Genomic DNA, 56,274 nt, shown 5'->3' with positions numbered 1-56,274 from the left:
GTTCATCGACAGCTTTATCCATCGACTCACGAAATAACTGGATAGGCCCTAAGGAAAGTTCTGTTAAGAATCCGGAAAAAGCGCCTTCGCTGATTTGTATGTAGTCCTGAGTCCAGGAGGATAGGGCGCCAGCCTGCTGAAACACATCATGAGTTTGGGTATGCCTGTACGAGGGCGTGAGCTTGGAAGGTACAGGTGGAACGGCTAAGGGCCAATACATGAGGTCACCTCATCGCCGCTGTCACTAAGGCGGCTTATTTCTTATTTTGTTCCGCCAAAGGCGAGGGCGTCTTTCGCCTGATTGTTTTGCATACACCTGGCATCCGCAAGACCTATATGTCGCAGCGGGTCTGCTATTGCCGATTTTTGATAGTGCTCGCTAGTCGTTGCCGATTACTGATAGTCGATCGCGCGAGGTTGCCGAAAGCCGATACCGTCTGTGTGCTTCCCTTTCTTACTGTTCTTCGTGTGTTGATTCCGTGAGCACCATCGAGCCACATGCGCCTGCATGCCCAGGCCGATGATACTAACAAGAACAGGGAGCCCCCCAAATGCGCGCTCGACGTGTACTTGCCATACCCTTGTATCCCTTGGCCTTTGCCTCAATCGTGGTTGCCACGACGCTATCGCCCAGAGTTCAAGCGGACACCGATCCGAAAGCCTTACTTAGCAGTAAATGCATGGCCTGCCATTTGCCCAATGGTGAGGGAAAACTCAACCGTATAGATCAGTCGCGTAGAACGCCGGAAGGTTGGGATATGACTATTGGGCGCATGATCGCGGCCCACGGTGTAAGTCTGACCGGCGATGAGCGGCAGATACTCGTCAAATACCTTGCCGACACTCATGGACTAGCTCCAGATGAAACGGCGGGCCGCCGTTACATATTGGAGCGAGAGTTCACGCAGGTGGAGACACCTGATGATAAGCGCGTCGCAGAAACGTGCGCGCGTTGCCATTCTTACGCCCGTATTGCCCTCCAGCGCCGAACGCCCGAGGACTGGCGCAAGCTGGCCAACTTTCATGTCGGCCAATACCCCACTATCGAGATCCAGCAAGCAGGGCGCGACCGCGACTGGTGGAAGATTGCCTCAGAAGAAATGCCCAAGCGCCTGGGCAAACTTTACGCTTTCAATGCTCCCGTTTGGGATCGTTGGCTGGCGACCCAGAAGTCTTCTGCGCAGGGGAGTTGGCGCGTAGTTGGCCATCGTCCGGGGTGGGGCGCATATGAAGGTGCTGCAACGATCAGCGCTGATGGAGCCGATAAGTACAGCGTGAAAATGGACGTCCGTTACGCCAATGGTAAGTCGGAGCATGGCGAAGGCAAAGGGGTGGTTTACACCGGCTTTGAGTGGCGTGCAGCCATGAAATTGGGGGATCTGGATACACGCCAAGTATTCGAGCTGTCGCCTGATGGTAAAAATCTGAAAGGGCGTTGGCACGTCGATAACGTCGACTCCATTGGCGGAGAGTTCGAAGCTGTCCGGGTGGGCAATGACTCTCCGGCCCAGATCCTCTTGGTAGAGCCTAGGGCAATCAAGGTCGCGAGTACCGCGCGTATAAACATCTACGGAAGTCACCTGACGGGAGACATCAAACTGGGCGATGGTCTGCGGCTGATTAAGGTGATTGAACAGAACGCGGACAAGGTAGTCCTTGAGGTCGAAGCAAAACCTGGCAGCAAAAATGGAGTTCGCTCAGTCGTCGTCGGATCAGCGCAGGTGACCGATGCGCTGGCGATATACGACAAGATCGATCATTTGAGCATCGAGCCTGATACCGCTATGGCGCGTGTGGGGGGCAATGGAGGAGCTCGACCGAAAGTGCCTGTGCAATTCGAGGCAATTGCTTACGCCAAGGGGGCTGGTGAACAAGGTGAAGCGGTACGCCTTGGCTACTTCAATGCGACCTGGTCAGTAAAAAACCTTAACGCTAATGCCGATGCGATGGAGGACGCCAAATTTGCCGGGGCAATGCAAAGCGATGGCTTGTTCGTGCCTGGTGAAGCGGGCCCTAATCCTGCTCGCAAATACCATACGAACAATGCAGGCGAGTTGAATGTGATTGCGGTGGTCGACGACGGTGGTCACGAGGTTAAAGCCAGTAAACCGCTGATAGTGACCGTTCAACGTTGGAATGACCCACCCATTCGCTAATTGTCGGAGGAGCAAAAGCATGTCCGATACACAAGCTCTCTACGTGAACAATTACAGCTTTCATGACGTGGCCTTGAATGGGAAACGAGTGCTGTTTCACATTCCGTCCAGCGGATTGTTTGAGCTGGACGAGGTGGGCGCAGCGCTCATCGACTTTATAAAGCATGAGCAGCAATTTACTTTTCAGCGTCTGAGGGATCGGTTTGCCGGAGAAATGTCACCCCAGGCTATGGCCGAGACACTGGGTAGTTTTCGGGAACTATCGATCCTGGGGGACGCGCCTGGAGTACCTGATAAAGGAGCCAAAATTGAGATCAAAGAGTTTCCGATCAGTACCATCGTGCTCAACGTAAACACCGGCTGCAATCTCAGTTGTACCTACTGCTACAAAGAGGATCTCGCAGTTCCTTCGAAGGGACTCAAGATGAACTTCGAAACAGCGCGAAAAAGCATCGAGTTGCTCATTGCCCAAGGGCAAGTTCGTGACAATCTCAATGTGATCTTTTTCGGTGGTGAGCCTCTGACGAACTTGTCACTTATCAAGCAAGTTGTCGACTACGCGGAGGCTCGTTGCAAGGAGGTTGGAAAACAAGTCGATTTCTCAATGACTACCAATGCCACCATGCTTACAGAAGAAATTGTCGATTACCTGGATCTGCATCGTTTCGGGGTTTCGATCAGCATGGATGGGCCGCAAGCTGTGCATGATCGTCGACGTATAACCGTGGGCGGCCAAGGCACATACGAAGTGGTAGCCAATAAAGCCCGGATGCTCTTGAAACGTTATCGCTCCAAGCCTGTGGGTGTGCGGGTAACGCTGACGGCGGGTTTTACCGATGTGGTGGCTATCCACGAACACCTGAAAAATGACCTTGGATTTGCCGAAGTAGGTGTAGCGCCGGCTACGTCTGGGCCGGTTACGGTGTTTAACCTCAGTAGTGCTGAGTTACGACAGGTGTTCGACAGCATGATGACGTTGGGGCGTGCCTATCGCGACGATGCGTTGCACGGCCGGAACAACGGTTTTTCCAACATGCATCAACTAATGAGCGACCTGTACGAGGGCCGAAAGAAAGCGCTTCCCTGTGGCGCAGGCGTTGGTCTGCTATCAGTGGACAACAAGGGCGACTTGAACCTTTGTCATCGATTTACGGGTTCAGATATGCCCACATTTGGCAACGTCGACGAGGGTATCGCCAAGGATCGACTAGGCAGTTTCCTGGAGGCTGCGACCGATCGTTCGAACAAAGGTTGCTCGACGTGCCGGATTCGCAATTTGTGTGCGGGGGGATGCTACCACGAGTCCTATGCCCACTTCGGTGACCCATTGTCCCCGACCTATCACTACTGCGATTTGATGCGCGAGTGGGTGGATTTCGGTATCGAAATCTACATGGAAATTCTCGAGAAAAATCCCAGCTTTTTCCAACGCCACCTCAGCACCCGGAGTGTCGAGCTATGAACCATTTGAAACCTAAGAATCGTAAGGCTCATGAGGTTGAAGTAGCCGTCGCACAAGGGAAAACCGAAGAGGTCATGGCCATGGCTGCGGTTGCAGGTTGTGCCACCACCTTCGACCCCGGTTGGGAGCTCGATCCGTTTTTGGGTGTGGCGGGATTGTGTCAACCAATGGAGGCCGACCTGTACGGCTGTTCAGATCCATGTTGGTGGCCAGCCCAAGTACCCGACAGCCTGAATACCTACACAGAGTGGAGCACCGGAAACGATTCGGCGCCTCAGGATTGGACTCAGCTACAAGCGGTGTTCCCGAAATAGCCATCCCCACACAATATGCGTCCAGCCAACTGGCTTGGCTGGACGCGAAGGAAGCCATATGAATAAGAGCAAACCACTTCCCGTTCTATCCGCCTGTATTGGCTCTGTGCTTGCAGTTGGCATTGGTCTGTCCAGCCATGACGCTTTAGCGAAAGACTACCTCGTGACCGCAGCGCGTCCGAATTTGATTCTGGTAGCCGATGCGCAGGAGCGCAAAGTCATCCATAGCTACAAAATTCCGAATACGTCCATGGGCAACAGCCCAGGTGCGTTAGTGGTCTCGAAGGATGGCAGTACCGTTTATGTGATTCACAATCGCTGGGAGAGTATTTCAGGCATCAATTTGGAAACCGGGCAGGAAGTTTTTCGCGCAGAGCTATCTGGAGCCGGTGTACGGCGAAAAGCGCCCTATGCCATTGATGTTAGTCCGGACGGTAAGGAGTTGGCGGTTTACGTAACTCAAACGGAGATGCTTCCTGGCGAGTACAAGGTAGACGACCCCTACATTGCCATTTTCGATACCCACAGCGGCCTAAAGGCTGAGCCTGTGCGGAAGTTAGCTTCGCCCCGTCGAGTCACTACCCTGGCCTACTCACCTGACTACAAACGTCTCTATGCGTTCAGTTGGAACATGCTGGTACTTGATCCTAAAACGGGTCAACAGATTGGAGAGCATCCTTGGCGTCAATGGCATAGAACCGGATTCGGTGAGCCGGATACGTTGGCAATTTGGCCGCAGTTCGAGCAGGCGCAAGAGTTCGCAACGCCTTACTACATCAACGAGGAAGTAAAAAAAGGTCAACCTCCGATAAGTCGGGCGGGAATATGGACGCTGGATCTTGTTAAGGACAAGGTGCGCTTTTCCGAGTTTGAAGATGCTTCGGTAGTGTTGTTCTCAACCGTCATCAACCCAGTACGGCGCAATGAGGCCTACACCGTCTATACCCAACTGACCAAGACTGACGTCGACACTGGCAAGCTACTTAAACGGATCGACCTCGATCACACCTATTACAACGTCAACGTATCCACCGACGGTAAGGAGCTGTACGTGGGCGGGACGGTCGATGACATTGCTGTCTTCGATTCCGACACGCTTGCATTCAAAGGTAAGATAAAGGTGCCGGGCGGTGGTGACCAGGTACTCACATCTCTACGTGTCGTGCAGCGCTGAGGTGTGGGATGAACAGATCCGTTCCACACAACCCTGCGTTTGAGCGAGCGCGAGAACGGTCTATGTGGCGCTGGTTGCTGACATTCGTCAGCCCCCAGCGTTACCCCTTGTTAATGGTTCTAACCCTTTCGCTATTTGCCGCTGTCGCTGGCCTCGGGCAACCCTATCTGACCAAGCGGTTGATTGATGACGGCCTGTTGAAGGGGCAATACCCAGTCGTGGTGCAGACGGTGGCAATGGTAATTTGCCTCGCGCTCGGTACTGCGGCTCTGGGAGGGGTAACGCGTACTCTTTATGTAAAAACGTCTGCCTGCGTGCTACATGCATTGCGCGAGGATTTGTTCGGCCATTTGCTAACCCTATCTCCCGACTTTTACGCTCGAACGCGCCAGGGAGATATTCATCAGCGGTTGGACGCTGACATGGCGGAGGTTCAACGTTTTATCGTCGACTCTTTACTCTCTGCACTCAACAACACTGTCATCCTAGTTGGGTCAGTGATCATGCTGGGGCTGATGAGCTTACCGCTGACGGCGCTCCTCGTGGCGGTATTAATCGTGAACGCCGTTTTCCTGAAGATCATCCGCCCTATGCTGGAAAACCTCACCCGGAAATGCCGGGAACGAGGTTCAGATATAGCCTCTTTTTTTGTCGAGACCTTAGCCAGTACCCGCTGTATCCAGACATTCAATGCTGCTGACAGAGAGTGTCATCGTCTCAGTGGTCTGCATTGGCAGCAGCGTAAGGACATGCTGGCGATGCAGTGGGCGAGCTATGCGGCGAGTAGTGTGCCTGGATTGATTTTGTCATTGGCAACTGCCGCCGTGCTTTTGCTGGGGAGTCAACAGGTGCTTGAACACCGTGGAATGACTTTGGGTGTGTTAATCGCCTTCATCACCTACATGACTAAGGCGTGCGGCCCAGCCCAAAGTTTGTTGAGCCTTTACGTAAGCTTTCAACGCGCCAAGGTAAGTCTCATGCGCATCAGTGAGTTGGCTTGGGAGATTCCTGTAGTTCAACAATTGCCAGTGGTACGACAGGTGAGCGCGCAGGGGCCGGGACACCTCGAAATCAAGGGAATAACATTCAAATATCGTTCAGCACAAGCGCCGGTACTTTCCTCATTTTCCCTTAGCGTACCCCCCGGCAGTCGTGTAGCTCTTCGGGGAGCATCAGGTGCTGGGAAAAGCACTTTAGCGGATTTGCTTCAACGTCATTTCGATCCTAGTCAAGGCACTATTGAACTCGACGGTGTCGATCTGCGACACCTCAATCTTGCCTGTATCCGAAAACGCATCGCCGTGGTTTCCCAGGACACTCAGCTGTTCAGTTGCAGTGTGCTGGACAACATCCGCTACGCCCGACCGATGGCCGAGGATGCCGAGGTAAAGGCAGCCGCGAAGATGGCTGGGGTGGATGAGTTCGTAGAGCGCTTGTCGGATGGTTGGAACACAGCTGTAGGCCAGCGTGGTCACGCTCTCTCCGGGGGGCAGCGGCAACGCATCGCAATTGCACGTGCGCTATTGCTGCACCCACAAGTGTTGATCCTGGACGAGAGCACCTGCTCCGTGGAGGTTGATCAGGAGCGGCGAATTCACGAGTGTATCGACCAGTTGTTTGCCAACAGCACAAGGATATTTATCAGCCATCGTCCTCGCGATGACGCGCCGTTTGATCTAGTGGTTGACCTTGATCGGCCATCAGTATTGCGGGTGGCCTCGTGACAATCCGCATCGGCATTTTGGATAGCGGTATGAGCGGCCTCTCTATTGGCAAGGTTGCAGGTGCTCGATGTTTTTTATCGAGTCGGCCCACCGACGATTGGCCAAGCGACGCGCTTGGGCATGGCGACCATATTGCGACGCTAGTCACCGAGGCGAATCCATTAAGCCAGCTTCTCATCGCACGAATTTTTGATGGGCAACGCAATGCACCGGTTGAACGTGTTGTGGCGGGCCTTGATTGGTTAGTGGTTTCTGGTGCTCAGGTAATCAATATGAGTTTTGGGATGCGCACGCCGTCTTTGCAATTGATTGAGGCCTGTGAGCGGGCAAGCGCCGCTGGTGTGATTTTGGTGGCTTCAGCTCCAGCGAGGGGATCACCGGTTTTTCCGGCCCAATTGAGTTGCTGTCTGTCGGTCTCGGGGGATGCACGTTGCACCGAGAGCCAATGGTCTTGGTTGGGATTGCTACGGGCTGATTTTGGGGCAAACCCTCTGCTTAGTAACTCGCTGGGTGCGCCGCTTGGTGGGTCGAGTTTTGCCTGTGCACGTCTTTCAGGAATAGTCGCGCGCATCATGGCGCAAGGGCAGATTGAAGTGCGTGAGGTAGTGAATGAGTTGCGCACTGCGGCTAATTACATCGGCCCGGAGCAGCGCGCATGAGTACGATAATCATACTGGGTGCAGGCCCCTCCGCCATAGTGTGTGCACTGATCCTTATGCGCCAAGGGCACCAGGTGCTTTTAATCGGTCAATACCGTCGCCAGTTTTTGCTGGAGGGGGCTTCGTCACGTGCCTATGAAGCCCTACGTCGTATGGGATGCATTGGTGCTCTGAATATGTTCCCTGAGCGCTGGGTGAGATGTTCAACGTGGGGAGGCAAGACCTCGCAGGTCAATGGTGAGTACGTAGTTGAGAGGGGATTGCTGGATAGATTACTGATTGATGATTTCGTAAAAAATGGAGGTCGTTTTATTGAAGGGATGGTACTCAACACGTCCTATCAGAAAAGGGGGTGGCTAGTTACGTATGGCGATAGCTATCAACAAGCCCAGCGAGTTGAAGGAGATTTCCTCGTCGAAGCGAGGGGGCGAAGTGCACCTAAAACCGCACCTAACCAGATTGCTGGCCCTATAGGAGTAGCACTTTCGCGCCGCTTTCTATCTTTGAAACGAGGCGTTCGACGGACGCTTACCGAATCCTTTCCTGAGGGCTGGGCATGGGTAACACAGGATCTGGACGGAAAAGTCAGCATTCAATTGATTGTCGACAGTGAGACGTTGAGAGAAGAACAACACTGTGGGCTGGCTGCTATTCATGCCCGATTGTTATCACGACATTCTTATGTCTCACAAGAGTTAGGAGTGCTCAAACCTCTCGGCGAGGTGAGCGTACGGGGCGTGCAGCCGTTGCTCAGGGGAGACTTGATTAGTGCCTGCCATCTGCGCCTTGGAGATGCTGCCTATTGTGTTGATCCGCTTTCGGGGCACGGCATGTATGAAGCGATGGCAGGTGCCTTTGCGGCTGCACCGGCAATCAATACCATAATCACGAGACCAGATCTTATTGATTTGGCATGCCGATTTTACGAGCAGCGCGCACGTCACACTTTCTATCTTCGCTGCAAGGCAGGGGTGGAACTCTATACAAATGAAAGACGTTGGAGTGATGAACATTTTTGGGCCGTTCGCCAGAATTGGAATGCTGGGTACTTCCCGGAGCACAATCAAAATGGCAGGTCGGTATTGGTCAAGCCAGTCGTTGAGCAGGATTTGATCGTCGAGCGGCAGGTGATAGTCACAAATGAATATCCTCAAGGTATTCGATTTCTCGCGGGCGTGGAGTTGCCGGCATTGCAAGATCGACTAGCAAATCGACAGGGGCGCCTAGACAAAGCCCTGCTGGCCAGGGAGCTGGGTGTGAGTCTGATTCAGCTTGATTCAGCATTAAGTTGGATGGGTGAGGGGCTTTAGATTGATGCCTTTTGTAATTTCATAAAGCGCATGGTTATTTGTGAGGTGATTGAGTTGTTGGCCGGCAGCCATCTAAAACTGACTGACTCTGTTAGTGGTTGCGGCCTTACTCGGTGCCCAATTTTAAATACGGACTGCGGTGCACCATTACGTGCTCATTTATTAATGATATTCATCTTGTGTTGATGCTGTTTATAGTAATAGTGTAACCCAGGTAAAAGTGCCTTCTGCATGGTTCAGCATGGCCTCTCTAGCGGCGTTCCCATCACCCTGAGCTATGGCCGTGATTATTGGGTCGTGGCTGAAACTGGTTAGGTGTTTACTTCCTCTGGGTTTCTCGATGGCAAGAATCACTTCGGTCAGTATTCGCTGAATCTCAATTTCACCGCGCAGTAGATTCTCTGACTTTGAAATTTCAGCTATCAGGCTATGGAACCTTGCATCGGCAAAGCGCACATCGGGAAATTTTGGCAGCAGTTGGTCAAAATGATCGCCTGCAGTCTGTATAGCCACGAGCTCTTCGGCCGATGCCCGACTCGCGGCTAGAAAGCATGCCTCTCCTGAAATGGCTCGTCGCCAATCTGTTAGGTCTCGTAGCTCTGATTTAGTGAGAGGCGACTGGCGAGCTGCTTCGGCGATGCGCTCTCCTACGTCATTGGTAACGAATGTGCCGCCATTGCGTCCTCTAACCGTCGCGAGCAGCCCCATATCTTTAAGCGCATTGAGAGCCACACGTACCGTCATTAGAGCGATGCCAAATCCTCGCGCTAGGTCGGTCTCAGGGGGGAGTTGATCCCCAGGGCGAAGCTCACCCGTGAAAATTGCTTCCCGTAAGCGCAGCGCCACGAGGTCTGGAGCAGATCGAACTGACCCGGGAAGAGGGGATAGAAATTTCATTTGACCTCTAGAGTATAGATGTTAATCTCGTGGTGTTTTCGCGGCCTGGTGCGGCCGTATTTTCAGCTAGATGATGAGGAAATCATGCCTGAAATGGCCAGTTCGACCAATAAGAACCTCTCAGTAGCCTCGACAAAAATTCTTGTCGTTGGATCTTTAACCCCACCCGATGCAGGCGATTGGCTAAAAAAAACGCTAAGCGAACTGGCGGATGGCGTCTTCTCCTCAATCCATCGAGGTGGAGCTGAGTATATTTTTGTGGATGCTTCTGCAGCGAATTCGTCACCAGAAGAGCTGCTCCGTCAAGCAGGCGGGCTCTTGGTTCTTGGAGGCGGGGATGCAGATCCAGCCTGCTACGGCCAAGTCCCTATCGTCGAAACAATGTATGCGATTAATCCCAAAGCAGACCAATTTGAGCTCGACCTAATTCGACAAGGAAGTACTAACAATCTACCAATCCTTGGGATCTGCAGAGGCATGCAGCTGATCAATATCGCGTTTGGTGGAGAGCTTATTCAAGATATTGGCTCGGGGTTACATAGCGGTACGGTTGATAACTCGGTCATGGTTTCTCATCCAGTTACGCTTACGGTAGGTTCGCGCCTGCAGTCAATATACTTGAATTGTGAGGTTATGATCCGATCAGGCCACCACCAGGCCATTTCGCGGGTAGGTGAAGGTCTAACCGTTACCGCCCGAGCGGCCGATGGTGTCGTAGAGGCTATCGAAGCAAATGAAAAAAACTGGATTGTTGGAGTGCAATGGCACCCCGAAGATCCAATGGCATCTCAAGATGACCTCGATTTACTGATGGGGGCGTTTTTGAATGCTGCTCGTCAGAACGATAGACTTCAACTTAAGACAGCCAAAAGTAAATCGTGCATAGCTTGAGAATTGGCAAGGACGGGCGCCACTAGGTTCAATTATTTATTCATCGTTGGATAGATGGTAGCTCTTGGTTGTAAGTAAGTATGTTATGGTTTTGTTGTTGTTTTTCGATAGTTATCCAAGGAGCTTGACTTGTACTGGGAGAGACTTGGCTAATGGTTACTGAGGTTTTGGTGCTAAAGCCTCGCTCTCTGCAGCTGGCACTATGGCTGAGTATTGAGCTCAGGAAGGCGCTCTCAGTTTTTCACGCATAAGGCGACTGTAGGTATCAAGCCCTATATCCCTTTTGATAATTGAATGCCAGTGGTTATGCAGTTTTAGAAAGCGGCGCATATGGGATTTCCAGTTTTTGGTTTCGCATTTGTGTCTACGGCATTTTACTGTCTGGAAAAAAATAATAAGAGGTTGTTATGGCTTATGTTCATGATGAATCAACGCAAGAGCCTGGTGTTGGTAACGAGTTAAAGCGTCGGCTTGAAAGTCGCCATGTTCAACTAATATCTATTAGCGGAGCTATCGGTACCGGGTTGTTCATGGGGGCAGGGAAAGTTATCGCACTTTCTGGGACTTCAATCATTCTTGTTTATGCGATCATTGGTTTTTTTGTTTTCTGTGTCATGCGAGCAATGGGCGAGATGTTGCTATCAGATCTCCGCTTTAAATCATTCGCAGATATTGTTGCAACGTACCTGGGAGCTGAAGTCGGTTTCGTGCTTGGCTGGTCTTATTGGCTAAGTTGGTGCGTGGCAGCGATTGCAGACATGGTCATGGTTGCAGGGTTCTTTCAATATTGGTATCCAGATGCGCCTACTTGGGCACCAGCAATTTTGACGCTGTTCACGCTCGTCGGTTTGAATATGCTTGCAGTTAAAGTGTTCGGCGAGGTTGAGTTCTGGTTTGGGTTGATAAAAGTTGTTGCGATAGTGCTGTTGATTGTCACCGGGTTTGTACTGATTTCGATTTCATATACTTCACCCAATGGTATCACCGCTTCAATGTCTCACTTGGTCGAACGAGGGAGCATGCTTCCTCACGGTATCAGCGGGTTCTTCGCTGGTTTTCAAATCGCCATATTCTCTTTCGCCGGAACGGAATTGATCGGGACAACTGCTGCGGAGGCCAAAAATCCAGAACGCACATTGAAAAAAGCAATAAATACAATTCCCGTGCGGATTGTTCTGTTTTATGTGCTTTCCCTGGCCTGTATCATCAGCGTGGTCTCATGGGGGCTAATACCGGCGAATAAAAGTCCTTTCGTTGAGCTGTTTCTGCTCGCCGGGTTTCCCGCTGCTGCTGGGATGATTAATTTCGTTGTCATCACTTCAGCTGCTTCGTCAGCAAATAGTGGTATCTATTCCGGGGCGCGGATGCTGTTCGGGTTGTCCAAGAAAATGAATGCTCCTGTTTCATTTGGGTACGCATCAAAGCAAGGGACACCTGCCAACGCTATCATGTTTACCGGTGTCACTATTCTTGGTGGGCTGGCACTTCTTTTTGTCATTCCAGAAGTAATGACAATTTTTACGCTGGTTTCAACTGTGTCCGCAATCATCGTTCTATTCACTTGGTCAATGATTACGATTTCCTACGTGGTCTATAGGAAGCGAAATCCTGAGTTGCACAAAAAATCTGAGTTTAAGTTTCGATGGGGGATTCCTCTGGCGATCATCACTCAAGTGTTTCTCGTATTTGTACTAGGGTTGCTTGCGCTGGAAGCGGACACTAGAGCAGCTTTATATGCGATGCCATTTTGGTTTGTGTTTTTAGTTGTTGCATATCGTTGGAAACTGAAAACAAAGTTGCATAAAGCAGTACCGACTTCCTGTGCCTGAAAAATGTAAGGCCAGTAAAGGAAGCATCCTGGCTCGCGATCAGATCCGGTTCAGATCTGGCTAGATCTCCTGTATGGGGGCGGTTTAGGTCTTTTTAACTTTTGATCAGCGCAACATGTCTAAGAATTCTTCTCGAATCCGAGAAGGTTATAAACGTTGATGCCGCGTCGGCTTATAGCGACTAGCCAACTTATCTTGGCGTTGTGAATGTCAAAAGGCCGGCGCCTCCAATCAGCAATTGTACAAATGCGCTTAAGCGCTTACGGAAACTGAGTTGGATGTCCTCGTATCGCATAGATTTATTGATTCGCTAGGAGCTTTGCCGAAGCGTTGCAGTCAAGCGGAAAGCTCCTAGAGTTTATTCTGATGCATCCCTCGCAGACAGATGTCAACGTTCCCTAAAATAAGAGAGTCAGCTCATGAGATTCGAACCCTTTTCCAGATCGCTGGTTGCTGCAGCCCTAGTTACTGCCCTTTCCACTGCACACGCCGCTTCCCAAGCCCCTGTTGGGGGGGAGAATGGCATGGTGGTCACGGCGCAACATTTGGCCACCCATGTCGGTGTCGACGTGCTCAAGTCCGGCGGCAACGCTGTCGATGCGGCGGTTGCTGTCGGTTATGCGTTGGCAGTGGTTTATCCCGCTGCGGGCAATCTCGGCGGCGGCGGTTTCATGACCGTGCAGTTGGCCGACGGTCGCAAGACCTTCCTCGATTTCCGCGAAAAAGCCCCTCTGGCCGCCACGGCCAACATGTACCTGGACAAGGCCGGCAATGTCGTTCCTGACCTGAGTTCGAAAGGGCATCTGGCGGTCGGCGTGCCGGGGACAGTCTCGGGTATGGAGCTTGCACTGGAAAAATACGGCACGAAAAAGCGTGCCGACGTCATTGCCCCCGCCATCAAGCTGGCCGACGAAGGCTTTGTGCTGGAGCAGGGCGATATCGACCTGCTGCACACCGCCACCGACGAGTTCAAGAAGGACATTCACGACTCGGGCTCGATTTTCCTGAACAAAGGCGAGCCGATGCAGGTCGGCGAGAAGCTGGTGCAGAAAGACCTGGCCAAAACCCTCAAGGAGATCTCCGCCAAGGGCACCGATGGCTTCTACAAGGGCTGGGTCGGCAAGGCCATCGTCGATTCGAGCAAGGCCGGCAAGGGCATCATCACCCAGGCCGACCTCGACAAATACAAGACCCGGGAATTGGCGCCCGTCGAGTGCGATTACCGTGGCTACCACGTGGTTTCGGCACCGCCACCGAGTTCGGGTGGCGTAGTGATCTGCGAGATCATGAACATCCTCGAAGGCTATCCGATGGCGGATCTGGGCTACCACTCGGCCCAGGGCCTGCATTATCAGATCGAGGCCATGCGTCACGCCTACGTCGACCGCAACAGCTACCTGGGTGATCCCGATTTTGTGAAAAACCCGGTGGCTCATCTGCTGGACAAGGCGTACGCCGAGAAACTGCGTTCCGCCATCGATCCGCAGAAGGCCGGGATCTCCCAGAACATCAAGCCCGGTGTGGCGCCTCATGAAGGCAACAACACCACCCATTTCTCGATCGTCGATAAATGGGGCAACGCGGTATCGGTGACCTACACCCTCAACGACTGGTTCGGTGCCGGCGTCATGGCGAGCAAGACCGGGGTCATCCTCAACGATGAGATGGACGACTTCACCTCCAAGGTCGGCGTGCCGAACATGTATGGGTTGGTGCAGGGCGAAGCCAATGCCATCGCACCGGGCAAGACGCCGCTGTCGTCGATGAGTCCGACCATCGTCACCAAGGATGGCAAGGCGGTCATGGTGGTGGGGACGCCCGGCGGCAGCCGGATCATCACCGCGACCTTGCTGACCATGCTCAACGTGATCGACTACGGGATGAACATCCAGGAAGCGGTGGATGCACCGCGTTTCCATCAACAGTGGATGCCGGAGACGACCAACCTGGAGAATTTCGCGGTCAGTCCGGATACCCGCAAGATCCTCGAAAGCTGGGGCCAAAAATTTTCCGGCCCCCAGGACGCGAACCACCTGGCGGCAATCCTGGTTGGCGCACCATCTCTCGGTGGCAAGCCGGTAGGCAACAACCGCTTCTATGGGGCGAACGATCCGCGTCGCAATACGGGGCTGTCGCTTGGGTATTGAGTACGGTGACGTCCATTAATCCGGATTAGTACGGTCGTGCAGGCTCTCTTAACTTAAGCCTGCACAATGACTGACACCCCGAAAGTGTGATTCAAAGCGCTCTCTCAGAAGAGCGCTCTCACCAAAAGCGTCGTTCACTACAACGCCGGAGGGCCCATGTCACATCGCAAGCTGTTTCGCCTGGTCTCGCTAGACCACGAACATCTGCCAGAGCTAGGGGATCGCAAGTTCATCAGGCTTCGGTGCAGTGCTCATTTTTATGGTTTCCACAGCTAGGTTAGTGGGGCCCTAGTGGTGTCATGAGGGCTTGAACCAAAGAGTAAGGCAGCAAGACAGGCGGAAGAAGACGTCAAACTTCATACTAAGTGTGAACACTCGTCACAGTTTGAAGGGGCGGATTATCGGATTTTGGGTCGCTGATTGATGGGACAGTACGGTTGGGTGACTCACTCCAGGCCTGCCATGATTGATTCCAGGAAGCGCATTTCGGCTGCCTCATTTCTCCTCGGCGTTGTTAGGTTGTCCGCTATCCCAGGATTCAGTGAACTCGTCTATCCAAAGTCGTAGTGAAATATCTAAAAGACGCTGGTAATGTCCTGGCCACGTTCGTCAAACCATTAAGGGATGGAGGCGAAAATAGAAGCCTTGGAGCCGCGAACCTCCAGGGCTTTGTTTTTTCTACTCGGCAACCACGTAGGCAATCAACATATAGCTTCACAGGGGCTGACGTGACTGACTCCGACAGCGTGGTTTATCGGGTCATTGTAGGCGAAACTGATTGTGAGCCAGCCGTTATGGACGGCCTAGGCCCACTCGGCGAGCCTTGGTTCGTCAGCGAGCAAGGTGATCATGAGCAGATGCTTTTCACCTTGTAACGCACATTTTCGGTGTGCCTCCTACACTGACTGAGATCAGCCCAGCGAGATCCAGTCGATGATTCAGTCTCCGTACGAATTGCACAAAAACATTTTGCTTGACGATACCTACGGAACTGCGCGCAGGTTGCAGGATTTCGTTCTCTACCAATATGAGAGCGGCCGGTATCCGTTTGACATCAACGAGCATATCGGTGGGTTTGACCATCGGCACCGTCAGATTTATTCCGACCTCAAGCAATGGTTTTGGGAAAATGGCCCGGATCCGTTTTTCAATGAGATCGCGGAGACCATCATTGCGAGGCGCCGTGCAGAAGCTCTGGCAAATCTCGATGAGCTTGCCTGTCTTCGAGCGATGCGGCCCGAGGCGTACCCCGCCGAGGTTGGCGAGACGCCAGTCGATGCCTATAGGTCTGCTATAGAAGTTCGCGAGATGTTTCACCGACGATATGTAGCCGAGGGAATTTTGGATGAGTAAGGACGTCGGCCACTCACATGCCAATCTCGCTGAATGTTGAACACGTATGGACTTTTCAATCAAAGAGTATCAACCAGTCGAAGCTGTTGAAGCGGGCATTTGGTCAACGATAGGGCTGCCATTGCGTGGTGCTAAGCTCCATGAACTGGTTCACCAAGGACTTCCGTTTGTGTTTTACACGCGAGTCGCGGCCATTCTTGGCATGACGGAAAATCAGCTTCGGCAGCACTTGCGCATATCGTCCTCGACGCTTGCAAGGAGGGTTTCAGCGGGAAGACTAAGCAAAGCTGAGAGCGATCAGATTTGCGCACTCGTTGGCGTACTGAACGCGGCGACTGAGCTGTTCGAGGGGGATCTTAGTGCTGCTAGGCAATGGATGAAGTCACCTGTGCGAGGGCTTAACTCAAGAGCGCCCATAGACATGATGGCCACTAGGGTAGAGACCCAGACCGTCATGGATCTCATTGGACGATTGGAACACGGGGTAGGGGGTTGAGTGGTGACAAGGTGACCTTGAGAGCACCGAGTTCGACGACCTCACCCGAAGTGCCGGTTTTGCTGGAATCGTATTTCGGTCGACTGCAAAAACCAACCACGAGAAAAGGGAGAGCTGGTTTAGGTGTCTGAACCTTTGAGGTGCGACACCAAAGCTTCTTTCAATTCGAACAACGCTTCTTGCAGTCGAGCGTCCTCGCGCCGGTCGCCCGAGCTCGGCTTGAATTCTTCGACGTGCCTGAGAAGGGCTTCCGCATCATTTGTGTTGAGATCAAAAACAATCATGTTGAGTCCGGGGTTTTGGAGGAGGGGGTCGTATTAGCAGGCGAATCCGTGACTGAGCCTTTCGAGTTCTGCCTTCACGAGTTCGTATCCTGTTTCACTTTGAGCCGCTTGCAACCTTGAGCATTCATGAGTCCCTACGATGGGCTGATTCAGCCAATGATCGGCTTTCTCTTTGTTGCCAAAGACCAGTTCGGCTTGATACTGAATCAGCTCAACATTGTTCATTGTAAATTCTCGAAAAATACAGGTAAGCAGCGCGACTACGTATGGATTGTCTTCGGGTAATGCTGGACAGTAAGTGTTGCCAGTGAAGTGTTTCGCGAAGTCGATGCTCGCAAGCATGATGGCTTGGGTACCCTCGTGGGTACAACCTGTTGAAGACGCCTGCCAAGTTGCGTCAGCCCGTGTGGCATTCACGTCAAACACTGCTGTGGCATCAAGTCGTTTGAACTCAAATCCAGTTGGGTCGTAAGATCGGGTCGCCCAACCTGCATGGAGTCATCATCTTGCCGAACGTATTCTTCTCCTATTGTCATGCTGACGAGGCGTTGCGAGATCAGCTCGAAAAACAGCTTTCCATGCTCAAACGTCAGGGCGTTATCGAGACCTGGCATGATCGAAGAATCAATGCTGGTCAGGAGATCGATGCCTCCATTGATAACCACATCAACACCGACGAAATCATCCTGCTGTTGGTGAGCCCCGATTTCATTGCGTCCGACTACTGCTACAACGTCGAAATGGCACGTGCCATGGAGCGCCACGAGGCGAAGCAGGCGACTGTCATCCCAGTAATCCTACGTGCCTGTGATTGGCATCACGCCCCCTTTGGCAAGCTGCTCGGCACCCCCTTGGATGGAAAGCCCGTGACCCTCTGGCCTGATCGTGACGAAGCGTTCCTGCAGGTGGCCAAGGAGGTTCGCAAGGCTGCTGAAAAGTGGCGAAAGGATAAGTCTGTCGCCCCACCGAAGACCGGGCGCCCCGAGTACGCCATGCCGATTGCCGCAGCACCCGATGCCATCGTCGGGCCGCGTTCCAGCAACCTTCGGTTGGCCAAGTCCTTCACGCAGCTCGACAAGGATCAGTTCCAGTTCGAGACTTTTGAATATATTGCCCGCTACTTCGAGAACTCGTTAGCTGAACTCCAGGCCCGAAATGGCGGATATCAAGGCGTGTTTCGCCGAGTCGACGGAAACCGGTTCTCCGCGATTATCTACAAGGATGGTCGAGACGTAGCCAGGGCTACCGTTTTCGTCGGGGGCCAGATGGGAGCGGGCATCTATTACAGTCAGGGCGATTCGTTCAACGGGGGCTCCTTTAACGAGGCGCTCCATGTCGAGTCAGACGACCAAACTTTGTACTGGCGCAGCTTGGGGATGGCGTTTCACAGCCAGCGAGACCAGAAGCTGTCTCAAGAAGGCGCCGCAGCAGCGCTCTGGGATCTGGTCATCGCGCCTCTTCAGCGAGGTCGGTAGGTTTCGCAGTTTGCCTTTTGGCAGTCTTTGGGGCGCGTCTTTTTTCCAGTCTGGGGGCGGTGTTTGATGAACACCGCTCCAGATAATCGAGGCCTAAACCGCAGCTTTCTCGTTTTATGAAATGCCCGTTAAATGATGCGAGGAGGCGGGCTTCCGCATTCCCTAAATGCCTTCTAGGCGTGTGGTAATGGCTTTCTGATTTCAGTCCGGTTACGCTGATGCGCACCATGGAGGAGGTGCGATGAGCCAGTACCTTTTGAGTTTTGCAAGGCAGAATCTTGAAGGGCGCACTGACGCTTACCTCGTGCTTCTCTGGTGTATGTACCAGGCGAACCAGAGCAAGGGGCGCTATTCCGACCACATCAAAGCACACATCGCGACGGCAGCTCATCAGCTGCTGGGTCGCAATTACCAGCGAATCGCCGCGCGCTTCAAAAAAGTGCTCGATAACAGGCCGGAATTGGATCAGGTACCGCCTTCCGTCTTGGGTGCGTTGGACTATCTTCGCGTCAAAAACTTCCGAGGCTTCGGGGAGTTTGGCCCTGATGACAAAGGCACCTTCATTCGCTTCAGCAAGCTGAAAAACATCTTTTACGCACCCAATGGCGGCGGTAAATCGTCCCTGTGCGAGGCGCTGGAAATCGGCACCACTGGAGATATCAAAGAAGCTGCCAGGCGTAAGACCAAGGTCAAACAGTACATCGCACGGGGAGATATCAAACCGCAGCTCATGCTCATGGGAGCGGACAAGCTCAAGGTCACGCCAAGTATCAGATGGTCGAGCTGTTTCATCGATCGGAATCGTCTTCAGGAATTCTCGCTGTTGGGTTCCAAGGACACAGGTAGTGATGAAAGTGATGTCCTGGCCATCTTGTTTGGCTTGGAAGAACTCCAAGAGGTCATTTCTCGGTTCGTCCGTCCCGAAAGTTTCACGCTTAAAGCTTCCATGCGTGCTGACCAAGCCGAGGCTGTGGCAATCCTTGAACGCACTCGGGCCGAACTGGGCCAGCTGCGGCATAAGCACAGGGCAGACCTTCAAACATCGATCTCCGAAATTTGTAGGCTGCTGGGGCTGCGGTCAGATCAAGACTTCGAGATTCGCCCAAAGGTATTGCGGCTGCGCAAAACGATCGAAATGCATATCCGTGGAGCCGAGCGCCTGCGAACAGCTAAAGCCCCGGTTGCTATCTCGGTGAAGCAGGTGAGGCGTGCGTGCGCAATCGCCCAGCGCTTGCTCCACCGCAGAACTGATATCGACAAACTGTTTATGCAGAGGGCCAGCGACGTAAATTATCGCGCCGTCTATGAGGCCTTGGAGGCAATCGAGCAACTGCAGACAGGGGAAACATGTCCCGCATGTCTGACGCCCCTCGACAAGGTTGTCGTGAACCCGTTTGAGAGGGCTCGTGATCAGATCAAAGCGCTGGGTGCTCTAGAGTCCTTGAAGCAATTCAGGCAACGAAATGACGCTCGGATTACGCTCTGGGCTTCGAGAGTCGCTACAGGAATCAGCGCTGTAAAGGGAAATGAGTATGCCGATGTTCCGTGCGCGCTGAAGATGGACGAGTTGGAGGCGGTGCTCGCAGAGTTTCACGCCGCGACCGATCGCTCGGAAGTGGCGCCGTCCGTTCTCGACTCGTTCTTGAAGCTTTGCGCGGAAAATACAGATGAGATCGAGGCCTATCTTCGTACCTGTGAGCGCAAGCGTCGGGAGGTTGACCAGGCAGAAATCCAGGCAGCTCGGCTTGAAGCACAGGTGGTGCAGCTGAAAGGGATTGATGAGTCGCTGAAGCAGCAGTTCGACAGCAAAAGCCTTGCGAAAAACGAGTTCAAGGCCGTCAACGACCAGATGGCAGACCTGGTAACGCAAAAAGCGGCCTTGCTCAACGATGCAGTTGATAACAGCCACTTCAACCAGCTGCTCAAGGATCTAGAAGTCGAATATCGAACGCTTTACCGCGATCTGCTGGATTACAAACTTGAGCTGGAAAAAGCTCGTATTACAGGGATAGAAGCCAAGGCTGCCGAGTACTACCGAGCGATCAATAACCACGACGATGATCATGAACAGATAGAGGCGTTGAGCTTTGAGAAGCTTGCTGATAGCTACAGGATCAAGATCACCAACGTGGACGGATCCTTGCTTGATGCGTTTGCCGTGCTCAGCGAAGGGCATCTAAGGGCTTTGGGCTTATCAATTCTCTTGGCGATGGCTGAGAAAAACAATTTCCCCCTCATCGTCTTCGACGACGTCGTCAATGCTATCGACACCGATCACCGATCCAACATCATCGATCTATTCTTCAGCGACGCCTACCTGCGTCGGATTCAAATGGTAGTGACCACCCATGACCGCCTTTTCTGGGAGCGCTTCTGTATCATTGCTGACCGCCACCCTCAGTGCGATCAGCACACGAGTAATGTGCTCAGCTACACGAATAAAGGCATCGTGGTGATTGATCACGCGGGCGGTTTTCAGAAGAAAGTGTACGTGGCCCTGTCGGTCTTCGACGTACGCCAAGCGTTACTGTATTGCCGTATCTGGTTTGAATCCATGGTGCTTGAGTTCTGCATCGAAAACGGCGTTAAGGTAACTGCGAACTTTAATAAATCGCAGCTTAAGAAGAGCATGTATTTGCAAGTCAGCCTAGAGCACACCTTCACGCTGGTTGAACCGTTCATTGACTACGACTTGTCGCACTTCAATTTCATAAAGAATGATCTGGTGAACTGGGGTGGGCAGAACCAGGAGCATCACGCCTTCGATGAGGGTAGTCTGAACTTCGTGCACTCGAAGACCAGCAGTGAGGTCTTGAGAATTTACGATGCTATCCGTTTCCTGGAATGCCAGCTCTTCACGGCAAGGAAAAAGGAGTCTGGGGAGAAGTACCTTGCCGAGGTTAATGAAAAAATCGAGAGGAGCCGGAGAAGGCTGGCAGGGCTCGCCAGGGCGCCGGAAGAGGTGCAGAAGGAGCATCAGGCGACGTTGAAAACTCTGGAGAAACGCGCCGTCGAGCTCGATCAGGAACTTCAGTTCATCGAGCGTTGCCTTGCGAGTGTCGCCAAACGCGAGCAGGCCAGGGAGCAACCTGCTCAGCTCCCGCTCACCTAGATACCGCCAACTGCCTGAGACCGCCGAGTTGGGCGAACCCTAGACTTGACTAAGGTGGATCATTGTTTGGTCTGCTCATGCGGCAGGGTCTTTGGACGGCGACTTCTGCAGTCTGAGAGCGATGTTTGATGGACACCGCTCCGAGTATTTAGAGCGTGGGTGAGGGGACAGCCGCCCCATGCGGTCAGGCGGGATATCTGTGGTCAAGCCTGCATAGGGCAGTGAGGGAGTTCAGTTAGTGATCGGTCTCAGCTTTGTTGAAATCTGTCATTTCGTTAACGTCTGAGAGCAGGTAATGGCTTGTCACCCTGGGTGATGTGTGACCTATTTGGATAGCGGTTATTTCGAGTTTTTCGTCGGACATTAAGAGACGCATACGCTGCTTGATCAATCCGACTCGCAGGCTGTGCGGTGTGCGTCTTGCGGGAGGCAGTCGAGCTTCTTTTTCCCATGAACTAAATACCCGCGCAAGCTCCACTTCGGACATAGGTTGCTTCGGGTCTTTCATTGACGGGAAGAGGTAGTCATCCAGAGAAAGGTTTTCAGCCGCCATGTACCTTCTCAGCACTTCAACCTGTTCTATCAAAACAGGTGGTTTTCCTTTACTAGCTACGACGAGGTGAGGCGTACTGGCGATCGTTTCCACTGAAGAAACCTTTGCACCAAGAATTGAATGCGCGCGGAGCCCCGACTCAAACATCGCTAAAAGACTTTGGTCGCGCAGATGGCCAGAGCGTTTGACAACTCTCCTGATCGCTTCAATTTCGCCCCGGCTCAGCGGTTGTACCGGGCTCGCAAGGCTTCTGGATTTTCTTAATTGCAGGTCGATGCCCAACTTTTTGGATGGCAGATCTCTAGATTCTTCAGGGTCGATGTTGGCATTTCTGTTGGTCAGCTGATGCTCTTCTCGCGGGTAGTTCACCTTGTATGTGCTGAGCGCTTTCAGCGGCAGGGATGTGACGAAGCTTTTCAACTCACTGGGCTTGACGGAGTTGTTATCGGTGAGTTTGAGAACGTTGATTACGGCTGCCGAGATTCTTGAGTGCACATCGCTTTCAGATGGGGCAGGTGCACCCGGCGGACAGATTGTGGATGACTGCATCACATCGTGATAGTCGTCGTATCCAAGCCCCCTGGAAATCGTTTCGCGGGCAAGGGACAGCGGCACAGGTGACTGGCCTGGCCACCTCTTCTGAACGCATTTTGTCAGTTTCTTGAAGGCGGCTTTAGGAAGTAAATCGGCTGGATAGATCGGGACGCGCATGGCAGTTCTCCAATACGTCACGGTGTCGGCTGCCCGCTGACTATTGTCGAAATGCGTGCGAGAGAAGGGGGAAACACCTGATGCGCAAAGGCTTTGCGTGCCGACCGCTCGATCCAGTGAAATCGAAGCGCCGACCGTACCACGAGGGGCGAGATCTGATCAACTGGGCGTGCTTGATGACGTGCACGCCCTCGAATGTCTGGGGCGTGTTTGGGTGTGTGGTGTCATTGGGTGGTGTGCTGCCTCTGGCTTTAGTCTTTGGTCGGCGGTTCTCTGCCAGCCACTGCTCGCGTCTCCGATGGGCTGGCTCTAAAGTCACGGCATCTAACTCCTAGGCTTTGCTGAGCAGGGAATGAGTTCTGTGGACAGGGAGCATAAGTTTTGTCCTGTGAGGGCAGGGTTCAGTGCCTGAGTGATCTTAGGAAAACGTCCACCGTACGGTCTACGATCTGCTCGATCTCCTGGCGGGCGAGCGGCTCACTGTTGCCTCTGACTTGAGTCCATAAAACACGACCGTCAATCATGCCCATGAAGTCGCGAGCGGCGATCTCAGGCTCTTGAACCACCAAGATGCCTCGACGCCCCAGTTCGGAGAGATAGTCTCTGACAACCGTCATGGCGGGCTCCTGGATAACCTCGTCAAAACGGCTGGCCAACAACGGGAAACGTCGGCCCTCCCGAATGACCATGCGTAGGAAGTCGGCAGCCAATGGCCCAGACCAGAAACATGCAAACTCGGTGGCGATTTGCTGCAGGCCATTTCTTGGATCGGCCAACGCGCGCTCATCGCTCGCAACGTTCATGACCGGAAAGGCCTTCCACAGACGTTCTGCAACGGCGACGAACAGCGACTCCTTGCCATCGGGGTAACGGTTGTAAAGAGTCTGACGGGTCACTGCTGCCTCTTTGGCGATCTCCTCCATGCTCGCTCCCTCGTAGCCATGCTCGATGAACATCCTGCCTGCAGCCGCGAGAATCCTGACGGGGCGTGACGCTGTCTCGCTAGGGTTGAGCAAGTCGTCGACGGGTGATGAGGAGGTGACCACGTTCATTTCGTTTACCTGTAGCAGAATAGGTGAAGTGTTACTGAAAGAGTTGCGTTCCGCCACCCATGTTTCGCCAGATAAACTTTACGCAGGTGTAAAGAAACACTGCTTTGGTGACAGTCTCGGCAGGGTTTATTTAGTTGTGTGGGTGGATTATTTGGACAGAGGGCCGTCGGCGCTTGTGGATGTGTTACTGCTTATGGCGGTGTGTGGTGGTAGGCCGAAAAAGGTACCTATAATGCGCTAAATTTTTTTCTGATAGGTACCGACGCCTGGGGTTGAGCCTTTATCATCTGTGCATCCCATACACCAGGTAATAAGAATGGATGTTAAATGTCGCGCTGCTGCAATCGAAACGTGTAAGAACGTTCTTCGCGAAGACTATCAGTACAACTTAGAGAAGAAGATCTGGCCGAGCATCAATAAGATTATCGAAGGCCTGCTAGCTAGAACCAATGAGCTTGCCGACGTCTACGAGGAGCTATACGGCGCGCTGGCTGAAGATCCTATGGCGCTTAAGTCGTTTTCGAGGTGTTCAACTCCACCGTTTATTCCTGGAATCCCGAGAAGATCAAAAAAGCTCGCCAGGCCAGAGATGAAATCACGGACTTGAATGTTCGCATTTCAGAAGCTTCGGTGTTGCTCGCTGATTTGATATCTCGCCGAAGTGAGGTTCAAGATAAATCCAGTTTTAGTAGTGAAACCTATTACCATGTGGTTGATGTTGTAAGAGAAGCTGGGGGAAGCAATGGCCTCTTTGAATCTTACGTAAAGGATGATCTGGATAAATTAACTTATCAGTACGATCTAAAATATTGGCCATCGATAAGCGAAGTGGTGGCTGCGATTGGTGTTAATGCGGAAGAGGCAGTTACAGTTGCGCGTGATCCAGCTGCGAGTGCTGCAACTGAAAGTAGGCGTTCGGGATTGGCGGATTTTCTCAAAGCTCTTGAGGCCAAACTTGATGACAACAGAGTAAGGCGGTATGGGTTCATTCCGAATGACTTCTCTTTATCGGACAACTCCATGGCGTCATTGGTTAACTGTGTGCTCGACTTCGAGTTCGATGAACTGATTGAAGGCTCCTTTCTGAAGCGCTTCCGCCAGCGTGAGCGTGAGAAGAAAGCGGGGCGGATGAGGTAGCTTGCTCTGGCTGTTGGATTAGGGGGTGGGTTCGTTTTTTTGGGGGGTGGATGGGGGAGGGTCTGGCCAGTCCGTTCACTCCCTCTCCATGATCTTGTGCACTCACTATGGGCTATCTCAGGAGCAATCTGACCCCTGATAGGCACGGCGGAAAAATGAGCCTTTAGGGGTTTATTGGATGTCTGCTAAGGAAATCGGTCTGCCGAGCCGTCAGGGTAGACGGGATTGACGGTGCACCAATTTTTTCGGGGTGTGGCGGGCTAGGCTCGGGGGGGCAGCGAGGTCTTTTTTGAGTGCTCGAAAGCAGAGAGGAAATCGGCTGGAAGGCCCGGAAATACTGGGGGGAGGTGGAGCGGGTAGAGGGAATCGAACCCTCAACTAAAGCTTGGGAAGCTTTCGTTTTGCCACTAAACTATACCCGCATTACGCGCTTACTCGGTGCACCAAAGCGGGCTGTCCAATAAGAACCCTCGTTATCAGCTTGGGAAGCTGGAGTAATGCCATTATACGACACCCGCTCAGAGCGGCTGACTTTGTACCAGATGTGGCCGGGGATTTGAAGTTTTTCTTTAGCGGATCTGTGTTTACGTGGTTTTTTGCAGATTCGGGCGGGTAGGCGCATGCCTCGTCGGCAGTTGGGCTCAGCGCTGGCGATGGCGATGGTACGCAGGGTTTGAAACCGTGTTGCGGTCTGTCGCGGGCAAGCCTCGTTCCGGCAGGTAATGCGCGTACTTAGGAAGACGAGGTTGCTCGCGAGGACGCTGTTTCAAATGGCCAATGCATGGTGGTCCTGGGTGAAGTGGGAACGCGTTCGGCCTTCATGATGAGCCGGTTTCAGGAACCCCAGCAGTGCATGGCGGCTGTCTCGGCAGGCGGCTTTGTGCTCCATGTCGAGAAAGTGCCCGGTGGCCCGGATGGTGCTGAATGTACTGTGTTGCACATGGCTGGCGAACAGGTGGGCATCGCTGGCGGCGGTGTACTCGTCCCATTCACCGTTCATGAACAGCACCGGCACGTCGATGTGCTTGGCCGCCTTGAGGTAGCACATGCGATCGCTGTTGAGCACGTGGCTGATGTGGAAATGCATTTGCCCGTATTCGTGTTCGGCCAAGGTGCTGACGTGACGATAGTTGAAGCGTTTGAACAGCGATGGCAGGTGCTTGCCGATGGTGTTGTTGACCAGATGGCCGACACGGTCGCGGTCAAGCTTGCCGAGGTAGTCGACACCACGCTCCAGATAATCGCGCATGTGCTCGTTGACCACCGGCGAGAACGAACTGATCACGGCTTTTTCGATCCGGCGCGGGCGCTGTGCCAGAGCAATCATGGTAGCTGCGCCACCCCACGAGAATGACATCACGTGTTCCGCGGCAAAATGGTCGATCAGCTCAAGGAGGATCTGCCCTTCGACTTCCTTGGTGAGCATTTTCTCATGCCGATTGTGGGCTTTGGACTTGCCCGCGTAGGGCTGGTCGTACAGCACCACGTTGAATTGCGGGTGCAGGTTTTTCACGGTTTGTGCAAACGATGCAGTAGTGGCCATCGAGCCGTTGACCAGAATAATGGTCTTCTCTGCGGCGTCTGCGCGATAGAACTCCGTGTAAACCCGGTACTGACCTTGTATATCCAGCACAGCGATTTCTGGCCTCATGTCGTAAGACTCCTGGCAAGCGGGTATGCGCGCAATGAGATTGCACGAGCTTTGTGACAGGTAGGCATACGCCTGGAATTTTTGAGCCCATGTCGATCCGGTGAAGGCTGGTCGACGGGTATTGTTATTGGCGGGCAGTCTGTCGGGAGAGGTGGAATCTGCGAGGCGCTCTGCCGACAAAAAGTTTCTTAGAAGTATGTTATGACTTGCCGGTCACATTTCGGCCGACGTCCTGATTCAAGCAGGGGAGTGGTCATCGCGCAAGTGCAGTTTGTAAATTGTTCGACAACTTCTGCTCAGCGGTCGCTTGCTTCAGATCAGCTGGGTCTCTGTGGCGCTCAGCGGACGGTACTCACCCGGCCTCAATGTGTCATCGAGTACCAGCGGCCCCATGCGTTCGCGGTGCAGACGCAAGACCTTGTTATCGAAGTGGCCAAACATCCGCTTCACCTGGTGATAACGGCCTTCGACGATACTCAACCGCGCAGATTTTTCGCCCAGCACTACCAGGTCTGCAGGCTGGGTGGTGAGGTCTTCAAAGGCGAAGTACAGGCCCTGGGAGAAGGTCTGTGCGTACTCTGGCGTTATCGGCTGTTCGGTTTCGACGTAGTAGACCTTCGGCAGTTTGGTCTGCGGTTGGGTCAGGCGCCGCGACCAGGAACCGTCGTTGGTGATCAGCATCAGCCCGGTGGTGTTGAAGTCCAGACGCCCGGCGATGTGCAGGTCGTCCTTGTCAGGCTCAAGGATCAGGTCGAGGACAGTCGGGTGTTGCGGGTCGCGAGTGGCGCTGACACAGCCCGGCGGTTTGTGCAACATGAAGTAGCGCGGAGGTTTGCCGGCTTGCAGCACTTCGTCGTCGCACTCGACACGGCTGAACTCGCGGACTTCCCAATGTGGATCGCTGACGATCTGCCCGTCGACCCTGATCCGCTGTTCGACCAACAGCAAGCGCACCTGTTTGCGGTTGAAGCGGGGCAGGTTGCTGAGGAAGCGGTCAACGCGCATGACGGTCGGCAGATCGGAAAAGGGCGCGCATCTTACCCTATAGGGCTGCTCGCAGCTGCGACTCGACTTGAGCGCAGCTCGGGCACAGGCATGACTGGTCGCGCAGTTCGGCGGGCAACGCCAGCAGCATTGCCGGGTCGATAGCCACGGTGTAGCACCAGCAAGCCTGGTCGGCGGTTCGCGGATCGGCCAGGCTGCAATCGTTGCTGGCGCCGCAGGCCGGGCATAGGTCTGGTTTATTCATCACTGGAGTGGGGCACTTCTGCGCAGGTTCGGTCAGGGTCGATAGGCTTGGCACGGTACATCGCCTGATCGTTGCGTGACAACAGGCTGTGCAAGTTGGGCGGGCCGCTGATCTGAAGTTCTGTGAAAGGAGGCACTTGGCGGTTGTGACAGAGTCTTAATCAATGTCAGCCGTTCAGTGTTCCGACTGGCAGCAGTCCGCGTTTTCGGAATGTGCTGCCTGCGGTCCAGGAGGCCGCCATGTACCGTCGAATCTTGCTCAGTGGGTTGTTTGGCTTGAGTCTTTCCGCCTGTTTTTACTACGCAGAACCCGGCTATTACGGTCCAGAGGTGTACACCGTGCCGGCACCTTATTACTACGGCGGTTATTACTACAGGCCTTATTACTATGGTGGTTACTACTATGGCCCTCGCTATTACGGCGGTTATCGCCATTATTACCATGGTGACCATGACCGCGGGCGCGGGAGGGATCGCCACGAGCACGATTGACGCCAGATAAGGCGAGCGGGCTCAATTGTTTTTCAATCCTTTCATTTCACGGCGCTTTACGGGTGAAGGAAGCGCCGTTTTTCATGCCGGCTTCCAGCGGTCGAGAAGCGTTATCGGCTACTTGTTTATATTTGTTTCTAAATCGCACCAGATTCTAATTTTGCTGTCAGATGTTTCGTCAGTCAGATGAATTGGCTGCCGCTGACCAGCGTCGCTGGTATGGCTCATTCGCGGTCCAGGAGGCCGCCATGTATCGTCGACTTATTCTCATTGCTTCATTGGGTTTGACGCTTTCTGCTTGTGTTCCCTATTACGACGAAGGCCCCGGTAATTACCGCTCTGAGGTCTACACCTCTCCGGCGCCAGCCTATTACTACGGAGGTGGATCCTATTATTCCGCACCGCCTGCGCGTTACTACGAGCCAGCTCCGCGTTACTACTCGCCGCCGCGCTACTACCAGCCAGCGCCGCGTTACTACCAGGCACCACCGCGAGTCGAGTACCGCGTTTACCAGAGTCGTGGCTGGGATGACCGCGACCGCCATGGCTGGGGCCATCGCGAAGAGGGTGGCCATGGCCGCCGGGAATGGGATGATCGGGGTCATCGTGACGGGCGTGATCACGACAGACATGGTGACCGCGATGGTCGCGATGGCCGCCGCAATTGGGACGGCCACCGTTAGGCCTTGCAACGAACAAGCGGCGCATTCAGCGCCGCTTTTTTATGCCTGAAATTTCAGTAACCCGACAAATCCGCCAGCGGATGTCGACCTTCCCAGACCTTATGAAAATGCGCCTGGACCACCGCTTCAGGAATCGTGTTGATGTCCGGCCAATGCCAGTGCGGCTTCTGGTCCTTGTCGATCAAGCGCGCACGAACACCTTCGCTGAATTCCGGGTGCCGGCAGCAGTTCAGGCTCATGGTGTATTCCATCTGGAATACCTCGGCCAATGACAGGTGCCGAGCACGCTGGATCTGCTCCCAGACCAGATGAGCCGTCAGTGGGCAGCCCTCGTGCAGGTTTTTTGCCGCACGGGCCAGCAGCAAGTCGCGGTGATCGCGCAACAGGCTGATGGCGCGCCAGGCACAGCGTACATCGCTGACATCCAGCAACTCATCAATCTGCTGGCGTCGTGGCAACCATTGGGCCTCGGGCATTTGTCCGACGGCTTCCTGTTGCAAGGCCTTGAGCAGGCTGTTGAGCTGCATTGGCGTTTGTTCCTGCCAATTCAATTGCAGCAGACCTTCGATGAGCTCCTCCTGCTGTTCATCCAGCAAGAAGCGGTCAGCCAGGTCCAGGTCAATGGCGTCGCGTGCGTTCATCTGCGCGCCGGTCAAACCAAGAAACAGGCCGAGCTTGCCGGGTAATCGTGACAAAAACCAACTGGCGCCAACATCCGGGTACAGGCCGATACTGATTTCGGGCATGGCCAGGCGGCTGCTCGGGGTGACGATGCGAATGCTCGCGCCTTGCAGCAACCCCAGGCCGCCACCGAGAACGTAACCGTGACCCCAGCAGATCAGCGGTTTAGGGTAGGTGTGCAAGCGAAAATCAAGGCGATATTCCGCCGAGAAAAACTGTGCGGCCAAGGGCGGAACCTCACCGGGATGGGCTCTACAGGCCTCTACCAGGTTGCGCACTTCACCGCCGGCGCAAAACGCCTTGGCGCCGTTGCCGCGTAACAGCACGCAGACAATCTGCGGCTCTTTGGCCCAGGCCTCCAGTTGATCGCTCAAGGCCCTGATCATCGGCAGCGAGAGGGCGTTCAGGGATTTTTCGGCATCCAGGCTGGCGATGCCGATGCGTGCGCCGTCCGTGCCGGTGAGTTCTTCGAAGTGCAGATTCATTTTGACCTCGATGACTGAATTGAACGTTCAGTATGATCGCTGTACGAGAAAGTGCTGGATCTGCGTCAGATCAATTGACAAGCGCGGTGGGCTTTCCTAGGGTTCGCCCCATTGAATTCTCGGGTGTAACCATGACTGTTGAAGACCGTATCAAACTCGAACCGAGCTGGAAGGAAGCACTGCGTGCCGAATTCGACCAGCCTTACATGGCTGAGTTGCGCGAGTTTCTGCGGCAGGAAAACGCCGCAGGCAAGGAAATCTATCCGCCGGGACCGATGATCTTCAACGCCCTCAATTCGACGCCGCTGGACAAGGTCAAAGTGGTGATTCTCGGCCAGGACCCATACCACGGCCCGGGTCAGGCCCATGGCTTGTGCTTCTCGGTGCAACCGGGCGTGCCGGCGCCACCGTCGCTGGTGAACATCTATAAAGAGTTGAAGCGCGACCTGAACATCGACATCCCGAACCACGGTTACCTGCAAAGCTGGGCCGACCAGGGCGTGCTGATGCTCAACACCACCATGACCGTGGAGCGGGCCAATGCCAACGCCCATGCGGGCAAGGGCTGGCAGCACTTTACCGATCGGATTATCGAGGTGGTCAGCGAACATCAGCCCCATCTGGTGTTTTTGCTGTGGGGCGCTCATGCACAGAGCAAACAGAAACTGATCGATGCGACCAAGCATCTGGTGCTGACGTCGGTGCACCCGTCGCCGCTGTCTGCCTATCGTGGATTCCTCGGCTGCGGGCACTTCAGTCGCACCAACAAGTATCTTGAACAGAACGGCGAGACGCCGATCGACTGGCGGTTGCCACCGGTCTGAGGCGCTGACAGTAAGGGCCTCTTCGCGAGCAAGCCCGCTCCCACATTAGTCCGGGGCCAGCCGAATATGTGCGGTGGACAGAGATCAATGTGGGAGCGGGCTTGCTCGCGAAGAAGGCACCTCGGTCTATCAGACGGAATCCGGCAACCGGTTCCAATACCTGAACAACGGCTCCGCCAGAAACAGCACGAACAACAAGCGCATCACCTGCATCGCTGTGACCAAGGGCACCGACAGTTGCAAGGTTTCAGCGGTCAGGCTCATTTCTGCAATGCCGCCAGGCATCATGCCCAGAGTCAGTGAGCGCAGGTCCAGTTGGGTCAGTGCACTCAGTCCCAGCGCTGCCAGTGTAGCGATCAGCATCGTCAGCGCCGTACCGATGAGGGTCCGGCCCATGAACGACGGTGCGCGACGGAAGAACTGCCGATTGAAGTGACAGCCCAGGCCACTGCCGATCAGCCATTGGCCGATCTGACTGCCGCCGTGGGGCAGCCCGATGTGTAAATCCCAGCCGATGCTCACCGCCGCACTCACCAGCAACGGGCCGAACAGCCAGGGGTTGGGCTGGCGCAACCGTTGCCAGATCCAGGCGAGCAGGGCACCGGCCGGAAACAACACCGCCAGCCAGCGCCAATCGACGCTGGCCGGATGCAGTTGCGGGACGCCGTCCCCGAGCAAGTATTTGAAGGCTGCCGGTACACAGAGCACCACCACCAGCACCCGAAGACTTTGCCCTGCCGCCACCCGGCTGAGCACGGCGCCATTGCGTGCGCCAAGGTTGACCATTTCACCGGAGCCGCCCGGCATGCTGGAGAAAAATGCAGTGGCGCGATCCTCGCCGGTGCGCCGCAGCAACCAGACCCCGACCACTGCCGACAGGCTAGTGACCAGCGCCCCAAAGAAGATCAGGCCAAAGTGGCTCATGACCTGCTCGATCACCAGCGGGGTGAAGTGCAGGCCGATGCCGATGCCGACAATCCACTGGCCGCATTTACGCCCGCCAGGAATTTCCGCCAATTGCCAGGGTGTCAGGCAGCGCACCAGGATGATCGCCAGCAACGAGCCGACCATCCATGGCAGCGGCCAGCCGATCTGGCTGGCGAGGTACCCGCCCAGCAGACCGACCAGCGGTGTTCCCCACCAGCTTTTGAAAGGCCGATCAGACATCGGCGATTGCACGCCGCGCGACGGAGCGTTTGCGCCAGATGCGCAGGATCGGCATCAGCAACATGATTGCCGTCAGTACCCAGCAACCGAAGGTGATGGGGCTCGACCAGAGGATCTCCAGCGCACCGTTGGAAATCGACAGCGCACGACGCAGGTTCTGTTCCATCAAGCCGCCGAGAATGAACCCCAGCAAAACCGGTGACAGCGGGAAATCCAGCTTGCGCAGGATGTAGCCGAAGATGCCGATGCCGATCATCAGGAACAGGTCGAAGGTCGTCGCGTGCACGGCGTAGACGCCGATACCGGTAATGATCGCGATCACCGGCACCAGTGCCCAGTTCGGCACCGCAAGAATGCGGGTGAAGATGCGGATCATCGGGATATTGAGGATCACCAGCATGACGTTGGCGACGAACAACGAGGCGATCAGGCCCCAGACGATGTCCGGCTGTTGTTGGAACAACAGCGGCCCCGGGGTGATGTTGTACAGCGACAGGGCGCCGATCATCACCGCCGTGGTGCCCGAACCCGGTACGCCGAGGGTCAGCATCGGTACCAGTGCGCCGCAGGCTGCACCGCCGATGGCGGTTTCCGGTGCCGCGAGGCCACGTTTGTCGCCTTGGCCGAAGGTGCCGCTGGCGCCGGCGATGCGTTTCTCGGTCATGTAGGCAACGGCACTGGCCAGCGTCGCACCGGCACCCGGCAACACGCCCATGATGAACCCCAGAACGCCGCAACGGATGTTCACCACGAACACCGAGGCGGCTTCCTTGAAGTTGAACATCATCCGCCCGGTGGCTTTCACGGCTTCCTGGCCATGATGGGTTTTTTCCAGCAGCAAGAGAATTTCGCTGATGGAGAACAGGCCCAGCACCAACACCACGAACTGAATACCGTCGGTGAGGTGGATGTTGTCTCCAGTGAAACGGTACACGCCGCTGTTGGCGTCGATCCCGACGCACGACAAAAACAACCCGATCAGCGCGGCAATAAAGGTTTTCAGCGGTCGATCACCGGCCATGCCACCGAGGCAGACAATGGCGAAGACCATCAGCACGAAATATTCCGCAGGTCCGAAGGCAATAGCCCACTTCGCCAGCAGCGGGGCGAACAGCACCATGCCGCAGGTGGCGATGAATGCGCCGATGAACGAGCTCCAGGCCGACAACGACAGCGCCACGCCGGCCATGCCCTGGCGGGCCATGGGGTAGCCATCGAGGGTGGTCATGACCGTCGACGCTTCGCCCGGAATGTTCAACAGAATCGAACTGATACGTCCGCCGTATTCGCAGCCCAGGTAGACGGCAGCCAAGAGGATCAGCGCGGACTCCGGTGGCAGGCCGAGGGCGAACGCAATCGGTATCAACAACGCTACGCCGTTGATCGGCCCAAGACCCGGCAACAAGCCGACTACGGTGCCGATCAGGGTGCCGCACAACGCGGTGACCAGGTTGTAAGGAGTCAGTGCGACGCCGAAACCCTGGCCGAGGTAGTTAAGGGTGTCCATATCAGTTCTCCAGAACGTCGAGCAGGCCCGACGGCAGTGGCACGTCCATCAACCGGTCGAACAACATGTACAGGCCGACGCTCATCAAGCTGATGATCACCACGCTCGGCAACCAGCGACCGCCATACAAACGGGCCATCGGTACGCCGATGAGGATGCTCGAAACAATGAACCCGAGCGGTTCGAAGGTTCCGGCGAACACCAGCAGCAGAACGACACAGATACCGATCTTGGTCAGGGTTTCGCGGTCCAGTGGCGGCTCGTCTTCACTGTGTTTGATCGGTGCAGGGCGAAACACCATGTACAGCAGTGCCACGCCCATCAAGCCGAGCATCAACAGCGGAAAGGCCCTGGGGCCGACGGGTTCATAGGAAAAAGCCGCTTGATACGGCCAGGCCATCAGTGCCAGGCCGAGACAGGCCAGTAACAGCACCGAGGCAAAAATACGTTGTAAGAGCATGACAAACTCCTGGGCCAGCCCCTTGATGCGCAAGGGGCTGGCCGCGAGACAGAGGCGATTACTGAATCAGGCCGAACTCTTTGGCCAGCAGTTTGTAGTCCGCTACCTGCTTCTTCACGTAGGTGTCCAGCTCTGGCCCGGTCATGGCGAACGGGAACAGTTCACGCTGATCGCGCAGCTTGGCGAAGTCTTCCGAAGCCAGCAGTTTGTCGAAGGCGTTTTTCCACCAGGCGTATTCCGCATCGCTGACTTTTGGCCCGAGGTAGAAACCCCGAACCACTGGCCAGACGATGTCGTAGCCTTGCTCTTTGGCGGTCGGAATGTCCTTCATTTCCGGCTCGTCCAGACGCTCGTTGGCGAACACGGCCAGCAGGCGCATGTCACCGCTCTGGATGTGCGGCATGGAGTCGGAGATGTCGGTGCTGCCGACCTGGATGTGACCACCGAGCAGCGCCGTAGCAATTTCACCGCCGCCTTCGAGGGCCACGTAGCGCAGGTCACGCGGGTTGATTCCGGCGGCCTTGGCAATCAGCGCGGTTTGCATCCAGTCCTGACTGCCCACCGTGCCGCCGGAACCGATCACTACTTTGCTCGGGTCTTTCTTCAACGCCTGAACCAGATCGTCGAGGTTCTTGTAGGGCGAGTCGCTTTTCACCGCGATGGCACCGTAGCTGGTGCCCACCGCTGCCAGCCAGCGCACGGCGTTTTCGTCGAAGCGACCGAACTTGCCTTGGGCCAGGTTCAGCAGCGAGCCGCTGGACCAGGCCACCAGCGTGCCGGCATCGGCTGGGCGCTGGGCGACGACGGCGTTGTAAGCCACCGCGCCGACACCGCCGGGCATGTAGGTCACGCGCATCGGTTTGGTCAGGATCTTTTCGTTCACCAGCGCGCTTTGCGCCAGTTTGCAGGTCAGGTCGAAGCCTCCGCCGGGGGATGCCGGGGCAATGCATTCCGGGCGCTTGGGCTCGCCGGCGACGTCGGCAAACAGTGGGCCGGCGAACAGCAGGCAGCTGGCGGCTAATGCAACTTTACGCAGTGATAAGTCCATTTTTCGTCTCCACAGGAGTTGTTGTTGTGTAGGAGCTGTCGTTTGTTGAATCAATTACCAAAGGGCAACGCTGTAGCTCACCAGCAAACGCACTTCATCAGCGTCACGGGCAGAGTAGTTGGAGCGGTAGGTGGCATTGCGCAGACGCACGGCGACGTCCTTGAGGGCACCACTTTGCACCACGTATTTGATCTCGGTGTTGCGTTCCCACTCTTCGCCGGTAGCACCGTTTTTCAGCTTGATATTGTCACCGCTGATGTAACGGGTCATGAAGCTCAGGCCCGGAACCCCGAGCTTGGCGAAGTCGTAGTCGTAACGCGCCTGCCAGGAGTGTTCTTCGGCGCCGGCAAAGTCGTTGATCTGCACGAAGTTGACCAGATACGGGTCGGCACCATCGACATATGGGAAGGCGCTGTCACCGGACATGTGCTGATAACCGGCGGTAAGTTTATGCCCGCTCAAGGCATAACTCACCAGACCATTGAGGGATTTGTTGTCGATCTTGCCGCCACGGGCCTGGCCCTGGTCATTGCTGATGGCCAGCCGCAGGTCGGTGGCAAAAGTGCCCGGACCGAACGGTTGCGAGGCGACCAGACCAAGGAAATGCTGGTTGTAGACCTCGCCCAGTTGAGCGAAGTGGTAACTGCCGGTGATCTTGTCGGTGAACTTGTAGTCGACACCGCCGAAATCGAAATGCGTGCCGGGCACGGTGCCGGCGAAACGGCTGTTCTTGTTGTTGAGGGCGATGTCCTCGAAATCGGTGCTGTCGCGGTCCTTGGCTTTATCCAGGCGCCCGCCGGTGAAGGTCAGGTTCTTGATTTCCTTTGACGTCACCAGGCCGCCTTCAAAGGTCTGCGGCAGAATCCGCCCGTCGTTGGGCTTGAGGGTCGGCAATTCAGGTATCAGGCTGCCGACTTTGAGCTCGGTAGCAGAGATCTTCATTTTGCCGGTCAGGCCAAGTTTGGAGTACTCATTGGCGGCACGCCCGTCATCGTGGGTTGGCAGCAAGCCGGTGCCGGTACGGTCGGGGCTGGAATCGAGCTTGACCCCGAGCATGCCCAGCGCGTCGACACCAAAACCCACGGTGCCGTCGGTGTAGCCTGACTGCACGTTGAGCATGAAGCCCTGGGCCCATTCGTCACGCTTGGACTGTTGAGCACTGGTGCCACTGCGAAAGTCGCGGTTGAAGTACATGTTACGGGTTTCGAGGGTCGCGCTACTGTCTTCGAAGAAGGCAGCCTGGCTGACGGGCGAAAAGCCGGCGAGGGCGGCGGCACTGGCGAGAGCGGTGGAGGCGAGGCGGGAAAAACGCGCAGGCGGGCAAGCCTGAGGCTGTGTGGACAGCATGCTGAAATACTCCATTTATTGTTCTTATTTGACGAAAACGCTTCGAGGCGTTTTTCGGTTGCAGCGCTTCATGGTCACGGCAGTCGAAACTGTCCGTGGCTGGACTCTAACGGGCTAACCTTTCTCCAACCTTTCAGCAGACTTTCATTGTTTTCGGTCTTCACAGAGGCGGATGCGGCTGTAAACTCCGCGCCAAAGAATGGCGTCGACCATCCCCGAACGAGGTAAAAAACCATGCGTGTTCTTCTCGTCGAAGACCATCTGCAGTTGGCCGAAAGTGTCGCCCAAGCGCTCAAGAGCACCGGTTTGACCGTCGATGTGCTGCACGATGGGGTGGCTGCCGACCTGGCCTTGAACAGCGAGGAGTACGCGGTGGCGATCCTTGATGTCGGCCTGCCGCGCATGGACGGTTTCGAGGTGCTGGCGCGTTTGCGCAGTCGTGGCAAAAACTTGCCGGTGCTGATGCTGACGGCCCGCAGCGACGTCAAGGATCGGGTTCACGGGCTCAACCTTGGCGCCGATGACTACCTGGCCAAACCCTTTGAACTGACCGAGCTGGAAGCGCGGGTCAAGGCCCTGTTGCGGCGCAGCGTACTCGGCGGCGAGCGTCAGCAACGTTGCGGTGTGTTGGTGTATGACCTGGACACTCGGCGCTTCACCCTCGGCGATGAGCTGCTGACCCTGACTTCCCGTGAGCAAGCGGTGCTCGAGGCGTTGATCGCGCGCCCTGGGCGGGTGATGAGCAAGGAGCAGTTGGCCTCCCAGGTGTTTGGTCTGGACGAAGAGGCCAGCCCTGACGCCATCGAAATCTACGTCCACCGTTTGCGCAAGAAACTCGACGGCCATGCAGTCGCAATTGTGACCTTCAGGGGGCTCGGTTACCTGCTGGAAGCCCGCGATGCATAAGCCCGGCAGTCTGCGCTGGCGGCTACTCTGGAACCTCGCACTGCTGCTGGTGGTGCTGATGATCGCCAGCGGTTTGAGTGCCTACTGGAATGGTCGCGAAGCGGCCGACACGGCGTATGACCGGACCTTGCTGGCCTCGGCGCGAACCATCGCCGCCGGGCTTTCCCAGCGCGATGGCAGCCTCAGCGCCGATGTGCCTTACGTGGCGCTGGATACATTCGCCTACGACAGTGCCGGACGCATTTACTACCAGGTCAACGACATCCATCAGCAGCTGATTTCCGGTTACGAAAACCTGCCCGGACCACCGCCAGGCACGCCGCGAACCGACGATTATCCAGCGCTGGCGCGGTTCTATGACGCCATTTACCAAGGGCAGAACGTGAGGGTAGTGAGCCTGCTCAAGCCGGTGACTGAACCGAACATGAATGGCATGGCGGAAATCCGCGTGGCGGAAACCGACGAGGCCCGCGTCCGCATGGCTCGCAGCCTGATGACCGATACCTTGCTGCGTCTGGGCCTGCTGGCAGTGGGGGCGTTGCTGTTGGTGTGGTTTGCGGTGAGCGCAGCATTACGCCCAATCGAGCGTTTGCGCACGGTGGTGGAGGAGCGGCAGTCGGATGACCTTCGGCCGTTGCCACTGGTGGAAGTGCAGCGTGAATTGTGGCCGCTGGTACGCGCGCTTAACCACTTTACCGAGCGCTTGCGCGGGCAGTTCGAGCGCCAGGCGCAGTTCATCGCCGATGCCGCCCATGAGTTGCGAACGCCGTTGGCGGCTCTTAAAGCAAGGCTCGAATTAGGGCTGCGGGCGGGTGAGCCGCAAATCTGGCGAAATACGTTGGAGAGCGCTGCTCAGGGCACCGATCGGCTGACTCATCTGGCGAATCAATTGCTCTCGCTTGCACGCGTCGAGAACGGTGCGCGGGCGATTGCCGAGGGTGGGGCGCAGTTGCTCGATTTGAGTCAGCTGGCTCGTGAACTGGGCATGGCCATGGCGCCGTTGGCCCACGCGCGGGGCGTCGCGTTGGCGTTGGAGGCTGAGGAACCGGTATGGCTACGCGGCGAGCCAACGCTGTTGAATGAGCTGCTGAGCAATCTGGTGGATAACGCCTTGGCTCACACGCCCCCCGGCGGCAACGTGATCTTGCGCGTCAGTGCGCCCGCGGTGCTGGAGGTCGAGGATGATGGGCCGGGGATTCCGCTTGAGGAGCGCGACCGGGTGTTTGAACGCTTCTACCGGCGTAATCAGCAGGTGGCGGGTTCAGGCCTGGGCCTGGCGATTGTCGGTGAAATCTGCCGCGCCCATCTGGCCCAGATCAGCCTGCACGATGGCGCGCAACGTGGGTTGAAGGTTCGGGTCAGTTTTATCGCCGGGTAGGGCTGATTACCTGCGAGCGAAACACAACACCTGTGGCGAGGGGGCTTGCCCCCGCTGGAGCGCGAAGCGGTCCCAAGAATGGTCACCGCGTTTTATCTGAATCAACGACTCAGCCGATTTTACGACTGCTTCGCAGCCGAACGGGGCGGTGCGGCGTTCCGACAAGCCCCCTCGCCACAGAAGCCCCTCTGCAGTGATCAATAAAACATCGATCGTGACTCATCCAGATCGCTGCACATTGCCGTGTTCTCCGGATCAATCCCCAGTTTCTTGAACGCCGGCACGTTGAGCACGTCAATTCTGGACAACGGATGATCGGTGTCCTTGTGGCAATACAGGCTGGCGATCTGTACCAGATCGACATAATCGACCTGCTCGGACTGACGCTTGAAGTCCAGATACAGCCCCGGCAGTTTCACCAGCATTTCCGGAAACTCCCAGACCTGCAGCAGCTTGTCACCGAGCAGCGGATGAATGTGTTCGATCACATGGTTGAGGCTGACCGGGTCTGACAGCAGCTCGTAGTGGTCTTCGGCATAGGTCAGAATTGGCAGCACGCCGATCTGATGCACCAACCCGCCAAGCGCCGCCTGATCCGGTTTCAATTGGGTATGAGTGCGGCACAGTGCATAGCTGACACCGGCGATTTCCAGACTCTTGCGCCAGACTTCGCGCATCTTCTGTTCCACCACCTCGGAGCGGGCATGGAAAATCTGTTCCATGACCAGACCGATAGCCAGGTTGCTGCTGTAATTGATGCCCAGTCGGGTGATTGCCGTGTGCAGGTCTGTCACTTCCTGAGCCGCACGCAGCAACGGACTGTTGACCACTTTGATCAGCCGCGCGGACAACGCGGTGTCGCGGCCGATGACTTTACTCAGGTCGGCGACGCTGATTTCCGGGTCTTCGGCGGCCTTGCGAATCTGCAGGGCCACTTCCGGTAACGTTGGCAGAACCAGGTCATCGTTATCGATGGCCTCAACCAAATCCTGTTGGACCTTTTCCGCCAGCTCGCTCATTTAGTTTCTCTAGGGTATTGCAAAAAAATGCTGCAATTAACGCTGGATCTCGAGGTCACGATCCAGTGGGTAAGGCAGGTCGAGCAGGTGCAGGGCCGGGCCCTCCAGGGCGCCAAGATGCACGTCGCCACTGTCCGCGGCTTCGGCTTGCAGCACCGCCAACAGCTCGATGTTCTGTTCGGCATGAGCGGCAATCACCACTTCACCGATGGAGCTGCCGTGGGTTGGGGAAAACAGTGCGGTGCCTGGCTCGGGCAGCTCGGTGGCGTCGAGTTGCAGGCGATACAGCCGACGCTTGAGCTTGCCCAGGTACTGCATGCGCGCGACGATTTCCTGGCCGGTGTAGCAACCTTTCTTGAAGCTCACGCCGCCCACCGCTTGCAGGTTGAGCATTTGCGGAATGAACAGCTCGCGGGTTTGCGGCATGACCTGGCCGATGCCGGCGCGGATCTGCCCGAGCAGCCACTGGTTCAGGTCGCCTTCAGGCAGCAATGCGGCCAGCGAGTTGCGCAAGGTGCCGGCCTGACTGGCCGCCGCCCAGAGTTCGACGCGATCGGATGACACTCGAATGGCAATCAGACCGCCTGCGCGGGCAACTGCGCCGTCTTCCCGGGGAAGCGCCAGGCCCAGGCCGGACAGGATGGCTTCCGAGTGCTGCAGGCCAAAGCGAACCCAGTCAGCGCTTTCGTCGGTCAGCTTGGATTTGGAGAACACCGCGTACTTTTTCAGGTCCGCCAACTGTGGCTCCAGCAACTCGCTGGCCATCGCCAACAGGACCCCATCACCTTCCAGCAGGATGCGAAAACTCGACTGCATGCGGCCTTTCTGGGTGCAGCGTGCACCGAGGCTGGCGTGGGTGTCGCTCAGGTAATTGAGGTTGCAGGTCAATTGTCCCTGAAGGAACTTGCTGGCGTCGGAGCCGCGAACGGCGAGTACGCCTTCATGGGACAAGGTGCAGAAAAAAGCAGAATCAGCCATGGGTCATCGCAGGGTAAAGAGTCTGGAGCACATCATAAGGGGGCGCCCTTGAAATGGGTAGTTCACAAAGGTTCGAACGTGCCCGACCAAAGCCGACTGTTCTACGGGGATTGGGGCTGTATACTTGCGCTCTATTTGAGGAGCGCTCCATGGTCGAAGATGTTGAACTGAATCGCCTCTACTGGCACAGCCGCCGCGGCATGCTCGAGCTTGACGTGTTGCTCGTGCCGTTTGTCAAAGAGGTTTATCCGCACCTCAACGATGTCGATCGCGAGTGCTACCGCAAACTGCTCGAATGCGAAGATCAGGACATGTTCGGCTGGTTCATGGAACGCGCCGAGTCGGAAGACCCTGAGCTGCAGCGCATGGTTCGCATGATTCTGGACCGTGTCCAACCCAAGTGAGAGTGTCCTGTCTCACAGTTACTGTTTCTTTTTGACGGCGTCTGTTGTCGCCATGCCGCGTTGCCGCTCCTCGCCATAGCGGGCTATGACTCGTCGCGGCGCCTTGCCTGGCAACAACAGCCACTCGCCAAAAGAGAAACGTAACTGTGAGAAAGGACACCCAGTTTGAGTGCCGCTGGCATGCCTCGCGGCAATTGCTGGCGGCTTATCTTCTCGCCCAGCTGTTCGCGCTGGGTTCGCTGTTGCTGCTCTCTATGCCGCTATGGGCCAGTTTGCTCGGCATTGCGCTGTGCGCGGTTCACGGTTTTTGGGTGTTGCCGCGACAGATTCTGCTGACGCACCCGCAGGCATTTCGCGGCTTGCGCCGGGACGCCGATGGTTGGCAATTGTGGAATCAGGCGTCGGGTTGGCAAGCTGTGCAATTACGTCCAGACAGCCTGGCGCTACCGTTGGTCGTCGTGTTGCGTTTTCGTCTGCGCGGCGAGCGGCGGGTCCGGGCGATCTGTGTGCCGCGCGATGCGCAGGCGGCGGATGTTCACCGACGCCTGCGGGTCCGGCTCAAGTTCAGTCGGCGTAGGTGGGCGGCACCAGAATAGTGTCCAGTGCTTCTGGCAGCATGTTCGGGTAATCGAGGGTGTAATGCAGGCCGCGACTTTCCTTGCGCTCCATGGCTGAGCGAATCATCAGTTCTGCCACCTGGGCCAGGTTGCGCAGTTCGATCAAATCCCGGCTGACCTTGTAGTTGCTATAGAACTCGTCGATCTCGTCCAGCAGCAGGCGCACGCGATGCTGGGCGCGTTGCAGGCGCTTATTGGTGCGCACGATGCCCACGTAGTCCCACATGAACCGCCGAAGCTCATCCCAGTTGTGCGCAATGATCACGTCTTCGTCGGAGTCGGTGACCTGGCTGGCGTCCCAGGCGGGCAGGGTGCTCGGAATTTCGACTTGAGGCAGTTGTTCAAGAATGTCTGCTGCCGCCGAGCGGGCATAGACGAAACACTCCAGCAGCGAGTTGCTGGCCATGCGGTTGGCGCCGTGCAGGCCGGTGAAGCTGGTTTCGCCAATCGCATACAGGCCTGGCACGTCGGTACGACCGTGTTGGTCGACCATGACACCGCCGCAGGTATAGTGCGCAGCCGGGACCACCGGGATCGGCTGCTTGGTGATGTCGATGGAGAATTCCAGGCAGCGTTCGTACACCGTCGGGAAGTGCGACTTGATGAACGATGCAGGCTTGTGGCTGATATCCAGGTACACGCAGTCGATACCCAGGCGCTTCATTTCATGGTCGATTGCCCGGGCAACGATGTCCCGTGGCGCCAGCTCGGCACGCGGGTCAAAACGCGGCATGAAGCGTTCGCCGTTCGGCAGTTTCAAATGTGCGCCTTCACCGCGCAGGGCTTCGGTAATCAGGAAGCTTTTGGCTTGTGGGTGGTAGAGGCAGGTGGGGTGGAACTGGTTGAACTCCAGATTCGCCACCCGGCAGCCCGAACGCCAGGCCATGGCAATGCCGTCGCCGCAAGCGCCGTCAGGGTTGCTGGTGTAGAGATAGACTTTCGCGGCACCGCCGGAGGCGAGGATCACGAACCGCGCGCCATAGGTATCGACTTCGCCAGTGCCGCGATTGAGTACATAGGCGCCAAGGCAGCGATCACCTTCCAGGCCCAGGCGCTTTTCGGTGATCAGATCAACGGCGACCCGCTGCTCCAGCAACTCGATGTTCGGTCGTTGCCGTGCTTGATCAAGCAACGTATTGAAAATCGCGGCGCCTGTGGCGTCGGCGGCATGAATAATGCGCCGATGGCTGTGACCGCCTTCGCGGGTCAGGTGAAACTCGAAACCGCCGTCTTCAGTGCCGGACTGTTCATCGCGGGTGAATGGTACGCCCTGATCGATCAACCATTGAATGGCTTCGCGGCTATGCTCGACGGTAAAACGCACGGCGTCTTCGTGGCACAGGCCTCCGCCAGCGTTGAGCGTGTCATCGACGTGGGATTCAACGGTATCGGTGTCATCCAGCACGGCAGCGACACCACCCTGGGCCCAGTACGTCGAACCGTTGGCGAGGTTGCCTTTGCTCAGTACGGCAATGCGCAAATGATCGGGCAAGGTCAATGCCAGACTCAAACCGGCAGCGCCGCTGCCAATCACCAGAACATCGTGTTGAAACTGTTGGCTCATTTCAGGATTCCGCTCAAAGCGACCCGGGTCGGGGTTGGCGCAAGACACCTGAATCGGCGAGTCGAGACAGCCACACAGCGCACTAGTATATAGAGGGGTGGATCGGCACAATAGTCGGGCCTACGTGGCAATGTGAAACTACCGTGACGGAAAAGGTAGAGGGCCGTGTAGGGAAATTTACACGCGGGATCGACGATAAGACAGCCTGATCGCCGATGAAACGCTGTTTTTCGCCGCGTGGTCATACATTATTCGTCTCGCGCGACTATAAAGCTTGGGAACTTTGCAAGGCGTCCAAGCTCAATAGAAGGTTGCCTGAAACAAGGAACAGCGTCGGCTTCACGCAGGATTTGTGTTTTGGTCATTGCGGGTGGATTCGACGAAAAGATTATTCGCGTAGCCGGCCCAGCCCGTGCTGCGTCTTTCGTGTGTGCCAAATCAGAGCGCGCAGGAAACTTGCTTGGAGGGGGAGAACTTTTGCGAAAAGCCCGAGTCTATGTTTGCAAGCCTGATCGATTAGTTATGCAAGCCTCCTCCGAGCTTATCGAGGAGTGTTCATGCTAACCCAGGAAGAGGATCAGCAGCTGGTCGAGCGCGTTCAACGCGGCGACAAGCGCGCTTTCGATCTGCTAGTGCTGAAATACCAGCACAAAATTCTCGGGTTGATCGTGCGTTTCGTGCACGACACCCATGAAGCCCAGGATGTCGCACAAGAAGCCTTTATCAAGGCCTACCGTGCACTTGGAAATTTTCGCGGCGACAGCGCGTTTTATACGTGGCTTTACCGCATCGCCATCAACACGGCGAAAAACTATCTGGTTTCACGCGGCCGTCGGCCGCCGGATAGTGATGTCAGTTCAGAGGATGCAGAGTTCTACGATGGCGATCATGGCCTCAAGGATCTCGAGTCGCCGGAACGTGCATTGCTGCGTGATGAGATCGAAGGCACCGTCCATCGAACCATCCAGCAACTGCCAGAAGATTTACGTACGGCGTTAACTTTACGTGAATTCGATGGTCTGAGTTACGAGGACATTGCGAGCGTCATGCAGTGTCCGGTGGGTACCGTGCGCTCCCGGATTTTCCGCGCTCGGGAAGCCATCGATAAAGCCCTGCAGCCGTTGTTGCAGGAAAGCTGAGACAGCGGCGACAGCCAAGAGAGGAACCGCCATGAGTCGTGAAGCCCTGCAGGAATCGCTGTCCGCAGTGATGGATAACGAAGCGGACGAACTGGAATTGCGTCGGGTATTAAATGCCTTTGACGATGTTGAAACCCGCGAGACCTGGGCCCGTTACCAAGTCGCTCGGGCAGTCATGCACAAGGACCTGCTGATCCCTCGTCTGGATCTTGCTTCGGCCGTTTCTGCTGCCCTGGCTGACGAAGCCGTACCGGTCAAGACCACTCGTGGTCCATGGCGTACCGTGGGTCGTCTGGCGGTGGCCGCATCGGTGACCCTTGCTGTTCTGGCTGGCGTGCGTCTGTACAACCAGGATGAGATCGCCGGTGTCGAATTGGCCCAGCACTCCACTCAACCGGGTCTGGCCGTTCCTCAAGTAAAAGGTCCAGCCGTTTTGGCAGGCTACAATGAGAGTTCGGAAGCCACTGGTCCTATGGCCAACGGCGTATTGCAAGGTCAGCCGGGCTGGCATGATCAGCGTCTGCCAGGCTACTTGCGCCAACATGCTCAACAAGCTGCACTGAAAGGCACTGAAAGTGCTCTGCCTTACGCTCGTGCGGCAAGCCTGGAAAACCGTTAAGGAGGATCATGCGCGCCATCCCTCTACTTACGCTGCTGGTGACTGGCTGGTTTGTTGTTCCAGCCTATGCCGATGAGGCTCAGGACTGGTTGACCCGCCTGAGCCAAGCCGAACAACAGCAAAGTTTCCAAGGCACTTTCGTCTACGAGCGTAACGGTAGTTTTTCTACCCACAACATCTGGCATCGTGTCCAGGATGGCAAAGTCCGCGAGCGTTTGCTTCAGCTTGACGGTTCTGCTCAGGAAGTCGTACGTATTGATGGGCATACTCAATGCGTCAGCGGCAGCCTGGTGGCGGGGCTGGGGGATACTCCCGACTCTTCTGCTCGTGCGCTCGATCCACAAAAGCTCAAGAATTGGTACGATCTTGCCGTCATCGGCAAGTCGCGCGTGGCTGGGCGCCCGGCGGTCATCGTTTCATTGACGCCGCGTGATCAGCATCGTTATGGCTTTGAATTGCACCTGGACCGCGAAACCGGCTTGCCGTTGAAGTCATTGCTGTTGAATGACAAGGGGCAGTTGCTGGAGCGTTTCCAGTTTACTCGACTGGATACGGCTGACATGCCGACTGAGCGTGATCTGCAAGCCACTTCCGAGTGCAAGGCTGTGACGCTCGACAGCGACAAGGCATTAGCGGTGAAAACCGCTCAGGTATGGCATTCCGACTGGTTGCCACCTGGCTTCGAGCTCAGCAGCAGTAGTGCACGCCAGGATCCGCAGACCAAGGTCCAGATCAGCAGCTTGATGTATGACGATGGCCTGGCGCGTTTTTCGGTGTTCCTCGAGCCACTGAATGGCGCGGTGGTTACCGATACACGTACTCAGTTAGGCCCGACCGTTGCGGTTTCGCGACGTCTGACCACGCCTGAAGGCGAGATGATGGTCACTGTAGTCGGCGAAATTCCGATCGGCACCGCTGAGCGCATTGCACTCTCCATGCGTGCCAATACCACTGCGGCCAAGCAGTGAGCTGATCCGGTGATGCTCATCGGACAGTCGGTTGGTTGTGAAAGAGGCCAGCAATTGTCCACTGCACAATTGAGATGTTGAAATGTTTGGTGAGCATTTCCATTTGCAAAATCCCCAAAAATTTTCTATAGGTCAGAGCCCCACGGCTCTGGCCTTGTTTGTTGTTCCCGGAACAAAAGTACCGGTGTATGTTTCCCGGTATTCCTTGCTCCATATCGCTTAACCATGCTCGTCGTAACGGGAGCCGTATGTCGATACCACGTTTGAAATCCTACCTCTCCATTTTTGCCGCTGTATTGGTACTCGGTCAGGCCGTCAGTGCCCAGGCGGCCGAGTTGCCTGACTTCACGCAGCTGGTCGAGCAAGCCTCGCCTGCGGTGGTGAACATCAGTACCACGCAGAAATTGCCGGACCGTAAGGTCTCCAATCAGGATCTTCCGGATCTGGAAGGCCTGCCGCCGGCGCTGCGCGAGTTTCTCGAGCGTGGCATGCCGCCACAGCAGCGTGCGCCTCGTGGTCGCCAGCGTGAAGCGCAATCCCTGGGTTCGGGGTTCATCATCTCGCCTGATGGCTACATTCTGACCAACAACCATGTGATCGCCGATGCAGATGAAATCATCGTGCGTCTTGCCGATCGCAGTGAACTGAAAGCCAAGTTGATCGGCACTGACCCACGTTCCGATGTGGCGTTGCTGAAGGTCGAGGGCAAAGGTCTGCCGGTGCTCAAATTGGGTAAATCCCAGGATCTGAAAGCCGGGCAGTGGGTTGTTGCCATCGGTTCGCCGTTTGGCTTTGACCACACGGTGACCCAAGGCATCGTCAGTGCCATTGGCCGCAGCCTGCCGAACGAAAACTATGTGCCGTTCATCCAGACGGACGTGCCGATCAACCCGGGTAACTCGGGTGGTCCGTTGTTCAACCTCGCGGGAGAAGTGGTAGGGATCAACTCGCAAATCTACACCCGTTCCGGTGGTTTCATGGGTGTGTCGTTTGCGATCCCGATCGATGTCGCCATGGATGTTTCCAATCAGCTGAAAAGCGGTGGCAAAGTCAGCCGAGGCTGGTTGGGTGTGGTCATTCAGGAAGTGAGCAAGGATCTCGCCGAGTCCTTCGGCCTGGAGAAACCGGCCGGTGCGCTGGTGGCGCAGATCCAGGAGGGTGGTCCGGCTGCCAAGGGTGGTTTGCAGGTCGGTGACGTGATCTTGAGCATGAACGGTCAGCCGATCATCATGTCAGCGGATCTGCCGCATCTGGTAGGTGCGCTCAAGGCGGGCGAGAAAGCCAAGCTTGAAGTGATTCGTGACGGCAAGCGTAAAAATGTCGATCTGACGGTTGGTGCGATTCCAGAGGAAGGCAAAGAGCTCGATGCCCTTGCCAAGCCCGGTGTCGAGCGCAGCAGCAATCGACTGGGTGTATCTGTGGCCGATTTGAGCGATGAGCAGAAGAAAGCCTTCGATCTCAAAGGCGGCGTGGTGATCAAGGATGTTCAGGAAGGTCCTGCCGCCCTGATCGGCCTGCAGCCGGGCGACGTGATTACTCATTTGAACAATCAGGCGATTGGTTCTGCCAAGGAGTTCACGGAAATCGCCCAAGCGCTGCCAAAGAACCGCTCTGTATCGATGCGGGTCTTGCGTCAGGGGCGTGCCAGCTTCATTACCTTCAAACTGGTCGAGTAAGCCGGTTAGTCACTGAATAAAAAAACGCCTCGAAAGAGGCGTTTTTTTATGGGGCAAAGAAACCTCAGCCCATCATGTCCTTGACCAGGCGCTCTTGCTCCATCAGCTCCCGTTGACGCGCATCGATGCGTGACGACAGTGGGAAGTTGGTGCCCGCGCGACGTTTGGCGAAGTCCAGTTGCTGGATCGCCTGGCGGTAGTCGCCGATCAGTGCGAAGTACTCGGCGCGGGCTTGATGCAGGCCAATGATGTTGCCGGACTGGCCACGAGTCTCGGCCACCATGTACCAGACGTCCGGATCGTTCGGGCGGTTCTTGAGCAAGGCTTCAAGGGCTTTCTCGGCGTCAGCCGGGCGGTTCTGCTTGAGCAGCAAGTCGACCCGCACCTGATTCAGCGGATAGTTGCGCGGGTACTGCACGAGCATCCGGTCGACCCGCGTCTGTGCATCCGGCAGGCGACTGTTGGCGATGTCCAGATCGACTTGCGCCAGGTTGTAGATGATTTCGTCAGGCGACTTGGCCAGCAACTGCTTGAGGTTCTCACGGGCGTCGTTGAACAGGCTGCCCTTGATCTGGGCGATTGCCAGGCCATAACGTGCTACGTCGCTTTTCGGGTTTTCATCGAGTTGGGCGCGAAAGCGTTTAGCGGCAAGACCCGGACTGTCTTCGTAGAATAACTGGACGCGCGCGCGAATCAGTTGATACGTCAGGCTGTCTTCCTTGCCGCCCGGTTTGAACTGCTCGGCGCGGTTGCGGGTGTCGGCGATCCGCGATTCGGTGACCGGGTGAGTCAGCAGGAATTCGGGCGGTTTGGCATTGAAACGGTACTGGCGCATCAGACGTTCGAACATGGTCGGCATCGAGCGCGGGTCGTAACCGGCTTTCTCGAGGTTGAGCATGCCGATACGGTCGGCTTCCTGCTCCTTCTCCCGGGAGAAGCGCAGTTGCTCCTGAATGGCCGCTGCCTGGGTGCTGGCGATGGCAGCGATACCGGCGTCGCCGGCGCCAGCCGCGGCCACGATGATCCCGCCGAGTAGGGCCGCCATCATCGGGATTTGCATACGTTGCGAAGCTTCGACGCCGCGCGCAAAGTGGCGTTGCGACACGTGTGCCAATTCATGGGCGAGCACCGAAGCGTATTCGCTTTCGGTCTGGGCATTCAGAAACAGGCCGCCGTTGACTCCGACAATCCCGCCGGGTGCGGCGAAGGCGTTGAGTTGCGGGCTGTTGATCAGAATGAACTCCAGGCGCCGGTCATTCACCTGGCTGGTTTCCACCAGTTTATAGACACTGGTTTCGACGTAATCCTTGAGCAGTGGGTCGTTGAGTTGTGACACCTGGCTGCGCAGCATCGCCAGCCATGCGCGGCCCAACTGGTATTCCTGCTGTGGCGATACGATGGCAGAACTGGCATCGCCAAGTGACGGCAGGTCGTCGGCAAAGCCCGGTGAGGCTAGCAGGCAAGCGAGCGTCAGCAGGGTGGGGCGCAGAAAAGTCATGCATGAAGCCTTAGTCGACAAAGACCTTACTGTAGCCGGACACATGCGTTGCGACCAGATATTCTAGATCACTCAATCACCTATCCGGAGTGAAGCAATGACCGACGCTGTAGAGCATGACGCCGAACTGGACGCCAGCGGGTTGAACTGTCCATTGCCGTTGCTCAAGGCCAAGCTGGAACTCAATCGTCTGCCCAGCGGCGCGGTACTCAAGGTCATCGCTACCGATGCCGGCTCGCAACGCGACTTTCGCACCTTTGCCCGTTTGGCCGGTCATACGCTGCTTCATGAAGAAGACGAAGCTGGCGTTTATCGCTACTGGCTGAAAAAAGCCTGAATTTTGCGGCGTTCGTTGTTAAGGAATATCGATGTTCAAAGTGTTACGCGACTGGATTCAGCGCTACTTCTCCGATGAGGAGGCCGTGGTCCTGGCCGTACTGCTCTTTCTAGCCTTCACCGCGGTCCTGACTCTGGGTGGAATGCTCGCGCCGGTATTGGCAGGGATGGTGCTGGCGTATCTGATGCAAGGTCTGGTCAGCACCCTTGAACGCCTGCATTTGCCCGGTGCTGCCGCGGTGGGGCTGGTGTTCGCGTTGTTCATGGGCATGTTACTGCTATTTCTGGTCGTGGTGCTGCCGTTGCTTTGGCATCAACTGATTGCCTTGTTCAACGAACTGCCGGGCATGCTCGCCAAATGGCAGTCGTTGCTGCTGTTGCTGCCCAAGCGCTATCCGCATCTGGTGTCCGATCAACAGGTGCTGCAGGCCATCGAGGTGGCGCGTGGCGAGATTGGCAAGTTCGGTCAGTGGGCGTTGACGTTCTCGCTGTCCAGCTTGCCACTGCTGGTGAACATCATGATCTATCTGGTGCTGGTGCCGATTCTGGTGTTTTTCTTCCTCAAGGACCGGGTGATGATCGGCCAGTGGGTTCGCGGGTATCTGCCGCGTGAGCGTGCACTGATCACCCGCGTTGCCGAAGAAATGAACCGGCAGATCGCCAATTACATTCGCGGCAAGGTCATGGAAATGGTCATTTGCGGCGGGGCGACCTACATCGGCTTCGTTACCCTGGGGCTCAACTACGCCGCGCTGCTGGCGCTGTTGGTCGGTGTTTCAGTGGTGGTGCCGTATGTCGGGGCTGTGGTGGTGACCGTGCCGGTGCTGCTGATTGCATTGTTCCAGTGGGGCTGGAGCGATCAGTTCATCTACTTGATGGCGGTCTACGGGATCATTCAGGTGCTGGACGGCAATGTGCTGGTGCCGCTGCTGTTTTCGGGGGCGGTCAATCTGCACCCGGTGGCGATCATTTGCGCAGTGCTGCTGTTCGGCGGGCTGTGGGGGTTCTGGGGCGTGTTTTTCGCGATTCCGCTGGCTACCCTGTTCAAGGCAGTGCTGGATGCCTGGCCGCGCAAGGAGCCGATTGTTGCGCCGCTGCTTTAACTGTCAGCTGATTCTTCAGCGGGGCAGAGGACCTCATCGCGAGCAAGCCCGCTCCCACATTAGATCGTGTCTGTCTGAGTAACTCGGTCAACTGTGGGAGCGGGCTTGCTCGCGAAGGCGTCCGAACGGACGCCGAAATAATCAGGCCTTGTTCAGCGTTTGGGCTGCAGCCAATACCGCATCGACATGCCCTGGCACTTTCACACCACGCCATTCCTGGCGCAGCACGCCATTCTTGTCGATCAGGAAAGTGCTGCGATCAACCCCCATGTATTCCTTGCCATAGAGCTTTTTCAGCTTGATCACGTCGAACAGCTGACAGATGGTTTCGTCCTTGTCGCTGATCAGCTCGAACGGGAACTCCTGTTTGCACTTGAAGTTCTCGTGGGATTTCAGGCTGTCACGCGATACGCCGAACACTTCGGTGTTGGCCGCGGTGAACTGCGCATACTGGTCGCGAAAGCCCTGACCTTCGGTGGTGCAACCCGGCGTGCTGTCCTTGGGATAGAAGTAGATCACCACTTGCTTGCCCTTGAGGGCCGCGAGGCTGACGGTTTGCCCGCTGGTGGCAGGCGCTTCGAAATCGGCGACAGGTTGGTCGATAGCAACGGCCATGGGAGCTTCCTTACATTGGGTTCTGTGGGCGCCACGGTTCGATCAGCGCGTCCAGGTTCAGCGCGTCGGCGAAATCCAGGAACTGATCGCGCAGCCAGCTGATCTGCACGCCCGCCGGTAGCGTCACGGTAAACGTGGCGTTGAGCATGGTGCCGCCGGTTTGCGGTGCCTGATACGTGTCGCAGGTCAGGTTTTCCAGCTCGACGTTGTGGTCCATGAAGAACTGGCACAGCTCGTTGATGATGTCCGAGCGGTAAGCCGAGCTGACATAGGCGACATACGGCAGGGCCTGTGGACGGTTTTCCAGCGCCGCGCTGCGCACCACGTTGACCGTGAAGGCGTGCTTTTTGGCGAGGCTCGACAGGCTGCCTTCAAGGCGCGCCAGCGCGTCCCAGCTACCGGAAATCTCGAGGACCAACGCACTGCACTCGCCATGACGGGTCAGGCGAGAGGTGACCACGGCACAGCGGTTTTCATGGCTGGCGCGGCACAGGACGTTAGTCAGCTCCATGGGGTTGGCGCCAAGGGCACTGATGACAAGGAATTGTTCGCGAACTGTGGGGGTGGACATGCAGCATTCCTAAAGCGATGAGCGGTCGGTACTTATCAAGGGCCGATTCGTCGGGGTGGGCGTCCGGATGCGAAATCAAAAAGCCCGAGCCAGATGGTTGCGACGAGCTCCAGTGAGGCGAGATCGGGTAGGCGGCAACGCAGGATCGGGGCTTGTGAGGCCGAAAGTGGAGGCTGGAACCCGGCGTACGAGCCTGTCGGTACTGATCAAAGTCTGAAGGGTAGCGAAAACCGGCGCTTAGGGGAATGGCGCGAGCGCAGTACTTCGCTTGTACAAGCATCTTGGCGCCAGTACCATTACCGTTCTCTTTTTCCGGCAGGAGCGGTTGCATGATTGCGGGCAGTATGGTGGCACTGGTCACACCCATGGATGCACAGGGTCGTCTTGACTGGGACAGCCTGAGCAAACTGGTGGACTTTCACCTGCAAAACGGCACCCACGCCATTGTGGCGGTCGGCACCACAGGTGAGTCTGCGACCCTTGACGTGAACGAACACATCGAAGTGATTCGTCGCGTGGTCAAGCAGGTCAACGGTCGTATTCCGGTAATCGCCGGTACAGGCGCCAATTCGACGCGCGAAGCGATCGAACTGACCACCAATGCGAAGACCGCCGGCGCCGACGCGTGCCTGCTGGTAACGCCGTACTACAACAAGCCGACGCAAGAAGGCCTGTACCTGCACTTCAAGACCATCGCCGAAGCTGTCGACATCCCGCAGATCCTCTACAACGTGCCGGGTCGTACCGCGTGCGACATGCAGGCCGAGACGGTCATCCGCCTGTCGACCGTGAAGAACATCATCGGCATCAAGGAAGCCACGGGCGATCTTTCGCGCGCCAAGGCCATCCTCGACGGTGTCAGCAAGGACTTCCTGGTGATTTCCGGCGACGACGCCACCGCAGTCGAGCTGATCCTGCTGGGCGGCAAAGGCAATATCTCGGTGACCGCCAACGTTGCGCCGCGTGACATGAGCGATCTGTGCATCGCCGCCTTGAACGGTGATGCCGTCAAAGCCCGCGCGATCCACGAAAAGCTGATGCCGCTCAATAAAACCCTGTTTATCGAATCCAACCCTATCCCCGTGAAATGGGCGCTGCATGAAATGGGCTTGATGCCGGACGGTATCCGTCTGCCGCTCACCTGGCTCAGCGAAGCCTGTCACGAACCGCTGCGACAGGCCATGCGCCAGTCCGGCGTATTGGTTTAATTGAGGAAGTACAACGCATGAAGCGAATGGCCGGACTTTCCGCACTTGCCTTGATTATCTCCAGCACCAGTGGCTGTGGATGGATCTGGGGCCCGGAAGGTTACTTCCGTGACCGTGGTAGCGATTACCTGGAAGCGCAACAGACTGCACCGATGCAACTGCCGCCGGATGTCCATACCTCCAAGCGCCTGGACCCGTTGCTGCCGATTCCGCGCAACGTCGCTGATGACACGTTCAAGGGCGAATACGTCGTTCCTCGTCCGCAGCCGTTGTCGGCGATTGCCGATGCCAGCGATTACAGCCTGCAAAAAAGCGGCGATACGCGTTGGGTCATGGCCCAGCATCCACCGGCTGAAGTCTGGCCAGTGGCTGTGCAGTTCTTCCAGGACAACGGCTTCCGTCTGGATCAACAGCGTCCGCAAACCGGCGAGTTCACCACGGCCTGGCAGCGTCCTGACGAGCTTTCTGCGACGATGGCCAAGCGCCTGAGCAGTACCGGCGTTGGTTCTGACAGCCAGACTCGGGTGCGGGTGCGCATCGAGCCAGGCGTGCAGCGCAACACCAGTGAAGTCTACGTGGTCAGCGCCGAGCGTCCTGCCGGTAGCACCGCCGATGTCGCGTTCACCAACCGTTCGGTCAACACCGGCCTGGACGCAGCGCTGATCGACGACATGCTCGCCAGCATGAGCCGCACGTCGGAGAAGGGCGGTTCGGTCTCGATGCTCGCCTCGCGTGATTTCGATACGCCAAACCGTGTCAGCCTGACTGAAGACGGCAGCGGTAACCCGGTGCTCAACGTCGGTACCGACCTTGACCGCGCCTGGTCGAGCGTAGGGCGCGCGTTGGAAAAGGGTGAATGGCGTGTTGAAGACATCAACCGCAGCCTGGGCCTGTACTACATCAACCTTTCCGAAAAAGCCGAGAAGAAAAACGAAAAGCCGGGCTTCTTCAGCAGCCTGTTCGGCAGTGCGCCGAGCAAGGAAGAAGTTGAAGCCCGCGCCGAGCGTTATCAGGTTCGTCTGAGCAAGGTTGGCGAGAACGTACAAGTGACCGTCGAGAAGAACATCAACACCGTTGCGCCGGCTGAAGTGGCGCGCAAAGTGTTGGGCGTGATTCAGGACAACCTGGGCTGATCAGATGCGTTTCGCCGTTCTCGGCAGTGGTAGCCAAGGGAATGGCACGCTGATAGCCAGTGATGACACGTACGTCCTGGTCGATTGTGGTTTCTCCTTGCGTGAAACCGAAAAACGCCTGCTGCGCCTGGGTGTAAGCCCGACGCAGTTGAGCGCGATACTGGTGACCCACGAACATGCCGACCACGTGCATGGCGTGGGTTTGCTGTCTCGGCGCTACAATCTTCCTGTCTACCTGAGTCGCGGTACCCTGCGCGGGATGCGCAAGCCGGTTGAACCGGCAGGCTTTGTCGCCGGTGGTGAGCAGTTGCAGATCGGCGGGCTGAGTATCGGCGTCATTGCCGTGGCCCACGATGCGCAGGAACCGACGCAATACGTCTTCAGTGACGGTTCGCGGCGTTTCGGCCTGCTGACCGACCTTGGTTCGTACTGCGCCACGGTGCTGGACGGTTATCGGGATCTCGATGCATTGATGATCGAATCCAATCACTGCCGCGACCTGCTGGCCCGCGGTCACTACCCGTACTTTCTCAAGCAGCGGGTAGGCGGTGAACTGGGACATTTGAACAACCATCAGGCCGCAAGCCTGGTGGCCGAGTTGGGCTGGCAGGACCTGCAACACCTGGTACTGGCCCATCTGAGCAGCAAGAACAACCTGCCGCAGCTGGCCCGGCAATGTTTTGTCGACACCCTTGGGTGCGACCCGGACTGGCTGCAATTGGCCGATCAAGATTCAGGGCTCGACTGGCGACATATCGCCTAGCCCATCTACTTAGCAAGCGGAGCCCATCATGGAAAAACGTGAAGAACTCTACCGCGGCAAAGCCAAATCGGTTTACAAGACCGACGACGCTGACCGCTTGATCCTGCTGTTTCGCAACGACACTTCGGCGTTCGACGGCAAGCGCATCGAGCAGCTCGACCGCAAAGGCATGGTGAACAACAAGTTCAACGCCTTCATCATGCAGAAACTCGAAGAAGCCGGCGTGCCGACCCAATTCGACAAACTGCTGGGCGACAACGAGTGCCTGGTGAAGAAGCTCGACATGATCCCGGTCGAATGCGTCGTGCGTAACTACGCCGCCGGCAGCCTGGTCAAGCGTCTGGGCGTCGAAGAGGGCATGAAGCTCAACCCTTACACCTTCGAACTGTTCCTGAAGGACGACGCCAAGGGCGACCCGTTCATCAACGAATCCCACGTCGTGGCATTCGGTTGGGGCAAGGCCGAGCAACTGGTTCGCATGAAAGAACTGTCGCTCAAGGTCAACGAAGTCCTGAGCAAACTGTTCGACGACGCCGGCCTGCTGCTGGTCGACTTCAAGCTTGAATTCGGCGTGTTCCACGGTGAAATCGTCCTCGGCGACGAGTTCAGCCCGGACGGCTGCCGCCTGTGGGACAAAGCCACCGGCAAGAAAATGGACAAGGATCGCTTCCGTCAGGGCCTCGGTGACGTCATCGAAGCCTACGAAGAAGTCGCCAAGCGCCTCGGCGTACCGCTGTAATCGACGCAAGCATCTGATAGCACGGAAAAAAATTCACTTGGGGGGTTCGCTTCCGCTGAATGTGCTGTTATGATGCGCGCCGTTGGAGAGATGCCAGAGTGGCCGAATGGGACGGATTCGAAATCCGTTGTACCTTCACCGGTACCTAGGGTTCGAATCCCTATCTCTCCGCCATTATTGAATAAGACTAAGCCCCTGTAATCGTTAAAGATTACAGGGGCTTTTTCGTTTCCGATGTTTTGTTTAGGGCATTTTTAGGGCATGAAATGTATCTGTGAGGCCGTTCAAGGCTGCTCTGAGCCAAATCTCTCCATGCTCACCGGCAAACCTGATGCTTTGTACGGACCTTGGAGGTTTTCATAGTGGCAACCCAGGCTCTTTGGTATGGAAAAAGAATTTCTAGGCGGGGGTTGATAACGTGTTTTAATGCTGTACTATTCGCGTCCCGCTGACGAGCAGCTTGATGTTGTTTTCGGCCTAAGTAATTGATTTTTTAATAAAATCAGGAGCTTTTAGGGGTGTTACTTGAGGGCGTTTGCTGTAGAATGCGCGCCTCGGTTGAGACGAAAGATCTTAACCAACCGCTCTTTAACAACTGAGTCAAGCAATTCGTGTGGGTGCTTGTGCAGTCAGGCTGATAGTCAACAAGATTATCAGCATCACAAGTTACTCCGCGAGAAATCAAAGATGTAACCAACGATTGCTGAGCCA

General features: G+C 56.1%; 53 protein-coding genes and 2 tRNA genes (1 of these 55 only partly in view). 33 read left to right on the top strand and 22 right to left on the bottom strand.

All coding sequences use genetic code 11. From position 1 onward, the window contains the following. Positions 1-220, bottom strand: partial view of a helix-turn-helix domain-containing protein gene (locus AC3WK5_RS22620; RefSeq protein ID WP_103319345.1) — the start only. Its footprint begins 773 nt before the window's first position; only the first 220 of its 993 coding nucleotides appear in the window; the start codon lies at positions 218-220; its stop codon lies beyond the left edge, outside the window. Positions 221-551: 331 nt separating this feature from the next. Between AC3WK5_RS22620 and peaA the strand changes: the two genes are divergently transcribed. From peaA to qhpG, 7 genes are all read left to right on the top strand, one after another. Next, complete coding sequence (gene peaA / locus AC3WK5_RS22615; protein WP_103319347.1) at positions 552-2,156, top strand: quinohemoprotein amine dehydrogenase subunit alpha; 1,605 nt, start codon at positions 552-554, stop codon at positions 2,154-2,156. 19 nt (positions 2,157-2,175) lie between these two features. Next, positions 2,176-3,618, top strand: coding sequence for a quinohemoprotein amine dehydrogenase maturation protein (gene peaB, locus AC3WK5_RS22610; protein ID WP_103319349.1), 1,443 nt, complete (start codon positions 2,176-2,178; stop codon positions 3,616-3,618). After that, on the top strand, positions 3,615-3,932 hold the full coding sequence (gene qhpC, locus AC3WK5_RS22605) for a quinohemoprotein amine dehydrogenase subunit gamma (protein WP_103319351.1): 318 nt from the start codon (positions 3,615-3,617) through the stop codon (positions 3,930-3,932). Before peaB ends, qhpC begins: the two co-directional genes overlap by 4 nt. Positions 3,933-3,990: 58 nt before the next feature. Further along, entirely contained in the window at positions 3,991-5,106 is a 1,116-nt protein-coding gene (gene peaD, locus AC3WK5_RS22600; protein ID WP_103319353.1) for a quinohemoprotein amine dehydrogenase subunit beta, read from the top strand. A 62-nt stretch (positions 5,107-5,168) separates the two neighbouring features. Next, entirely contained in the window at positions 5,169-6,830 is a 1,662-nt protein-coding gene (locus AC3WK5_RS22595) for an ABC transporter ATP-binding protein (RefSeq protein WP_158248926.1), read from the top strand. Beyond that, the gene (gene qhpE, locus AC3WK5_RS22590) at positions 6,827-7,489 is read left to right on the top strand and encodes a subtilisin-like serine protease QhpE (protein WP_103319357.1); all 663 of its coding nucleotides are present in this window, start codon (positions 6,827-6,829) and stop codon (positions 7,487-7,489) included. Before AC3WK5_RS22595 ends, qhpE begins: the two co-directional genes overlap by 4 nt. After that, positions 7,486-8,799 carry a flavin-dependent monooxygenase QhpG gene (qhpG, locus tag AC3WK5_RS22585; RefSeq protein ID WP_103319359.1) on the top strand — a complete coding sequence of 438 codons (1,314 nt, stop codon included), beginning with the start codon at positions 7,486-7,488 and terminating at the stop codon, positions 8,797-8,799. The genes qhpE and qhpG overlap by 4 nt, the downstream gene beginning before the upstream one ends. Before the next feature lie 192 nt (positions 8,800-8,991). Here qhpG and AC3WK5_RS22580 read toward each other — a convergent pair whose 3' ends face one another. Next, positions 8,992-9,696: a FadR/GntR family transcriptional regulator gene (locus AC3WK5_RS22580; RefSeq protein ID WP_103319361.1), complete on the bottom strand. Its 705-nt coding sequence runs from the start codon at positions 9,694-9,696 to the stop codon at positions 8,992-8,994. 84 nt (positions 9,697-9,780) lie between these two features. On the opposite strand from AC3WK5_RS22580, the gene AC3WK5_RS22575 reads away from it, so the two are divergent. The 5 genes from AC3WK5_RS22575 (at position 9,781) to AC3WK5_RS22555 (ending at position 16,412) form a co-directional block, all read left to right on the top strand. After that, a complete protein-coding gene (locus AC3WK5_RS22575) occupies positions 9,781-10,587 on the top strand; it encodes a gamma-glutamyl-gamma-aminobutyrate hydrolase family protein (protein WP_103319390.1) in 807 nt (268 codons plus the stop codon). 407 nt (positions 10,588-10,994) lie between these two features. Next, positions 10,995-12,416 (top strand): amino acid permease, encoded by a 1,422-nt coding sequence (locus AC3WK5_RS22570; protein WP_103319364.1) that lies wholly within the window; start codon positions 10,995-10,997, stop codon positions 12,414-12,416. A 419-nt stretch (positions 12,417-12,835) separates the two neighbouring features. Continuing rightward, entirely contained in the window at positions 12,836-14,563 is a 1,728-nt protein-coding gene (gene ggt, locus AC3WK5_RS22565) for a gamma-glutamyltransferase (protein WP_103319366.1), read from the top strand. Between the two features lie 933 nt (positions 14,564-15,496). Further along, on the top strand, positions 15,497-15,916 hold the full coding sequence (locus tag AC3WK5_RS22560; protein ID WP_103319370.1) for a hypothetical protein: 420 nt from the start codon (positions 15,497-15,499) through the stop codon (positions 15,914-15,916). Between the two features lie 46 nt (positions 15,917-15,962). Further along, a complete protein-coding gene (locus AC3WK5_RS22555) occupies positions 15,963-16,412 on the top strand; it encodes an Xre family toxin-antitoxin system antitoxin (RefSeq protein ID WP_103319372.1) in 450 nt (149 codons plus the stop codon). 119 nt (positions 16,413-16,531) lie between these two features. Here AC3WK5_RS22555 and AC3WK5_RS22550 read toward each other — a convergent pair whose 3' ends face one another. Both AC3WK5_RS22550 and AC3WK5_RS22545 read right to left on the bottom strand, forming a co-directional pair. Then, positions 16,532-16,696 carry a hypothetical protein gene (locus tag AC3WK5_RS22550; protein ID WP_177474949.1) on the bottom strand — a complete coding sequence of 55 codons (165 nt, stop codon included), beginning with the start codon at positions 16,694-16,696 and terminating at the stop codon, positions 16,532-16,534. A 33-nt stretch (positions 16,697-16,729) separates the two neighbouring features. Further along, positions 16,730-17,113 (bottom strand): MbcA/ParS/Xre antitoxin family protein, encoded by a 384-nt coding sequence (locus AC3WK5_RS22545; RefSeq protein WP_256585305.1) that lies wholly within the window; start codon positions 17,111-17,113, stop codon positions 16,730-16,732. An 89-nt stretch (positions 17,114-17,202) separates the two neighbouring features. Between AC3WK5_RS22545 and AC3WK5_RS22540 the strand changes: the two genes are divergently transcribed. Together AC3WK5_RS22540 and AC3WK5_RS22535 are read left to right on the top strand one after the other, a co-directional pair. After that, positions 17,203-18,171 (top strand): TIR domain-containing protein, encoded by a 969-nt coding sequence (locus AC3WK5_RS22540; protein WP_103319374.1) that lies wholly within the window; start codon positions 17,203-17,205, stop codon positions 18,169-18,171. Positions 18,172-18,412: 241 nt separating this feature from the next. Continuing rightward, positions 18,413-21,283: an AAA family ATPase gene (locus AC3WK5_RS22535; RefSeq protein ID WP_103319376.1), complete on the top strand. Its 2,871-nt coding sequence runs from the start codon at positions 18,413-18,415 to the stop codon at positions 21,281-21,283. A gap of 235 nt (positions 21,284-21,518) precedes the next feature. On the opposite strand, the gene AC3WK5_RS22530 is transcribed toward AC3WK5_RS22535, so the two are convergent. Beyond that, a complete protein-coding gene (locus AC3WK5_RS22530) occupies positions 21,519-22,547 on the bottom strand; it encodes a tyrosine-type recombinase/integrase (RefSeq protein ID WP_103319378.1) in 1,029 nt (342 codons plus the stop codon). A 401-nt stretch (positions 22,548-22,948) separates the two neighbouring features. After that, positions 22,949-23,599, bottom strand: a complete 651-nt coding sequence (locus AC3WK5_RS22525; RefSeq protein WP_103319380.1) for a TetR/AcrR family transcriptional regulator — start codon at positions 23,597-23,599, stop codon at positions 22,949-22,951. Between the two features lie 525 nt (positions 23,600-24,124). On the opposite strand from AC3WK5_RS22525, the gene AC3WK5_RS22520 reads away from it, so the two are divergent. Next, a complete protein-coding gene (locus AC3WK5_RS22520; protein WP_256585306.1) occupies positions 24,125-24,736 on the top strand; it encodes a hypothetical protein in 612 nt (203 codons plus the stop codon). 348 nt (positions 24,737-25,084) lie between these two features. Here AC3WK5_RS22520 and AC3WK5_RS22515 read toward each other — a convergent pair. The 4 genes from AC3WK5_RS22515 to AC3WK5_RS22500 all read right to left on the bottom strand — a co-directional run bounded on the left by AC3WK5_RS22515 (position 25,085) and on the right by AC3WK5_RS22500 (position 27,636). After that, a tRNA-Gly gene (locus AC3WK5_RS22515) sits at positions 25,085-25,158 on the bottom strand. Positions 25,159-25,502: 344 nt separating this feature from the next. After that, the gene (locus tag AC3WK5_RS22510) at positions 25,503-26,387 is read right to left on the bottom strand and encodes an alpha/beta fold hydrolase (protein ID WP_103320021.1); all 885 of its coding nucleotides are present in this window, start codon (positions 26,385-26,387) and stop codon (positions 25,503-25,505) included. Between the two features lie 312 nt (positions 26,388-26,699). Continuing rightward, positions 26,700-27,392 (bottom strand): pseudouridine synthase, encoded by a 693-nt coding sequence (locus AC3WK5_RS22505; protein WP_103320019.1) that lies wholly within the window; start codon positions 27,390-27,392, stop codon positions 26,700-26,702. Between the two features lie 37 nt (positions 27,393-27,429). Then, positions 27,430-27,636 (bottom strand): cysteine-rich CWC family protein, encoded by a 207-nt coding sequence (locus tag AC3WK5_RS22500; RefSeq protein ID WP_103320017.1) that lies wholly within the window; start codon positions 27,634-27,636, stop codon positions 27,430-27,432. Positions 27,637-27,875: 239 nt separating this feature from the next. On the opposite strand from AC3WK5_RS22500, the gene AC3WK5_RS22495 reads away from it, so the two are divergent. Then, positions 27,876-28,127 carry a hypothetical protein gene (locus tag AC3WK5_RS22495; protein ID WP_054596094.1) on the top strand — a complete coding sequence of 84 codons (252 nt, stop codon included), beginning with the start codon at positions 27,876-27,878 and terminating at the stop codon, positions 28,125-28,127. Between the two features lie 248 nt (positions 28,128-28,375). Then, the gene (locus AC3WK5_RS22490) at positions 28,376-28,810 is read left to right on the top strand and encodes a hypothetical protein (protein WP_103320015.1); all 435 of its coding nucleotides are present in this window, start codon (positions 28,376-28,378) and stop codon (positions 28,808-28,810) included. A 53-nt stretch (positions 28,811-28,863) separates the two neighbouring features. On the opposite strand, the gene dspII is transcribed toward AC3WK5_RS22490, so the two are convergent. Beyond that, positions 28,864-29,976 (bottom strand): enoyl-CoA hydratase/isomerase DspII, encoded by a 1,113-nt coding sequence (dspII, locus tag AC3WK5_RS22485; RefSeq protein ID WP_103320013.1) that lies wholly within the window; start codon positions 29,974-29,976, stop codon positions 28,864-28,866. A 131-nt stretch (positions 29,977-30,107) separates the two neighbouring features. On the opposite strand from dspII, the gene ung reads away from it, so the two are divergent. Beyond that, positions 30,108-30,800, top strand: a complete 693-nt coding sequence (gene ung / locus AC3WK5_RS22480; protein ID WP_103320011.1) for a uracil-DNA glycosylase — start codon at positions 30,108-30,110, stop codon at positions 30,798-30,800. A 129-nt stretch (positions 30,801-30,929) separates the two neighbouring features. Here the strand turns inward: ung and AC3WK5_RS22475 are convergent, their stop codons facing one another. From AC3WK5_RS22475 to AC3WK5_RS22455, 5 genes are read right to left on the bottom strand one after another with little or no spacing between them, the layout of a single operon-like run. Continuing rightward, complete coding sequence (locus tag AC3WK5_RS22475) at positions 30,930-31,967, bottom strand: AbrB family transcriptional regulator (protein WP_103320008.1); 1,038 nt, start codon at positions 31,965-31,967, stop codon at positions 30,930-30,932. Beyond that, complete coding sequence (locus AC3WK5_RS22470; RefSeq protein WP_103320006.1) at positions 31,960-33,474, bottom strand: tripartite tricarboxylate transporter permease; 1,515 nt, start codon at positions 33,472-33,474, stop codon at positions 31,960-31,962. The genes AC3WK5_RS22475 and AC3WK5_RS22470 overlap by 8 nt, the downstream gene beginning before the upstream one ends. 1 nt (position 33,475) lies before the next feature. Further along, the gene (locus AC3WK5_RS22465) at positions 33,476-33,934 is read right to left on the bottom strand and encodes a tripartite tricarboxylate transporter TctB family protein (protein WP_103320003.1); all 459 of its coding nucleotides are present in this window, start codon (positions 33,932-33,934) and stop codon (positions 33,476-33,478) included. A 58-nt stretch (positions 33,935-33,992) separates the two neighbouring features. Next, positions 33,993-34,982 (bottom strand): Bug family tripartite tricarboxylate transporter substrate binding protein, encoded by a 990-nt coding sequence (locus AC3WK5_RS22460; RefSeq protein WP_103320001.1) that lies wholly within the window; start codon positions 34,980-34,982, stop codon positions 33,993-33,995. 54 nt (positions 34,983-35,036) lie between these two features. After that, entirely contained in the window at positions 35,037-36,329 is a 1,293-nt protein-coding gene (locus AC3WK5_RS22455) for an OprD family porin (RefSeq protein WP_054598260.1), read from the bottom strand. A gap of 234 nt (positions 36,330-36,563) precedes the next feature. Here AC3WK5_RS22455 and AC3WK5_RS22450 point away from each other — a divergent pair, with 234 nt between their 5' ends. Then, on the top strand, positions 36,564-37,235 hold the full coding sequence (locus AC3WK5_RS22450; RefSeq protein ID WP_019692544.1) for a response regulator: 672 nt from the start codon (positions 36,564-36,566) through the stop codon (positions 37,233-37,235). Beyond that, positions 37,228-38,613, top strand: coding sequence for a sensor histidine kinase (locus AC3WK5_RS22445; protein ID WP_103319998.1), 1,386 nt, complete (start codon positions 37,228-37,230; stop codon positions 38,611-38,613). The genes AC3WK5_RS22450 and AC3WK5_RS22445 overlap by 8 nt, the downstream gene beginning before the upstream one ends. A 197-nt stretch (positions 38,614-38,810) precedes the next feature. Here AC3WK5_RS22445 and AC3WK5_RS22440 read toward each other — a convergent pair whose 3' ends face one another. Beyond that, the gene (locus AC3WK5_RS22440; RefSeq protein ID WP_054596103.1) at positions 38,811-39,632 is read right to left on the bottom strand and encodes an HDOD domain-containing protein; all 822 of its coding nucleotides are present in this window, start codon (positions 39,630-39,632) and stop codon (positions 38,811-38,813) included. A gap of 36 nt (positions 39,633-39,668) precedes the next feature. Beyond that, positions 39,669-40,610 carry a CAF17-like 4Fe-4S cluster assembly/insertion protein YgfZ gene (ygfZ, locus tag AC3WK5_RS22435; protein WP_103319996.1) on the bottom strand — a complete coding sequence of 314 codons (942 nt, stop codon included), beginning with the start codon at positions 40,608-40,610 and terminating at the stop codon, positions 39,669-39,671. Between the two features lie 149 nt (positions 40,611-40,759). Here ygfZ and AC3WK5_RS22430 point away from each other — a divergent pair, with 149 nt between their 5' ends. Both AC3WK5_RS22430 and AC3WK5_RS22425 read left to right on the top strand, forming a co-directional pair. Further along, positions 40,760-41,014: an FAD assembly factor SdhE gene (locus tag AC3WK5_RS22430; protein ID WP_019692540.1), complete on the top strand. Its 255-nt coding sequence runs from the start codon at positions 40,760-40,762 to the stop codon at positions 41,012-41,014. A gap of 146 nt (positions 41,015-41,160) precedes the next feature. Beyond that, positions 41,161-41,610 carry a protein YgfX gene (locus AC3WK5_RS22425; RefSeq protein ID WP_103319993.1) on the top strand — a complete coding sequence of 150 codons (450 nt, stop codon included), beginning with the start codon at positions 41,161-41,163 and terminating at the stop codon, positions 41,608-41,610. Here the strand turns inward: AC3WK5_RS22425 and nadB are convergent. Then, on the bottom strand, positions 41,579-43,195 hold the full coding sequence (nadB, locus tag AC3WK5_RS22420; protein ID WP_054596106.1) for an L-aspartate oxidase: 1,617 nt from the start codon (positions 43,193-43,195) through the stop codon (positions 41,579-41,581). The genes AC3WK5_RS22425 and nadB overlap by 32 nt on opposite strands. Before the next feature lie 557 nt (positions 43,196-43,752). Here nadB and rpoE point away from each other — a divergent pair. The 4 genes from rpoE (at position 43,753) to AC3WK5_RS22400 (ending at position 47,597) form a co-directional block, all read left to right on the top strand. Next, the gene (rpoE, locus tag AC3WK5_RS22415; protein ID WP_019692537.1) at positions 43,753-44,334 is read left to right on the top strand and encodes an RNA polymerase sigma factor RpoE/AlgU; all 582 of its coding nucleotides are present in this window, start codon (positions 43,753-43,755) and stop codon (positions 44,332-44,334) included. 31 nt (positions 44,335-44,365) lie between these two features. After that, a complete protein-coding gene (locus tag AC3WK5_RS22410) occupies positions 44,366-44,953 on the top strand; it encodes a sigma-E factor negative regulatory protein (RefSeq protein WP_054596107.1) in 588 nt (195 codons plus the stop codon). Positions 44,954-44,961: 8 nt separating this feature from the next. Further along, the gene (locus tag AC3WK5_RS22405) at positions 44,962-45,921 is read left to right on the top strand and encodes a MucB/RseB C-terminal domain-containing protein (RefSeq protein WP_054596108.1); all 960 of its coding nucleotides are present in this window, start codon (positions 44,962-44,964) and stop codon (positions 45,919-45,921) included. A gap of 248 nt (positions 45,922-46,169) precedes the next feature. After that, positions 46,170-47,597, top strand: coding sequence for a DegQ family serine endoprotease (locus AC3WK5_RS22400; RefSeq protein ID WP_054596109.1), 1,428 nt, complete (start codon positions 46,170-46,172; stop codon positions 47,595-47,597). A 64-nt stretch (positions 47,598-47,661) separates the two neighbouring features. On the opposite strand, the gene AC3WK5_RS22395 is transcribed toward AC3WK5_RS22400, so the two are convergent. Then, complete coding sequence (locus tag AC3WK5_RS22395; RefSeq protein ID WP_103319989.1) at positions 47,662-49,095, bottom strand: M48 family metalloprotease; 1,434 nt, start codon at positions 49,093-49,095, stop codon at positions 47,662-47,664. 97 nt (positions 49,096-49,192) lie between these two features. Between AC3WK5_RS22395 and AC3WK5_RS22390 the strand changes: the two genes are divergently transcribed. Continuing rightward, positions 49,193-49,432, top strand: a complete 240-nt coding sequence (locus tag AC3WK5_RS22390; RefSeq protein WP_054596111.1) for a sulfurtransferase TusA family protein — start codon at positions 49,193-49,195, stop codon at positions 49,430-49,432. 31 nt (positions 49,433-49,463) lie between these two features. Beyond that, positions 49,464-50,534, top strand: a complete 1,071-nt coding sequence (locus tag AC3WK5_RS22385; RefSeq protein WP_054596112.1) for an AI-2E family transporter — start codon at positions 49,464-49,466, stop codon at positions 50,532-50,534. Between the two features lie 141 nt (positions 50,535-50,675). Here AC3WK5_RS22385 and AC3WK5_RS22380 read toward each other — a convergent pair whose 3' ends face one another. Next, positions 50,676-51,149: a peroxiredoxin gene (locus tag AC3WK5_RS22380; protein WP_103319987.1), complete on the bottom strand. Its 474-nt coding sequence runs from the start codon at positions 51,147-51,149 to the stop codon at positions 50,676-50,678. A 10-nt stretch (positions 51,150-51,159) separates the two neighbouring features. Next, complete coding sequence (locus AC3WK5_RS22375) at positions 51,160-51,720, bottom strand: glycine cleavage system transcriptional repressor (RefSeq protein ID WP_019692529.1); 561 nt, start codon at positions 51,718-51,720, stop codon at positions 51,160-51,162. A gap of 329 nt (positions 51,721-52,049) precedes the next feature. Here AC3WK5_RS22375 and dapA point away from each other — a divergent pair, with 329 nt between their 5' ends. The 5 genes from dapA (at position 52,050) to AC3WK5_RS22350 (ending at position 55,737) form a co-directional block, all read left to right on the top strand. After that, entirely contained in the window at positions 52,050-52,928 is an 879-nt protein-coding gene (gene dapA, locus AC3WK5_RS22370; RefSeq protein ID WP_054596114.1) for a 4-hydroxy-tetrahydrodipicolinate synthase, read from the top strand. A gap of 17 nt (positions 52,929-52,945) precedes the next feature. Then, a complete protein-coding gene (gene bamC, locus AC3WK5_RS22365) occupies positions 52,946-54,061 on the top strand; it encodes an NlpB/DapX family lipoprotein (RefSeq protein ID WP_103319985.1) in 1,116 nt (371 codons plus the stop codon). Between the two features lie 4 nt (positions 54,062-54,065). After that, positions 54,066-54,824 (top strand): MBL fold metallo-hydrolase, encoded by a 759-nt coding sequence (locus tag AC3WK5_RS22360; RefSeq protein WP_103319983.1) that lies wholly within the window; start codon positions 54,066-54,068, stop codon positions 54,822-54,824. 28 nt (positions 54,825-54,852) lie between these two features. Beyond that, positions 54,853-55,563: a phosphoribosylaminoimidazolesuccinocarboxamide synthase gene (gene purC / locus AC3WK5_RS22355; RefSeq protein WP_019692525.1), complete on the top strand. Its 711-nt coding sequence runs from the start codon at positions 54,853-54,855 to the stop codon at positions 55,561-55,563. 84 nt (positions 55,564-55,647) lie between these two features. Further along, positions 55,648-55,737 (top strand) — tRNA-Ser (locus AC3WK5_RS22350). Positions 55,738-56,274 lie beyond the last annotated feature (537 nt).

It is taken from the genome of Pseudomonas sp. FW306-02-D09B, from assembly GCF_058782685.1.
The sequence above is the reverse complement of the archived record's forward strand: the minus strand, read 5'-3'. Positions and strand labels throughout refer to the sequence as shown.

Bases quoted from the DNA above. Each gene is read 5' to 3' on its own strand.
- peaA (WP_103319347.1), top strand. From the start codon at position 552: ATGCGCGCTCGACGTGTACTTGCCATACCCTTGTATCCCTTGGCCTTT.
- peaB (WP_103319349.1), top strand. From the start codon at position 2,176: ATGTCCGATACACAAGCTCTCTACGTGAACAATTACAGCTTTCATGAC.
- qhpC (WP_103319351.1), top strand. From the start codon at position 3,615: ATGAACCATTTGAAACCTAAGAATCGTAAGGCTCATGAGGTTGAAGTA.
- peaD (WP_103319353.1), top strand. From the start codon at position 3,991: ATGAATAAGAGCAAACCACTTCCCGTTCTATCCGCCTGTATTGGCTCT.
- AC3WK5_RS22595 (WP_158248926.1), top strand. From the start codon at position 5,169: ATGTGGCGCTGGTTGCTGACATTCGTCAGCCCCCAGCGTTACCCCTTG.
- qhpG (WP_103319359.1), top strand. From the start codon at position 7,486: ATGAGTACGATAATCATACTGGGTGCAGGCCCCTCCGCCATAGTGTGT.
- AC3WK5_RS22580 (WP_103319361.1), bottom strand. From the start codon at position 9,696: ATGAAATTTCTATCCCCTCTTCCCGGGTCAGTTCGATCTGCTCCAGAC.
- AC3WK5_RS22575 (WP_103319390.1), top strand. From the start codon at position 9,781: ATGCCTGAAATGGCCAGTTCGACCAATAAGAACCTCTCAGTAGCCTCG.
- AC3WK5_RS22570 (WP_103319364.1), top strand. From the start codon at position 10,995: ATGGCTTATGTTCATGATGAATCAACGCAAGAGCCTGGTGTTGGTAAC.
- ggt (WP_103319366.1), top strand. From the start codon at position 12,836: ATGAGATTCGAACCCTTTTCCAGATCGCTGGTTGCTGCAGCCCTAGTT.
- AC3WK5_RS22560 (WP_103319370.1), top strand. From the start codon at position 15,497: ATGATTCAGTCTCCGTACGAATTGCACAAAAACATTTTGCTTGACGAT.
- AC3WK5_RS22555 (WP_103319372.1), top strand. From the start codon at position 15,963: ATGGACTTTTCAATCAAAGAGTATCAACCAGTCGAAGCTGTTGAAGCG.
- AC3WK5_RS22550 (WP_177474949.1), bottom strand. From the start codon at position 16,696: ATGATTGTTTTTGATCTCAACACAAATGATGCGGAAGCCCTTCTCAGG.
- AC3WK5_RS22535 (WP_103319376.1), top strand. From the start codon at position 18,413: ATGAGCCAGTACCTTTTGAGTTTTGCAAGGCAGAATCTTGAAGGGCGC.
- AC3WK5_RS22530 (WP_103319378.1), bottom strand. From the start codon at position 22,547: ATGCGCGTCCCGATCTATCCAGCCGATTTACTTCCTAAAGCCGCCTTC.
- AC3WK5_RS22525 (WP_103319380.1), bottom strand. From the start codon at position 23,599: ATGAACGTGGTCACCTCCTCATCACCCGTCGACGACTTGCTCAACCCT.
- AC3WK5_RS22510 (WP_103320021.1), bottom strand. From the start codon at position 26,387: ATGAGGCCAGAAATCGCTGTGCTGGATATACAAGGTCAGTACCGGGTT.
- AC3WK5_RS22505 (WP_103320019.1), bottom strand. From the start codon at position 27,392: ATGCGCGTTGACCGCTTCCTCAGCAACCTGCCCCGCTTCAACCGCAAA.
- AC3WK5_RS22500 (WP_103320017.1), bottom strand. From the start codon at position 27,636: ATGAATAAACCAGACCTATGCCCGGCCTGCGGCGCCAGCAACGATTGC.
- AC3WK5_RS22495 (WP_054596094.1), top strand. From the start codon at position 27,876: ATGTACCGTCGAATCTTGCTCAGTGGGTTGTTTGGCTTGAGTCTTTCC.
- AC3WK5_RS22490 (WP_103320015.1), top strand. From the start codon at position 28,376: ATGTATCGTCGACTTATTCTCATTGCTTCATTGGGTTTGACGCTTTCT.
- dspII (WP_103320013.1), bottom strand. From the start codon at position 29,976: ATGAATCTGCACTTCGAAGAACTCACCGGCACGGACGGCGCACGCATC.
- ung (WP_103320011.1), top strand. From the start codon at position 30,108: ATGACTGTTGAAGACCGTATCAAACTCGAACCGAGCTGGAAGGAAGCA.
- AC3WK5_RS22475 (WP_103320008.1), bottom strand. From the start codon at position 31,967: ATGTCTGATCGGCCTTTCAAAAGCTGGTGGGGAACACCGCTGGTCGGT.
- AC3WK5_RS22470 (WP_103320006.1), bottom strand. From the start codon at position 33,474: ATGGACACCCTTAACTACCTCGGCCAGGGTTTCGGCGTCGCACTGACT.
- AC3WK5_RS22465 (WP_103320003.1), bottom strand. From the start codon at position 33,934: ATGCTCTTACAACGTATTTTTGCCTCGGTGCTGTTACTGGCCTGTCTC.
- AC3WK5_RS22460 (WP_103320001.1), bottom strand. From the start codon at position 34,982: ATGGACTTATCACTGCGTAAAGTTGCATTAGCCGCCAGCTGCCTGCTG.
- AC3WK5_RS22455 (WP_054598260.1), bottom strand. From the start codon at position 36,329: ATGCTGTCCACACAGCCTCAGGCTTGCCCGCCTGCGCGTTTTTCCCGC.
- AC3WK5_RS22450 (WP_019692544.1), top strand. From the start codon at position 36,564: ATGCGTGTTCTTCTCGTCGAAGACCATCTGCAGTTGGCCGAAAGTGTC.
- AC3WK5_RS22445 (WP_103319998.1), top strand. From the start codon at position 37,228: ATGCATAAGCCCGGCAGTCTGCGCTGGCGGCTACTCTGGAACCTCGCA.
- AC3WK5_RS22440 (WP_054596103.1), bottom strand. From the start codon at position 39,632: ATGAGCGAGCTGGCGGAAAAGGTCCAACAGGATTTGGTTGAGGCCATC.
- ygfZ (WP_103319996.1), bottom strand. From the start codon at position 40,610: ATGGCTGATTCTGCTTTTTTCTGCACCTTGTCCCATGAAGGCGTACTC.
- AC3WK5_RS22430 (WP_019692540.1), top strand. From the start codon at position 40,760: ATGGTCGAAGATGTTGAACTGAATCGCCTCTACTGGCACAGCCGCCGC.
- nadB (WP_054596106.1), bottom strand. From the start codon at position 43,195: ATGAGCCAACAGTTTCAACACGATGTTCTGGTGATTGGCAGCGGCGCT.
- rpoE (WP_019692537.1), top strand. From the start codon at position 43,753: ATGCTAACCCAGGAAGAGGATCAGCAGCTGGTCGAGCGCGTTCAACGC.
- AC3WK5_RS22410 (WP_054596107.1), top strand. From the start codon at position 44,366: ATGAGTCGTGAAGCCCTGCAGGAATCGCTGTCCGCAGTGATGGATAAC.
- AC3WK5_RS22405 (WP_054596108.1), top strand. From the start codon at position 44,962: ATGCGCGCCATCCCTCTACTTACGCTGCTGGTGACTGGCTGGTTTGTT.
- AC3WK5_RS22400 (WP_054596109.1), top strand. From the start codon at position 46,170: ATGTCGATACCACGTTTGAAATCCTACCTCTCCATTTTTGCCGCTGTA.
- AC3WK5_RS22395 (WP_103319989.1), bottom strand. From the start codon at position 49,095: ATGACTTTTCTGCGCCCCACCCTGCTGACGCTCGCTTGCCTGCTAGCC.
- AC3WK5_RS22390 (WP_054596111.1), top strand. From the start codon at position 49,193: ATGACCGACGCTGTAGAGCATGACGCCGAACTGGACGCCAGCGGGTTG.
- AC3WK5_RS22385 (WP_054596112.1), top strand. From the start codon at position 49,464: ATGTTCAAAGTGTTACGCGACTGGATTCAGCGCTACTTCTCCGATGAG.
- AC3WK5_RS22380 (WP_103319987.1), bottom strand. From the start codon at position 51,149: ATGGCCGTTGCTATCGACCAACCTGTCGCCGATTTCGAAGCGCCTGCC.
- AC3WK5_RS22375 (WP_019692529.1), bottom strand. From the start codon at position 51,720: ATGTCCACCCCCACAGTTCGCGAACAATTCCTTGTCATCAGTGCCCTT.
- dapA (WP_054596114.1), top strand. From the start codon at position 52,050: ATGATTGCGGGCAGTATGGTGGCACTGGTCACACCCATGGATGCACAG.
- bamC (WP_103319985.1), top strand. From the start codon at position 52,946: ATGAAGCGAATGGCCGGACTTTCCGCACTTGCCTTGATTATCTCCAGC.
- AC3WK5_RS22360 (WP_103319983.1), top strand. From the start codon at position 54,066: ATGCGTTTCGCCGTTCTCGGCAGTGGTAGCCAAGGGAATGGCACGCTG.
- purC (WP_019692525.1), top strand. From the start codon at position 54,853: ATGGAAAAACGTGAAGAACTCTACCGCGGCAAAGCCAAATCGGTTTAC.